The following is a 57,671-nucleotide window of genomic DNA, read 5'->3' as shown; positions in this document are numbered from 1 at the left end:
AGGCGCTGCACCTGTACATGTCGTCCTCCGGCAGGCGGCGCTCCGTCGAGGCCGACCTCGACGTGGTCGAGGACATGCTGCTCGGGCTGGCCCACGTGCACGCCAACCACGTCATCCACCGGGCGCTCAGCCCCGCCCGCGTCCTCGTCACCGAGGACGGCAGGGCCATGCTGACCGGGTTCGACTACGCCAAGCCCGGGCCGCGCCCGCACACGGTGGCCAACGAGCTGCCCAACGTGCTCGACACCCACTACGTCGCCCCCGAGTGCCAGGCCAGGCCGGAGCGGATGACCGCGGCCGCCGACGTGTACGCGGCCGGGGCGATCGCCTTCCAGCTACTGACCGGCGAGCTGCCCTCCCCCGGTGGCGACGGCGCGGGCGAGGCGCGGCCCGGCGTCCCGGCCGAGGTGATGGAGCTGCTGCGCCGGATGCGCGACCCCTCCCCCACCGGCAGGCCGACGGCCGCCGAGGCCCTGGAGGACCTGCGCAGGGCCCGCGAGGGGCTCCCCAGGGAGCGGGAGCCGATGCTGCTCGGCAGGCTGCGCAACCGCTTCCTGCGGGCCGCACGGCGCTAGTTCCTCCGTGACGTACGGCCCGGCGCCTCAGGAGTCGACGAAGTCGTCGGTGACCATCACGCGCAGGCCGTTGGGAACGGTCCTGATCGTGATGGGGGTCATCAGGCGGACCTCGCCGTCCACGTCGGCCGCCATCGGCGGGTCGGTCTCGAGATACATCTCCTGGCCGACGACGAAGGGTCCGCCCGCGAGACTGCGCCAGCGGCCGGTCGTCGCCCGCACCAGGGTCTCGACCAGCAGCCTCAGGCGTTTGCCCGAGCCGAGCTGGTAGGCCACGAGCCTGCCGTTGTCGATGCTGATGTCCCTGGCCACCTGCCAGCCGCCGTGGAAGCGGCCGTTGGCGATGTTGAGCTGGTGGGTGAGCAGCTCGTGGCGGCGGCCGTCGGCGGTGATGAAGGCGCGGAAGGGCCGGTGGCGGGGCAGGATCGTCAGCGCGGTCAGCGGGTAGGCGGCCCGCCCGAGCAGGCGCTTGAGCCAGGGCCGTACGGTGCCCGCCACCTCGACGGAGACGCCGAAGCTGGCCAGGTTGGCGAACTCCCTGTCGCCCGCGACGCCCAGGTCGATGTCGGCGACCTTGCCGGTGTGGAACACCCGGATCGCGCCCGGCAGATCGAGGGGGAGGCCGAGGCTGCGGGCGAAGTTGTTGGTCGTGCCGAGCGGCAGCACGCCGAGGGCCACGTCCCGGTGCGCGACGTGCTTGACGGCGGCGCTGAGCGTGCCGTCCCCGCCGCCGACGACGAGCAGGTCGGGCCGTTCGGCGAGGGCGGTGTCCAGGGTGGCGCGCAGGCGGCGGGGATCGACCACGGCGAAGGAGCGGATCGGCTCGAAGCCCTCGGCGCGCAGCGTGGCGACCACCCTGGGGTAGAGACGACGGCCGCGGCGCGAGTGGGTGTTGACCACCACGCAGATCCTGCGCCCGGTCCTGATGGCCTCGGTGTGCTCGGCCTTGCCTCGTAACTCTCCCACGCTGCCCCTTTTCCTGTAGGACTGCCTTCCCGTCAGATCGTAGGGCTCCGTGCTCGCGGAGCGTGTATGACGGACGCCCGGCCGGAGGATCCGGCCGGGCGTCGCGGGTCGTGCTTCACCGGTCGCCCCCGTCCAGGTCTGGCCTGGGCGGGGACGCGCGGGGTCACTTCTTGGGCGGGGTCACCTGGAGAAGGACGCCGAGGTTGCCGGGGAGCGGGGCGAGCAGCTTGAACTTCACGCCGAGCGCCTTGCCCTCGGCACCGGGGTTACCGGTGCCCAGGACGTTGCCGTTGCCCAGGTCGAGGCCGTACAGGTCGGTCGCCGGGGTGCCGTTGGAGTTGACCACCCGGGTGCTGTACTGCTGGTCGCCCTTGGAGGGGACGACCACCGAGGCGTCGAAGTCGCGGTAGTACAGGCTGCCGTCACGCACCTCGAAGCCGGGGTACCAGGTCTTGGCGTCGGTGAACTCCGAGACCGCGGGCAGCGCGCCGGTGTTGGTGCAGTACTCGCTGAAGGGCTCGTTCGGGCCCTCGATGCACTCCTTGAACGGGTAGGTCTTCTGGAAGGAGAAGGCCGCGTTCGAGGTCTGCACACGTCCCTGCATGTTCTTCAGGACCGTGGTGTCCTTGGTCGCGGCCACGCCGGTCCGCCGCAGCGGCTCGAAGTGGGAGTCGACCAGGAGCAGGCTGCCCTTGGAGCCGATGCTCGGCGACAGCTCCAGGTTGTTGGACAGGGAGTTGTTGGTGAAGGTCGAGTCGCGGTACCAGACGAGCAGACCGGGGGCGTTGTACTTGACCTTCTCCACCTTCCACGCGCCGTCACGCGAGTAGTCGGTGGTGTAGGTGTACTGCAGGCCCTTGTCGAAGCCGTCGAAGTTACGCCACTCGGCGAGGTAGAAGCGGGAGATCTCGCGGAAGCCGTCGTTGATGCCCCAGCCCTCACCGTGGGTGTTGGTGTAGGTGCCACCGCTGGGGGTCCAGCCCTGGTTGCCGCCCTCGACGTCGTCGCTCCACACGGTCTGGGTGCCGTTGGTCACCGAGAAGTCGTCGGCGTGCCAGCTACGCGGGGTGAAGGCGGCGTCGGTGTTGTAGACGAGCCTGAGCTTGACCGTCTTGCCGGCGTAGGGGGCCAGGTCGACGTAGTCGTGCCGCCAGCCGTCGGTGTTGCCGGTGAGGCCGTACTTCCTGTTGTTGAACTTGGACAGGTTCTTGTTCGGGTCCGGGTAGTCGTCACCGGTGGAGACCAGGGCGCCGCCCTCGGTGTAGACCTTCTGCGGGGCCCAGGTGGCGCCACCGTCCGTGGAGACCTCGATGAAGCCGAAGTCCCAGTCTTCCTCGATCTCGTAGTTGTTCCAGAGCCGGAACTTCACGTCGGTGCCGGCGGGAACCTGGACGTCGCGGGCGAGCTTGACGTCGGCCCACTCCTGGTCGAGGTTGGACCACCACATCTTGGTGCCGCTGTGCGGCTCGACCATCTTCAGCGGCGTGCTGGCCAGGTTCACCCGGACGCCGTCCTCGGTGAGCTTGGGCGTGCGCGAGGACTGGCCGACGGTCACGACGCGGCTGTGGTCACCGGGGTTGAAGACCTTGGGGTTGGCCCAGCCGAGGATCCACTTGTCCCACAGACCCATGTGGGTCGGCATCGACTGGAAGATCGGGCCGCTGTGGGAGCCGGCGGACATGAGGTCCCAGAAGTCGACGGCCGAGGAGGCGCTGCCGGTGGTGTCGTAGAGGTCGGGCAGACCGAGGTCGTGGCCGTACTCGTGGGCGAACACGCCGACGCCGGAGTCCTCGGGCTGAACGATGTAGTTGGAGATCTTCACGTTCTTGCCGGGGACCTTGTAGCCACCCGCGACGGCGCTGGAGTGCGCCCAGATCGCGTAGGTGCCCTCGGCGCCGCCGTCGGAGGACTTGTCCTTGCCCGCGTGGACGAGGACCAGGTGGTCCACCACGCCGTCGGGCTCGGCGAAGTTGCCGTCACCGTCGGAGTCGGCGACGTCCTCGACGTCGTAGTCGGCCCACGGGAAGTTCGGGTTGGCGGCGGCCAGGGCGTCGACCGCGTCGATGGCGAGCTGGCCGGGGCCGAGCGGGTTGCTCGGGTGGCCGCTCATGTCCTGCGCTTCCTTGCCGCAGGCGCGGGCGCCGTAGTAGGCCTCGGAGTGCGGGACCTTGATCCACGGGGTGGCCTGGCCGGTGACCGTGTAGGCGCCCTTGGACAGCTCCTCGTACATGTTCCGCATGGTGTAGCCGGCGATGTCGATGCCCTTGCGACCGTCCCTGGGGTCGGTCAGATCGGTACGGACCCGCTTGGTGATGCCGTCCTTGCTGTAAAGCATCTTGTTGAAGTGGTCCGGGCTGAAATCAGGCACCCAGAAACTGTTGTTGTCCTTGTGTGCCAAGGACGCGGGGTTCGGAATCTTGTTATGCAGCGGGCCGTTGAGCAGCGTGCCGGGCGGCTCGGTGACGCAGTTCGCCGGGTCGTCGTCGTTGACGTTCGGCGGGCGCTTGAAGCCGGAGAAGTCGTCGTTGGCCTTGTCGTTGAACTCCACCAGGACGGTGAGGAGCTTGGCCTGCTTGGCGACCTTGGCCTTCTTGAACAGGAGGTCGGCGGGGTTGAGACCGGTCCTGACCGCCTCCGCCTCGCGCGCGGCCAGAACGCGGGCCGCGGCGGGGTTACCCTCGGAATACTTGTGGGCGATCTTCCGTGCCGGGCTGATCCGGCGCTCCTTGGAGTTGGGAGCGGCCGGGTCCTGCACCGCGGGCTCGTCCCGGGGCGGAGCGTAGTTGATGTAGTAGTCGGCCGCGGTCGGCTGGTACCTCGCGACCGTGGTGTCCACCGTGGTGTCCGCCTGAGCCGACACTCCCCCTGCCGCCAGTCCCGCAGCGGCCAGGCCCACGACGGGCACTATCGCGAGCAGGCGCCTTCGAGCACCCCTGCCTTTGCTGGACAACGCTTACCCTCCCTGCCCGGGTTCGCCGGGCGCGAACGTCCCAGATGCGCCTTATGTACGCACCGAGCGGGACGTTAGACGAGAAGGTAAAGCAGGAGTAAAGCCGCTGAATGATGTTGTAAAACTGTAATGAATCACCACTTCACAGGAAATGGTGATGATTTCCAGAATTTTCCTGTTGACATCGCTTTCACAGCAGGTCAGCGCGGTGAAAGCCGGAAGCCCGCCACCGTGAGACCGCTCCCAGGGCCCGGGATCAGAGCTCCTCGCCGGGAGCCGTGGGATCGAGCTGGCGCGGCTGCTGCCCGGTCCTGGGGTACTTGAGGTCGAAGGCCGGGCGCTCGGACCTGATGCGCGGCAGCGAGGTGAAGTTGTGCCGCGGCGGCGGGCACGAGGTCGCCCATTCGAGCGAGTTGCCGAACCCCCAGGGGTCGTCCACGGTCACCTTCGGCCCGTGCTTGAAGGTCCACCAGACGTTGTAGAGGAACGGCAGCGTGGAGACGCCCAGGATGAGGGCGCCGACCGAGGAGACCACGTTCAGGAAGGTGAAGCCGTCGTCCGGGCTGTAGTCGGCGTAGCGGCGCGGGAAGCCCGCCGCCCCCAGCCAGTGCTGCACCAGGAACGTCGCGTGGAAGCCGATGAACAGCAGCCAGAAGTGGATCTTCCCCAGCGTGTCGTTGAGCATCCTGCCGGTCATCTTGGGCCACCAGAAGTAGAAGCCCGCGAACATCGCGAAGACCACGGTGCCGAAGACGACGTAGTGGAAGTGCGCCACCACGAAGTAGGAGTCGGTGACCTGGAAGTCCAGCGGCGGCGAGGCCAGGATGACGCCGGTCAGGCCGCCCAGGAGGAACGTCACCAGGAAGCCGATCGAGAACAGCATGGGCGACTCGAACGTCAGGTGCCCCCGCCACATCGTGCCCACCCAGTTGAAGAACTTCACCCCCGTCGGGACCGCGATGAGGAAGGTCATGAACGAGAAGAACGGCAGCAGCACCCGGCCCGTGGCGAACATGTGGTGCGCCCAGACCGTGACGGACAGCCCCGCGATGGCGATCGTCGCCCCGACCAGGCCGATGTAGCCGAACAGCGGCTTGCGGCTGAAGACCGGGATCACCTCGGTCACGATGCCGAAGAACGGCAGCGCGATGATGTAGACCTCGGGATGGCCGAAGAACCAGAACAGGTGCTGCCAGATCATCGGCCCGCCGGTCGCGGCGTCGTAGATGTGCGCGCCGAAGCTGCGGTCGGCCTCAAGGGCGAGCAGCGCGGCGGCCAGCACCGGGAATGCGATCAGCACCAGCAGACCGGTCAGCAGCACGTTCCAGGTGAACAGCGGCATGCGGAACATCGTCATGCCGGGCGCGCGCATGCAGATGATCGTGGTGATGAAGTTGACGGAGCCCAGGATCGTCCCGAGGCCCGACATCACCAGGCCGACGACCCACAGGTCACCGCCCACCCCCGCGGAGTAGGTCGCCACCGACAGCGGGGTGTAGCCCGTCCAGCCGAAGTCGGCGGCTCCCCCGTTGGTCGCGAACCCGCTGAGCGCGATGATGCCGCCGAACAGGAACAGCCAGTAGCTGACCATGTTGAGCCTGGGGAAGGCCACGTCCGGCGCGCCGATCTGCAACGGCATGATCACGTTGGCGAACCCGGCGAACAGCGGGGTGGCGAAGAACAGCAGCATCACCGTGCCGTGCATGGTGAACAGCTCGTTGTACTGGACGTTGTTGACGAGCTGGAGCCCCGGGTGCGCGAGTTCGGCCCGGATGACCAGGGCCATGACCCCGCCGATCAGGAAGAACACGAACGACGTGATGATGTAGAGGTCGCCGATGATCTTGTGGTCCGTGGACGTCAGCCACGAGACGATCACCTTTCCCCCGCGGACGGGCTCGGCCGCGGCCCGCTGCTGCACAGTCGTCACAGCGCGGCTCCCTTCGGTTGGGCGACAGCCGTACGAAACGAGACTTCTCCCCACCTGACCGTCGCGTCACCACATTTGGCAGAACCCTCACCGAGCCTCGCCCGCATCATCACGTGACGTCCGTGTGATCCCGCCCGCGAGCCGGGCCGTACAGTCCCCTTGTGAGCGTTATCTCCGAACTCGTCGCCGCCCTCTCGCCGGAGAGGGTGCTGACGGACCCCGACGTCACCGACTCCTACGCGCGGGACAGGACCTTCCTCGAACCGGGCAGGCCGCTGGCCGTCGTACTGGCCGAGGGCAGGGACGACGTGGTCGCCACGCTCAGGTGGGCCACGGAGCACCGGGTGCCCGTCGTGCCCAGGGGCGCGGGCAGCGGCCTGGCGGGCGGGGCGACGTCGGTCGAGGGGTGCGTCGTCCTGGCGCTGCACAGGATGACGGCGATCAGGGAGCTCTCACCCGCCGACGAGATCGCCGTGGTCGAGCCCGGCGTGATCACCGCCGACCTGGACAGGGCCGCCCGCGCGCACGGGCTGATGTACGCGCCGGACCCCTCCTCCTACGAGATCTCCACGATCGGCGGCAACCTGGCCACCAACGCGGGCGGGCTGCGGTGCGTGAAGTACGGCGTGACCCGCGACTCGGCGCTCGGCCTTGAGGTCGTGCTGGCCGACGGGCGCGTCCTGGAGACCGGCAGGCGCACGGTCAAGGGCGTGACGGGCTACGACCTGACCGGCCTGTTCGTCGGCTCTGAGGGCACGCTCGGGGTGATCACCTCCGCCACGGTACGGCTGCGCAGGGCCCCGGCCGTCTATCCGGCGACGATCGCGGCCGAATTCACCTCGCTCAGGGACGCCGCCGCGGCGGTCGCGGCGATCATCGCGGCCGGGTGCCAGCCCTCGCTGCTGGAGATGCTCGACCGCACGACGCTCAAGGCCATCGACGACTGGCGCAACATCGGTCTTGAGGCCACGACCCAGGCGATGCTGATCGCGCAGTCGGACGCCGCGGACGGCCCCTCGGTCGCCGAGCGGATGGCCCGGCTGTGCGCGGAGCACGGCTCGCCCTTCGTCGCGGTCTCCTCCTCCGAGCAGGAGGCCGAGGAACTGGTCGGGGTCAGGCGGCTCGCCTACCAGGCCAAGGAACGCCTTGGAAAGTGCCTGGTCGAGGACGTGTGCGTGCCCCGCTCCGCGCTGCCGTACATGATCGAGAAGGTCGAGGCCATCGCGGCCAGGCACGGGGTGCTGATCGCCACGGTCGCGCACGCGGGCGACGGCAACCTGCACCCGGTCTTCGTCTTCGACCACGGGCTGGCCGAACCGCCACCGGAGGTGTGGGCGGCTGCCGACGAGGTCTTCAGGGAGGCGCTCGGGATGGGCGGCACGCTGACCGGTGAGCACGGCGTCGGGCTGCTGAAACGGCGCTGGCTCGCCCTTGAGGCGGGACCCGTGACCGAGGAGGTCCACCACGGGATCAAGCGCGTCTTCGACCCGCTCGGCATCCTCAACCCCGGCAAGGCCATCTGAAGGGACCGTCCGGACCACAGCCCACACTGGTAGCGTTCTGCCCCACATAACCCAATTCGTAGGTTTTGTCGGGGGGTCATCGTGGTACAGCCGCTCACTTCGGGGGATCCCCCACGGCTCGGGCCGTTCGAGCTGACCGGCAGGCTCGGTGAGGGTGGCCAGGGCGTCGTCTATCTGGGCAGGGGGCCCTCGGGCGAGCAGGTGGCCGTCAAACTCCTCCACCACGGGCTCACCGCCGACCCCGAGGCCAGGGCCCGCTTCCTGCGGGAGGTCTCCGTCGCCCAGCGGGTCGCCAGGTTCTGCACAGCCCCGGTGCTCCACGCCGACCTCGCGGGCAGCCAGCCGTACATCGTGAGCGAGTACGTCCCCGGCCCCTCCCTGCGGCAGCTCGTGGACCGGGAGGGTCCCCGGCGCGGCGCGGCGCTCGAACGCCTGGCCGTCAGCACGGCCACCGCCCTTTCCGCCATCCACCGGGCGGGCATCCTGCACCGGGACTTCAAGCCCGCCAACGTGCTGATGGGCCCCGAGGGTCCCGTGGTTATCGACTTCGGCATCGCCAGGGCACTGGACTCGCCAGGGACCACCGCGACGGGCACGACGATGGGGACGCCCTCCTACCTCGCCCCCGAGCAGCTCGGCGGGGGTGAGGTGACGGCGGCGGCCGACGTGTTCGCCTGGGGCGTCACGATGGTCTTCGCCGCGACCGGGCGGCCCGCGTTCGGCGCCGACTCCATCGCCGTGGTGATGAACCGGATCCTGACCGTCGAACCCGAACTGGGCGGTCTTGAGGGGCATCTGCGCGAGCTGGTCGCCGCCTCCCTGTCGAAGGACGCGGCACTGCGGCCGACCGCCGAGGAGCTGGTCAGCCACCTGATGGGGGCTACGGTCCCCTCCCCCACCAAACACGGCGCCCCCGCGCCCGCCGCTCCCACCGCCGTCTCGGCCGCTCCCCCGGCTCCTCCCGTACGGCGGCGCCGCCCCTCGGGGATGCTGCTCGCGGGGGCCGCCGCGATCGTCGTCTTCGGCGCGACGGCGGGTGCCGTCGTGGTCCTGCAGGGCCAGCAGGAGGCGGCGAGCGCGCGGACCGCGACCTCCCCCGCCGCCACGGACCAGGCGCGGGTGCCGGATCCCGCGCCCAGCGATCCGCCCGTCACCCAGAGGTCCGCGACGCCCCGTCCCGGCCAGCGCAAGAGCACCGAGCCCGTCGGCCACCTCACCGCCAAGCCCAGCACGGGCAGGACCCAGCTACCCAGCCGGGCACCGGCGAGCCCGACCCCGAAGGCGACGCCCAAGCCCACGGCGAAGCCGACCCCGAAGCCGGAGCCGACCGAGAAGCCGAGCGTGGACCCCACGGACGCCCCGACGACCAAGCCCCCGGCCCCGCCGACCGTGAAACCGACGGCCAAGCCGACCGTGAAGCCCACCGTGAAGCCCACGGTCAAGCCCACGCCGAAGCCGACTCCCAAGCCGACCCCGAAACCCACGCCGAAACCGACCCCGAAGCCGAAGCCGAACATCTACACCGCGGCCGGGATCTGCGGCTCCGGCTACAAGGTGATCGAGTCCAGGGGCCTCGGCGCCGGGACCGTCTACCTGCTCTACAGCTCCGCGGCGGGCAAGAACTGCGTCGTCACCCTGTCGAAGTACATGGTGCCCGGGAAGATCAAGATGAACGCCATCCTCCAGGTGAAGGGGGGCGCCTCCGGCTCCAACCCGGGCAGCTTCACCGCCTACGCGGGCCCGGTACGGCTCGCCGCCGTCAAGAAGTGCGTCATCTGGGGCGGCACGTACGGCACGGCGACCTGGAAGAGCGGCTGGAGCCACTGCGGCTGACGGTCCCGCCCCTCTCGTCCCGGTCCGCGGCGAGTACCGTTACGGGGTGCCGAGGAGTGACCAAGGAGCGGGAATGAACACCGACGCGGGCTGGCCAGTGGAGCGCCTGGTGCACAAGGAGGTGTCCGGCGGGGTCGCCACGATCACGCTGGACTCCCCGCGCAACCGGAACGCGCTGTCCGTGCGGCTTCTCGGTGACCTGGAGGACCGGCTCAACCAGGCGCTCGCCGACGAGGAGGTGCGGGTCATCGTGCTCACCGGGACGGGCCCGGTCTTCTGCGCGGGCGCGGACCTGAAGGAGCAGCGGACCGAGCCGGGCAGGGCGCACGAGGCCCCGGTGACCGCCTCCTTCCCGGAGATCATGAGCCTCATCTGGGAGAGCCCCAAGCCTGTCGTGTGCCGGTTGAACGGCACCGCCCGCGCCGGGGGGCTCGGCCTGGTCGCGGCCTGCGACTTCGCCATCGCCCCCGACACGGCGTCGTTCGCGTTCACCGAGGTACGGCTCGGCGTGGTCCCGGCGATGATCTCGGTGACCGTGCTGCGCAGGCTCGACCCCAGGGCCGCTGCCGAGTACTTCCTGACGGGCGAGACCTTCGACGCGGCCAGGGCGCAGGAGATAGGCCTGCTGACCAGGGCGGTTCCCGAGGACAGGCTCGACGAGACGGTCGCCCACTACACCGGGATGCTGCTGCGCGGCGGTCCCGAGGCGCTCGCGATCACCAAGCAGCTGGTGCGCGGGGTGCCCGCGCTGTCCTTCGAGGAGGGGACGCGGCGGATGGCCGAGCTGTCGGCGCAGCGTTTCACCTCCGCCGAGGGGCAGGAGGGGATCGCGGCCTTCATGCAGAAGCGCGCGCCGTCCTGGGTGCCCGCCGAACAGGACTGAACCCCCCGCCGGAAAAATCCGATTAATCCCCATATAGCGCGAAATATGCGTATTTCGGGATTTGAAACCCTCATGCAACCTTCCGAAGTCTAGGATTGCGCGCAATTGTCCGAAGATGCTGGATTGGGGAAGGATTTAGGCATGCGTTCGCGCCTTCCGAACCCGTCCGGCCCGCCTCACGTCATGGGTCACAGGGCGGCCCCCCGCGTTCCCACACATATTGATCACGATTGGGGAGACGGCTATGGCACGATCCCCGCGCTCGGTCTACCCTCGTGCGAACCATGCGGGAGATTCCACGGGCGCGCGGAACGAGCGAGCCGACGGGCGCGCGGGCGCCGCACTCCCCGCGGTCCGCGGAGGAGATCGGGTGAGCGAGTTCCAGCAGGTCCGCACCGAGCTGGGCGCCCGGCTCAGACAGTTGCGCGAGACCGCGCAACTGTCCGGCAAGGAGCTGGCCGAGCGGCTGAGATGGCAGCCGTCCAAGGTCTCCCGCATCGAGAACGCGCGCCAGACGGCAACCGAGGACGACGTGACCCTCTGGGGCCAGGCCGTCGAGGCCACCCCCGAGGTGATCGAGGAACTGGTCGAGCAGGCCTGCGCCCTGATGGAGCGCCAGGACTCCTGGCGGCAACGCCACCGCAGCGGCCTGGCCGCACTCCAGGAGGACATCCGCGACCTGGAGTCACGGACCAGGACGTTCAGGGTCGTCGAGCCCGGCGTGATCATCGGCCTGCTGCAGACGACCGAGTACGCCCGCAGCGTCTTCACCAGGATCAAACGCCTCTACAACGCCCCCGACGAGGTGGACGCCGCCATCAGGGTGCGGATGCGGCGCCAGGAGATCCTCTACGACCCGAGCAGGAAGTTCCGGTTCATCATGTCCGAGGCCGCGCTGCGCTACCGGCTGGCGCCGCCGGAGGTGATGTGCGGCCAGCTCGACCGGCTGCTCGCGGTCACGGCGCTGCCGAACGTGGAGTTCGGCGTGCTGCCCTTCGAGGCCCCGCTGCCCGCGGCGCCGATCAACGGCTTCTGGATCTACGACAGGGGGCAGGTCGCGGTGCCGACCAGGACCCGTGACCTGATCCTGCGCGACCCCGAGGACATCGCGTTCTACGAGCGCAGCTTCGAGGAGTTCCACCAGGCCGCGTCCTTCAGGGAGGACGCCAGGGCGGTGATCGTCAGGGTTCTGGAGGATTTCACACAACAATCTATGGATTAGCATCGCAATTGCTTGATTAACCTCCCAAGATCGTGCAATTCTCTGTCGAGACGGAGGTGATGCACGATGCTGGACACGCTGTCTTGCCTTGAGAAGTTCGCCGCTGCCGCGCGGCAGCACGCCGATCTGGCCGTGCAACGGGTCTCGTTCGACGACCCCGCCTACGTCTCCGTGCGCAACCGCTTCAGCAGCACGCTGGCCGAGACCGTGACCTGCTCCCAGGACGGCGGGTTCATCACCTCGTGGGGCTACCGGCTCGGCAGCACCGACAACATCGAGGACGCCGCCGCCCGGCTCGCCTTCCTGCTCGCCGCGCTGCCCGCCTGACCGCTCCTTCGGCCCGGTCAGCAGGGCCGTGGCGTCCCGGCACCCCGGTCCCTGAGCCAGCGTTCGAGGTTGCCCTCCCTGCCACCGAGGAGCCCGGCGAGGTCCGTCCGCTCCTGAGGCCGCGCGTACAGGCACCATCTGCCGCCGGTGATGTCCCTGATCGTCCAGGGCCGGCCGGGAGCCTTGGAAGGTGTCCCGACGCACAGGGCCCACGGCTCACAGGCCCTCGCGTCGGCCCGGGTGTCAGCCGAGGTCGCGGTGGCGGTCACCCCCGCCGCCAGGATCACCAGCGCTGACAGCGTGCCCCTGATGCGCAGCCTCCGCAGGGCCTCCACTCCCGCCTCCCCTTCGAGATCGTCCTGAACGGCGGCACAAGCATCGCTTACTCCCCGTTCCTCCGGCGTCGTGCCACGGAACTGTCCGTAACCGGCCATCCCGACTTGGGGTCGGCCTCAAACCAACCCCAAGTCACCTCCAAATCGGTCACGCCATGGTGGGGGCATCGATCGAGAGGAAAGATCATGACAATCGGGAACGACCTGCGGCGCGTGGTCAGGGGACGGGTGCTCGCCTCCGGCGAGGAGGGCTTCGACCGGGCGAGGACGGCGTGGAACCTGACCGTGGACCAGCCCGTCCTGGCCGTGGTCGAGGCGCGGGACGCCGCCGACGTGGCCGCCCTGGCCCGGCACGCCCGCCAGGCCGGGCTGACAGTCTCCGCCCAGCCCAGCGGCCACGGCGCGACCGGCGACGTCGAGGGAGTGGTCCTGCTGCGCACCGGGGCGCTCGGCGGCGTCGAGATTCGGGCCCGGGAGCGGCTCGCCAGGGTCGGGGCGGGCGTGCGGTGGGGTGAGGTGCTGTCCGCGGTGAGTCCGTACGGCCTGACAGGTCTGGCGGGCAGCTCCCCCGCGCCCAGCGTGGTCGGCTACACCCTCGGTGGCGGGCTGAGCTGGTTCAGCCGCCTCCACGGGCACGCGGCCGACTCCGTCCGCGCCTTCGACGTCGTGGACGCCGAGGGGGAGGCGTTCAGGGTGGACGCGGGCTCCGACCCCGAGCTGTTCTGGGCGCTGCGCGGCGGTGGCGGCGACTTCGCGCTGGTGACGGCCGTCGAGTTCGACCTGCACCCGGCTCCCCACCTGTACGGCGGGCGGCTGATGTGGCCCGTCGAGCGGGCGGGTGAGGTGCTCGCCGCCTTCGGGGAGGTCACCGCCTCGGCCCCCGAGGAACTCTCCGTCTGGTTCACGCTGCTGAACTTCCCCCCGCTCGACTTCCTGCCCCCGCACCTGCGTGGCAGGTCCCTGGTGGCGATCGACGTCACCTTCCTCGGGCAGGCGGCCGAGGGCCGTGACCTGCTGCGCCGCTTCGAGGCGATCGGCGGGATCGTCTCCGACTCGCGGGGGATGCTGCCCGTCGCCGCGCTCGGGGACATCTGCGCGGAGCCGTCGGACCCGGGGCCCGTCGTCGGGCACGCGGAGCTGCTGACCGGTCTGGACGACGCGGTGGCGGAGACGCTGCTGTCGGAGCCCATCGCCCCGCTGCTCAGCCTGCAGATCCGGCACCTGGGCGGCGCGCTGGCCCGTCCCGTGCCGGACGGCGGGGCCTGCGGCCACCTGACGGAGCCCTACTCGCTCTACACGGTCGGCATCGCCCCCGGCCCCGAGGCCGTGGCCGCCCTGGGGACCAGGGTGAAGGAGATCGCGGGGGCGCTGGTGCCGTACACCAGCGGGCGCAAGCCGTACACCTTCCTGGGGGTCGGGGAGAGCGCGGCGGCGGCCTTCCCCGGGGACGTCCTGGCGCGGCTGCGTGAGGTCAAGCGGGCTCGTGACCCCCGGGGTGTCCTGCGCGCCAACTATCCGGTCCTCGGCTGAGCGCGGTGCGGGTCAGTCCTCGGGGGCGGGCGACTGGTCCTCGAAGACGGCCACGGCCAGGCCGACCTCGCGGGCGGCGGCGACCCTGGCGTGGTGCAGCAGCCTGCCACGGGACATGCCGCCCGCGTGCAGGGTGTAGCGGACCACCAGGCCGTCGAGCATCCCGTCGATCCGCTCGGCCGCCCCCTGGGGGTCGTCGCAGGTGAACTCGCCCGTCGCGGCGCCCTGTGAGATCACCTCGGCGAGGATCTCGATCCAGGCGCCCTCAAGCTCAAGCAGGATGGTCCTGACGTGCGCCTCGCGCACCCCGACGGCCCAGGCGTCGAGCCAGAGGATCCAGCTCTGGTCGGAGCGGGAGGCCGGGATGTAGAACCGCAGGACCCGGTCGAGCCGCTCGACGGCGCCGCCCGGCTCCGCCGCGATCTCCCTCAGCCGCTGGATCTCCGAGCCGCTGGTGCTGCGGAGCATCTCGGTGATGAGGTCGTCCTTGGTGGCGAAGTGATAGTGGATCAGCCCGCCGCTCACGTTGGTGGCCTTGGCGATGTCCGCGACGCGGGTGCTGGCCAGTCCACGCTCCAGCACCACTCGCCGGGCGGCCTCGAGAAGCTCGGCCCGGCGTTGGTCGGCCTGGTCCGCGCGGCTGCCGCGCGCCCCTCCTCCGCTCTGCACTGCGCAAGACTACAGCAGCGCGACACCGGGGCCCCTACTACTGACTAGCCGTTCAGTCAAGGGGCCCCGGAGGCTCAGTCCCCGCAGCGGTAGAGCGACTGGCCGCCCTCGGTGCTCCCGCCGTACTCGGTGGGGGCGACGGCCGCGCAGTTGGCGCTCACCCACGCGGTGACCTCGGAGCCGCCCCCGTCGGGGCCGCCTCTGCCGCCGCCGGGGATCACGTAGCGCAGCTCCCCGGAGGCGACCAGCGCCTGGAGCCGCTCGACCGTCATGGCCGGGTCGCTTCCGGTGAAGCCGCCCATGGCCATGACCGGCAGGCCGGTGGACAGGATGACCGAGGAGGCGCTCTGCGCGCTGCCCACCGCGGCGAGCCAGGTCGCGCCACCCATGTTCTTCCTCAGGTAGGCGACCATCTGCTCGCTCATCCCGCCTCCGGGCCCGCCGGGGAAACCACCCCGGCCACCGGAGAAGTCCTCGGGACGCTCCCCCGAGGGACGCTCCCCCGACGGGAAGCCACCGCGCATCCCGCCGAAGCCGCCCGTCTGGGGGCCCGCGGTGGGGTTGGTGCCGTTGACCGCGGAGCCGAGCGGGGTCAGCGCGTACGCCGTCGGCCCCGCCAGCCCGGCCAGCAGCGCCGCGACCACGGCGACCACCGCCAACCGCCTGGCGAGGAGCCCCGATACCAGCCCCGATACCAGCAGGGCCGTCACCGCGACCACGGTCACCCCGGCCACCGCCCAGGCCAGCCAGGGCACGAAGTCCGGCGTTCGGCGCAGCACCGTGAACGCCCACGCCCCGGTGACGGCCAGGGCCACCGGCAGCACCCAGGCCCAGCGCCGCCAGGTCCGGTGGGCGTACCACGTCAGCACCCCGCCCAGCCCGGTCAGCGCCGCGACCGCGGGAGCCATGGCGGTCGAGTAGTAGGGGTGGAAGGTGCCGCTGGAGAAGCTGAACACCAGGTAGTGGACCGCGAGCCAGCCGCCCCACAGCAGCAGCGCCACCCGGGTCTGGCGCAGGGAGGGCCGGGTGGTGAGCGCGAGCCCGGCGACCAGGGCGACGGCGGCGAAGGGCAGCAGCCAGGAGATCTGCCCGGCCATGACGTCGTTGAACAGGCGTCCCGCCCCGGACTCGCCGCCGAAGCCCGCTCCCCCACCGAAGCCGCCGCCGCTGCCGCCGCCCCCGGCGTAGTTCTGCCCGAGGACGCGGCCGAGGCCGTTGTAGCCGACGACCAGGTCCCAGACGGAGTTGTCCGTGCTGCCGCCGATGTAGGGACGGTCGGCGGCGGGCCACAGGTCCACGACCACCATCCACCAGGCGCTGGAGACCACCAGGGCGGCCCCCGCCGCGAGCAGACGACCGAGGCGGCGCGCCACCGTGCCCGGGGCCATGGCCAGGTAGACCAGGGCGAAGGCGGGCAGCACCAGGTAGGCCTGGAGCATCTTGGTGTTGAAGGCCAGGCCGACGAACACGGCCGACAGGACGAGGGTGCGTGTGCGGCCCGTGCGGATGGCCTCCTGGCAGCACCAGGCCGCGAGCACGAGCAGCAGCACCAGGACGGTGTCGGGGTTGTTGTCCCGGTTGATAGCCACGGTGATCGGGGTCAGCGTCAGCACCAGCGCCGCGAGCAGCGCGGCGGCGTGGCCCGGCGTGCCGGGCAGGGCGCGCCGTACGGCCGAGTGCGTCACGCCGACGGCGGCGACGCCCGCGACGGCCTGGGGCAGCAGCACGCTCCAGGTCCCGAACCCGAAGATCCGCGCGGAGATCCCCATCACCCACAGCGCGAGGGGCGGCTTGTCGACGGTGATGTACGACCCGGCGTCCAGGGCGCCGAAGAAGAACGCCTTCCAGCTCTGGGTGCCGGACAGCACGGCCGCCGAGTAGTAGGAATTGGCGTAGCCGTTGCGGCCGAGCGCCCACCCGTGCAGCACGGCGGCCAGCGCCAGGACCGCCCACAGGGCGGGACGCGCCCACCGGGGGTCGCCGGGGGCACCCAGCAGCGTCCGGCGCGCTCTCCCGATCCGGGCGGCGGGTGCCTGCGCGGGGGCCTCGTTCTCCGTGACGGTCATCGGCCCGCCCCCTTCGTGCGGCGCGGGCCGAAGACCCAGGTGCGCAGCAGCAGGAAGCGGACGAGGGTGGCCAGGGCGTTGGCCACGACGACCGCGGTGACCTCCGCCACGGCCGGGGCGCCGGGCGCGAGCCGGTGCAGCAGGGCCAGCCCTCCGGTGCTCAGCAGCAGGCCGATCAGGAAGGCGACGCCGCCCTGGACCTGGTGGCGCAGGGCGCCGGTGCGGCCGGTGACGCCGAAGGTGAAGCGGCGGTTGGCCGCGGTGTTGGCCACGGCGGTGACGAACAGGGCGACGGCGTTGGCGGCCACCGCGGGCATCACCAGCCGCAGCAGGACGAACAGCCCGAGGTGGGCCAGGGTGCTGACCGCGCCGATCACCGCGAAGCTGGGCAGCTGCCTGGCCATGCCGGTGGGGAGCTGGGCCCGCTGGACCCTCGGCGGCACCGGGATCCTCGCGGCGCCGGACAGGGTCTTGCGGGTGACCCTGGCCATCCCCCTGAGGTCGTCCAGGACGGTCCTGAGGATGTCCACCCGGCTGTCGGGGTCGTCAACCCAGTCCACGGGCACCTCGTGGATGCGCAGGCCGTGCCGTTCGGCCAGCAGGAGCAGTTCGGTGTCGAAGAACCACTCCTCGTCCTCGACGGCGGGCAGCAGCGCCTGGACGATCTCGGTGCGGGCCGCCTTGAACCCGCACTGGGCGTCGGAGAAGCGGGCGCCCATGGCCGAGCGCAGCAGCAGGTTGTAGGTCCGCGAGATGATCTCCCGCTTGGGGCCCCTGACGACGTTCGCGCCCCGGGACAGGCGGCTGCCGATCGCCAGGTCGCTGTGGCCGGACAGCAGCGGGGCGACCAGCGGCAGGAAGGCGTCCAGGTCGGTCGAGAGATCGACGTCCATGTAGGCGACCACGTCGGCGTCGCTGGCCGACCACACCCTGCGCAGCGCCCGCCCGCGCCCCTTGGCGTCCAGGTGTACGGCGTGCACGTGGGACAGCTCGCGGCTCAGGTCCGTGGCGATCCGCCAGGTGTCGTCGGTGCTGGCGTTGTCGGCGACCGTGATGCGGAAGCCGTAGGGGAAGGTCCCCGACAGGTAGGCGTGCAGGCGGCGCACGCTCTCGGCGAGCACCCGCTGCTCGTTGTACACGGGGACGACGATCTCGACCAGCCGGGTGCGCACGGACGCGGTCATCTGCTTCACGCTGCCTCCCACGGGCGACGACTCGGATCTCTCATGCCTCAAGGCTCATCGGGTGACCTTGGGTGATCCTGAGCCGTTCGTTAACGACCGGTGAGAAAACCGGCGCCCCGAGTCAACGGGCAGGCGGTCCCTTCAGACCAGGCCCTTTTCCTAGGACATTTCGGGAAATTTCAGGACAGATTGGAGCCGGGGAGCCGTACCCGCGCCAGGACGCCCCCGCCCTCGGCGTTCTCCAGCGCGACCTCTCCCCCCGCGTCCCGTACGGCCTGCGCCACGATGGCAAGTCCCAGCCCGGAGCCCGGCATGCTCCTGGCCGACGAGGAGCGCCAGAACCGGTCGAAGACGTAGGGCAGCTCCTCCCCCGCGATGCCGGGGCCGTGGTCCCTGACGGTCAGCTCCCCCGCCGCGAGCCGTACCAGAACGGGGCCCTCGGAGAACTTCACCGCGTTGTCGAGCAGGTTGACCACGGCGCGCTCAAGGGCGGCCTGGTCCCCCCGGACGTACCACGGCTCCAGCTCGACCCGGATCGGGCTCTCCTGGGCCCGCAGCCTGGCCCTGCGCACGGCGGTCTCGACCACCTCGTGGAAGGCGACCTCGACGTGCGGCTCGTGCTCGCTCTCCGAACGCGACAGTTGCAGCAGGTCCCCCACCAGCGTGGACATCTCCTCGAACTGCGCCTTGAGGCTGGCCAGCAGCCTGCGCTTGGGGGCGGCGCCGAGCGGGCGACCGGTGTTCTCGCTGCGCAGCAGCAGGTCGATGTTGGTGCGCAGGCTGGTCAGCGGGGTGCGCAGTTCGTGCCCGGCGTCGGCGACGAGCCTGCGCTGCCGCTCGCGGGAGGCGGCCAGGGCCGTGGTCATCGCGTTGAAGGAGGCGCCGAGGCTGGCGATCTCGTCGGTCCCCTCGACCGGGATGCGGGTCCCCAGGTCCTCCGTCCTGGCGACGTGCTCGACGGCCTCGGCGAGACGGCCGACCGGGCGCAGCGCCGTACGGGAGATGAGCAAACCCGCGGAGGCCGCGCCGACCACGCCGAGCGCGGCGACCCCGGCCAGGATCCAGGCGAGCGTGGTGAGGGTGGACTGGAACTCGGCGAGCGGCCGTGACTCCATCACCGCCAGCCCCGAGCCGACGCTCCTGACGAGCACCAGGACCGGGGCGCCGTCGTCCGTCACGCCGTCGCGGAAGCGCTGCACGCCCTCGGGGGCGCTCGCCACGGCGCGGTCGTCGGGCACCAGCCGTACCCCGGTGTAGCCCATGACGCACCGGGTGCCACCGGTGTCGATCGCCTGCAGGAGCTGGAAGCGGGGGAAGGGCGGCTGGTGCTCGGACGGGGCTCGCGGGCAGTTGCGCGCGATCCACTCGTTGCCCAGGGGGCCCTTGGGGCCGCCCAGGGAGCGTTCCATCTGGTCGAGCAGCTCGGACCTGACGATGAACCAGCACACGGCCGCGCACACCGCGATCGCCACCGCGACCGCCGTCGCCACCAGCAGGGTGAGCCGGGAGCGCAGGGAACGGCGTTTCCTCGTCACGGCTCAGGAGGCCCGCAGCACGTAGCCGACGCCACGCACGGTGTGGATCACGCGCGGCAGCCCGGCGCTCTCGGTCTTGCGGCGCAGGTACATGACGTAGACGTCGAGGGAGTTGGAGGTCGGCTCGAAGTCGAAGCCCCAGACCTGGCTGAGGATCTGCTCGCGGGTGAGCACCTGGCGGGGGTGGAGCATGAACAGTTCGAGCAGGAGGTACTCGGTCCTGGTCAGTTCGAGCGGCTCCCCGGCCCTGGTCACCTCCCGGCTCGCGGTATCCATCCGCAGGTCGCCGTAGACGAGCACGGCCTCGTCGCTCGTGGCGGAGGCGGCCAGGGCCCCGCGCCGCAGCAGCGCCCTGACCCTGGCCAGCAGCTCGTCCAGCTCGAACGGCTTGACCAGGTAGTCGTCGGCCCCGGCGTCCAGCCCGGAGACCCGGTCGCCCACGGCGTCGCGGGCGGTGAGCATGAGCACCGGCACGTGGTTGCCCGCCGCCCTGAGCCTGCGGCAGGCGGTCAGCCCGTCGAGCCTGGGCATCATCACGTCGAGCAGCACCAGCTCGTACTGCTCCCGCCGCAGGACGTCGAGCGCGGTCTGCCCGTCCTGGGCCAGGCCGACCCGGTAGCCCTCGAACTCCAGGCTGCTCTGCAGCGCCTCCCGCAGCGCGGGCTCGTCGTCAACGACCAGCACCCGCGCCGCCTCACCGTCACCCATGCCCACAACGGTAGACGGCTCTCATGAGAGCCTCATGAACGCGCTCACCACGTCACGGGGAGCGCGGCCAGCCCGTAGATCACCCCGTCGTACCGGAACGGCAGCTCGTCGTCCTCGCCCACGACCCGCAGGTTCGGCAGGCGCTCGAAGAGCGTGCGGTAGGCGATCTCCAGCTCGGCGCGGGCGAGGTTCTGCCCGAGGCACTGGTGGACGCCGTACCCGAAGGCCAGGTGGTTGCGGGCACCCCGGCCCACGTCGAGGGTGTCGGGGTCGTCGAAGACCCGGGGGTCGCGGTTGGCCGACGCCCCCAGGACGAACATGCCCTCCCCGGCCCGTACGGCCTGGCCGCCGATCTCCATGTCCTGGGTCGCGACCCGGTCGAAGGCGATCCAGTCCACGATCGAGTGGTACCTGAGCAGTTCCTCGACCGCCAGCGGCCAGCCTTCGGGGTCGGCGCGCAGGGCGTCGAGCTGGTCGGGGTGGCGCAGCAGGGCGTGCACGCCCAGCGGGATCATGTTCGCGGTCGTCTCGTGCCCGGCGACGAGCAGCAGGAAGACCATGCCGACCAGTGCGTCGTGGGTCAGCTCCCCGGTCTCCCTGCGGGCGAGGACCAGCCGCCCGATGAGGTCGTCACGGGGCTCGCGCTCCGCCTCGGTGACCAGCCCGTCGAGGTAGTTCCTGATCTCCGTCGCCGCGGTCACCGCGCTCTCTCCGCCCGCCCCCGCGTCGATCATCATGCGGGTCCTGGACTGGAAGAAGTCGTGGTCGGCGTAGGGGACGCCGAGAAGCTCGCAGATCACCAGCGAGGGCAGCGCCAGCCCGAACGCCTCGACGAGGTCGGCGGACGGCCCCGCCTCGACCATGTCGTCGATGAGCCGGTCGGTCGCCTCCTGGATGGCCGGGCGCATCTCCCTGATCCGCCGCACGGTGAACTCGGGGATGAGCATCCGCCGGTAGACGCCGTGCTCCGGCGGGTCCATGTCGATGAACTGGCCGACCTGGAACCTCCTGCGGACCTCCTGCTCCTCCGGGGTGGGCGGCCTTTCGGTGAAGGCGGCCATGGGGTGGCCCGGGGTCGCCGGATCGGTGCTGATCCCGGGGTCGGTGAGCACCCGCTGGGCCTCGGCGTGCCGGGTCACCAGCCAGACCTCGCCTCTGGGCAACTGCGCCCTGACCAGCGGCGCCTCCTCCCGCAGCCGCCCGTACTCCTCGGGGGGCGCGTACGGGCAGCCACGGGGAAGGGGAAAGCTCTGAGCCATAGGGTTGCTCCTCACAGGCCGGACATTTCCACTTACTTACATGAAAGTAAGTTAACGGGATCGGCCCGTCAAGCGCGGACAGGAACGGCGGAGGCGATGGGTGCTCGGCGTGGCGATACGAGGCAGCGGATCCAGCAGGTGGCGCTGGAGTTGTTCGCCGAGCGGGGCTACGAGAAGACCTCGCTGCGGGAGGTCGCCGAGCGGCTGGAGATCACCAGGCCCGCGCTCTACTACCACTTCAAGGCCAAGGAGGACATCCTCAACGGCATCGTCGGCGACCTGAACAGCTCGATCGACGAGCTCGCCGAGTGGGCGGACGCCCAGCCGCCGACGGACGAGGCCCGCAGGGCGATCCTGGACAGGATCGCCTCACTTCTCGACGACCAGTGGCGCCCCCTCATCAGGTTCGCCCAGGTCAACCAGGCCGTCATGTCCGAGTTCCCGGCCGGGGAGGAGATGCGGCACCGCATGATGCGGATCGTCTCGGTGCTGGCGCGCCCCGGGGACCCACCGGTCAGGCAGTTCGAGGCCAGGCTCGCGGTGATCGCGCTCATCCTCGGCAACGCCCCGGCCCTGCTGGGCCTCGACCTGTCCGACGAGGAGCGGGCCCAGGCGGCGATGACGGTCGCGGTACGGCTCGCCCTCGGCGGCTAAGTCTTTAAGTCAGCAGCGCCATCGCGGCGTTGTGGCCGGGGATGCCGCTGACCCCGCCGCCGCGCGTGGCCCCGGCGCCGCACAGCAGGATTCGTTCGTGCCCGGTCTCGACGCCCCAGCGGCCCGCCTCGCCGTACGGCCAGGACAGGTCGCGGTGGAAGATGTGCCCGCCGGGCAGCCCCGCCTCGGTCTCCAGGTCCACCGGCGTCCTCACCTCAAGGCACGGGGCGCCGTCCCGGTCGCGCAGCAGGCAGTCCTCGACCGGCTCGGCCAGCACGGTGTTCATCGAGGCGAGGGTGGCCCGCAGCGCGGCCTCGCGGGCACCGTCCGGGTCGGCGCGGAACAGCCTGGCGGGCATGTGCAGCCCGAACAGGGTCATCGTGTGCGCTCCCCGCGCCCGCAGGTCGGCGCCGAGGATGGACGGGTCGGTCAGCGAGTGGCAGTAGACCTCGGCCGGGGGCAGCGTGGGGACGCGTCCCGCGGCGGCCTCGGCGTGGGCGAGGGCGAGTTGGTCGCGGCCCTCGTTGATGTGGAAGGTGCCCGCGAACGCCTCGGCCGGTTCGACCAGCGGGTCCCTGAGCCGGGGCAGCCGCGCCAGCACCATGTTGACCTTGAGCTGGGCGCCCTCCGGCGTGGGCGCCTCCCGCCCGAGCAGCCGTTCCAGTACGGCGGGCGGCACGTTGGCCAGCACCCGCTCCCCGGTGACCGTGTGCTCCCCCGCCGCGTCGCGGAAGACGACCTCCCCCGAGGGATCGACGGCCACGGCCTCGGCGCCGGTCAGGATCTCGGCCCCGGCCGCGCGGGCGGCGTCCGCCAGGGCCCCGGTCACCGCGCCCATGCCGCCGACCGGGACGTTCCACGCGCCGGTGCCGTCGCCGATCACGTGGTAGAGCAGGCAGCGGTTGGCCAGCAGATCAGGGTCGTAAGGGTCGGCGAAGGTGCCGATCAGGGCGTCGGTGAGCACGGTGCCGCGGACGGCGTCGTGGGCGAACCGCTCGCCGACGACCTCGCCGACGGGCCGTTCGAACAGGTCGCGCCAGGCCTCGGCGCCCACCAGGTCCCGCATCGCGGCGCGGTCCACGAGGGGCCGCAGCAGGGTCGGGGCGACCCGTCCGGCCACGTGGGCGGTCATGGCGTAGAAGCGCCGCCAGGCCTCGAAGTCGGCGGGGCCGCCGGTGACCCTGGCGAAGGAGTCGGCGGTGCGGCCCTCGTCGTCGTTGTCGACCAGCAGGCCGCTCTCCCCGACCGGGGTGTAGGAGGCGTGCCTGCGCCCGCGCAGCTCGATCCCCAACCCGAGGTCGGCGACGATCTTCCCCGGCAGCAGGCTGACGAGATAGGAGTAGCGCGAGAGCCGGGCGTCCACGCCGGGGAAGACCCGGGCGGAGACCGCCAGGCCGCCCACGTGGTCCAGGCGTTCGAGCACCAGGACGCGGCGTCCGGCACGGGCGAGGTAGGCGGCGGCGACCAGGCCGTTGTGGCCGCCTCCCACGATCACGACGTCATGACGGGAACGGAGCATGGGGCATCCCGGGGTGTCGGCGGGCCGGTTGGCGGAGGCGACCCCGTCCCGGAGACCGGGTCCGCCCGTGCGGCTCAGGACAGAGGACGTCTGATCCCTGTTCCGCACCATATAGCGAAAAAGACGGTTTCCTCCAGGAGCTCACTCCCGTGCCGTGGCCAGGCTGATCCGCAGCAGCGTCGCCGCGGGCCCCGTCGGCGTACGGCCCCGCCGCCAGATCGCCCGCAACCGGCGTTCGAGGTCGATGCCCTTCGTCGCGACCTCGATCAGCCGCCCGGTGGCCAGCTCCCCCTCCACGGCGTAGCCGCTGAGCACCGCGGGAGCCGCCCCCTCCCCGGCCGCTCCCTTGACGGCGGCGTTCGAGCCGAGTTCGAGCCGGGGCGCGGCCACCTCGTGCCCGGCCAGCGCGCGGTCCAGGGTCTCCCTGGTCCCCGACCCCCGCTCCCTGACGACCAGCGCCGTCGCCGCCAGCTCAGCCGCCAGCAACGCCGTACGGCGCCGCGCCCACGGGTGGCCGGGGGCGACCACGACGACGAGCCTGTCGGTCGCCACCACCCGGGAGGCCAGCCCCTGCGGCACCGAGGGTCCTTCGACGAAGCCGAGCTCGATGCCCGCGCCGACGAGCCTGGCCACCTCCGCCGAGTTCTGCACATCCAGGCCGACCTGCACCTGGGGCTCGCGGCTCTGCAGCTCCCCGAGCCAGCGCGGCAGGAGGTACTCGGCCACGGTCATGCTCGCCGCGATGCGCAGATGCGCCTCCCTGCCGTGCCGTACGGCCCGCGCGCCCCGCATGAGCTCCTCGGCGGCGGCCAGCACCTGCGACGCCCAGGCCGCGATCATCACGCCCTGCGGGGTGAGCGTGGAGCCGCGCGGGGTGCGTTCGAGTAGGGGCAGCCCGAGACGGCGCTCCAGCAGCATGATCCGCTTGCTGGCCGACGGCTGGGCGATGCCCGCCGCCCTGGCCGCCTGGCCGAGACTGCCCAGGCGCTCGACGTCGACGAGCAGCCGGAGGGACTCCAGGTCGGGCAGATCACTCATAGCCCTAGGCTATGACCTTCCAGGAAGACCATGACTACCGGCCACCCCTGTCCGCTTCGAGACTCGGAACATGACGCTCTTCCCGCTCCGGACCGTCTCCCTCCCCACCGGGGTTCCGGCCCTGGGGCTCCTGCCGGGGCTTGCCCTGACGGCGCTCGCGGTGGCCGTCTCCCAGTGGGTGGGCCGCGCGCTGCCCGGGGTGAGCGCGGCCGTGGTCGCGGTCGTGCTCGGGGTCGCGCTGGGCAGCCTCACCAGGCTGCCCGCCGTACTCGGCGCCGGTCTGCGTTTCGCCTCCCGCAGGCTGCTCCGCCTGGCGATCGTGGTGCTCGGGCTGCAGGTCGCGCTGCCCGAGGTGCTGGCGCTCGGCTGGCGGCCCCTGGCCCTGATCGCCGTCTCGACCGGCTGCGCGTTCGTCCTCACCCGCTGGATCGGCCCGCGGATCGGGGTGAGCCCGCGCAGGTCACTGCTGATCGCCACCGGCGTCTCGGTCTGCGGGGCCGCGGCGATCGCCGCCATGCACGAGGTCGCCGACAGCGACGACGACGATGTGGCGGGCGCCGTCGGCGTCGTCGTCCTGTACGGCAGCGCGGCCCTCGTCGTGCTTCCCGTGCTCGCGCGCCTCGCCGGGCTCTCGCCGTACCAGCTGGGGCTGTGGGCGGGCGCGTCGGTGCACGAGGTCGCGCAGGTCGCGGCCGTCGGCGCGGCGGCCGGGGCGGGTGTGCTGGCGTGTGCGGTCGTGGTCAAGCTGGCCAGGGTCGCGCTGCTGGCCCCGATGGTCGCGTTCACCTCCCTCACCCTGCGCCGGAGCGGGGGCAGGCGCCCGCCGCTGGTGCCGCTGTTCGTGCTGGGCTTCCTGGCGGCGGTCGCGGTCAGGAGCCTGGGGGTCGTGCCCGACACGGTCGTCGAGATCGTCCCCCAGGTGACGTCTCTCTCGCTGGCGGCGGCGCTCTTCGCGCTGGGGACGGGGGTGGACCTCAGGGCGCTGGCGCGCGGCGGCCGTTCCCTGGCCCTCGGCGGGCTGGCGACCGCTGTCATCGGCGCTATCTCACTGATCGGGGTCCTCGCCATCGGCTGATCTCCCGGTAGACGTCATCCGGTATCCCCCGTAACGTGCTCTTTCTGGAACAAGCAGCTTCTTTACCCGGTTCCGCCGAGCAGCCATCCGGGCAGGACGAGGAGACAGAACCCGCTCATGCGTACCACCGAGCAGCCCATCGACAGCGTGCTCCGCCCGTCCGACGAGGTGGCCGAGGCACTGGCGCAGGGCGCCCCGGTCGTGGCGCTGGAGTCCACGATCATCTCGCACGGCCTGCCCCAGCCCCGCAACCTGGAGGTCGCGCGGGAGCTTGAGGGACTCGTCCGGGAGGCCGGGGCCGTGCCCGCGACGATCGCGGTGCTCGACGGCGTGGCGCGGATCGGCCTGGACGAGGACGACCTCAAGCGGATCGCCACCGAGTCCGGCCTGCGCAAGCTCGGCTTCCGCGACCTGGCGGCCGCCGCGGCGCTCGGCGCGAGCGGCGCGACGACGGTCTCGGCGACCTCCTTCCTGGCCGCGCGGGCGGGCATCCGCGTCTTCGCGACCGGCGGGCTCGGCGGGGTGCACCGGGAGTGGACCGAGACCCAGGACGAGTCGGCCGACCTCGACACGCTGAGCCGTACCCGCGTCACCGTCGTCTGCGCGGGCGTGAAGTCGATCCTGGACGTGCCCGCCACCCTGCAGCGCCTGGAGACCAAGGGCGTCACCGTCGCGGGCTTCCGCACCGACGAGTTCCCCGGCTTCTACCTGCACACCTCGGGACAGCCCGTGGACTGGCGTGTCGAGACGGCCGAGCAGGTGGCGCACATCATGCGGAACCAGGACGCGTTCGGCGGGCCCGAGTCCGCGCTGATCGTGGCCAACCCGGTCCCGCTCGACGAGCAGCTCGACCCCGCCCTGCACGACCGGGTCCTGGCCGAGGCCCTGGCCGCGGCGCGGCAGCGGGGGGTGAGCGGGCAGGCCATCACCCCGTTCCTGCTGGACTACCTGGTCAGGGGGACGGGCGGCGCCTCGCTTGAGGCGAACCTGGCCGCGGTGCGCGGCAACGTCCGCCTCGCGGGCCGGATCGCGGCGGCCTGGAGCCGGGGAAACTGAGGCGGTCGTGTCCGGATCGGGTCTGCTCGTCATCGGTGACGTCGTCACCGACGTCGTCGCGCTGCACGAGGGCCCGGCGCTGGCCGGACTGGCCGTCGGCACGGACACCGCGGCCGACATCGTGCTGCGCCCCGGCGGCTCGGGGGCCAACACCGCCACCTGGGCGGCCCATCTGGGCGCGGACGCGCGGATCCTGACCAGGGTCGGCTTCGACACCGGGGAGTGGCACGCCGCCGAGCTGCGCCGCGGCGGGGTCAGGGCGCACCTGCGCGTCGATCCCGAGCGCCCCACCGCCGTGGTCATCGCCATGGTCGATCCGACGGGCGAGCGGTCCATGCTCACCAACCGGGGCGCGGGCGGGCACATCTGCGCCGACGACTGGGAGGAGGACCTGCTCGACGGGGTCGGCCACCTGCACCTGTCCGGCTACACCCTGTTCGCCGAACCCGGTCTGCAACTGTCCCGCCTCGCCCTGGCCCGTGCCGTACGGCGTGGCGTCTCGATCAGCGTCGATCCGGCCTCGACCGGGTTCCTGCGCGCCTTCGGCCCCGAGCGGTTCGTCAGGGAGACCTCCGCCGCCCAGCTTGTCATCCCGAACCTGGACGAGGCCCTGCTGCTGACCGGCGTGGGCGACCCGGAGAGTGCCGCCAGACGGTTGAGCCTGAGCTACGGCGCCGCGGCCGTGAAGCTCGGTTCCCGGGGCGCGCTGCTGGCGCGGGAAGGAAAGTTGACCGCACGGCTTCCCGGACTCACCACGGAAGTGGTTGACTCGACGGGAGCGGGTGACGCGTTCGCCGCCGGTCTGCTGACCGCCCTCCTGAGGGGGGAGGACGACGAGGCGGCGTTGGACGCGGGACGCCGTGCCGGAGCCGAGGCCGTGACAGCGGTCGGCGGCCGGCCGCGCATTCTCACGTCGGGTTTAGCTCCAACCAGCTTTACCCACTCTCATGCTAATTGATAGCTTGCGGCGTAGGCTGCACCATTAGCCACATGTGTCACTTTGGGGAGGTTGCGGTCCGCCGATGGATGCCGAGTCATCGATCTGCCTGAGCGATCTGGTCCCGGCCCTGCGCTGGAGCAGAGCACAGCAGGTCGCCGAAGCCCTGGCCGATCCCCGCCTGCCCGCGGGATGGTGGTCCTCGGTCACCCTGCCCAAGGCCCTCAACTCGGCCGGGCTCGACTGGGTCTGCGACCGGCTGGCCCGCCTCTCCATGTCCCGGTGGGACCACCTCCCGCTGAGCGACGTCCTACCGGCCCTGCACGTGCACACGGTCGATCCGACCCTGCCCGGCTGGTCCGAACCCGCCCGCGCGGCGATCACCGGTATCGGCGGCTGGTCCAGGCTGCGCCGCCTGACCGCCGGGGACCTGGGCGGCTCCTCCCTGCCCACCACCCCCGAGATCGTGATGACCGCGGTCTTCCGCGAGGTGCTCAGCCAGATCCCCGGGATCGACATCCCCGAGGTCGCCGAGCAGACCCCGCAGGCCGAACGGCCCGCCGCCGAGGCGCAGTCCCCGGCCGAGCAGGAGCAGAAGGCCCCCGCCCTGCCCCAGCGGACGCCCATCCCGGCGCCCGTCCCCGAGCCGCAGGTCAGGCTCAGCGACTACCCGCTGGTCGGCCTGGTGGACAACATGTTCCGCGACTGGGGACCGCTTGAGCGCGCGGTCGCCGTGGACCGGCTGTTCGCCGTCGATCCGATCAGCCTGCGCGCCCTGGCCCACAAGCTCAACGCCGACCTCGGCGCGCTCTCGGCCGCCCAGCGCGCCGCGGAGGAACGCATCCTGCTGTGGCTGCGCTCCTCGGAGTCGGCCCCGCTCACCGGCCACATGTTCGGGCTCACCGAGTGGCTCGGCGCCGCCGCGACGCAGGAGCAGCTCATCGGCGCCGACCCCGCCCACCCCGTCGAGGTGCCGACGCTGCGCACCCCGCTGTGGCGGGTGCTGGTCACCCTCATGCCCGACCGTCGGCTCCAGGACGGCTGGCTCGTCGTCGGCGACCTGGGCGGCCTGCGGGAGCGCACCCGGCAGCTCCTCGGCGGCAAACCGGCCGACTCCGAGACGGTCTCGCTGATGGAGCAGCGGCTCGGCATCCGCACCCACTCCGCCCAGGCCTGGCTCGACGCCCTGGCCGCCAGCGAGGAGAAGGGCTCGGCCGCCCCCGAGGCCGCCGCAGAACCCGGCAACAGGCAGCTGCCCCGCCGTACGCCAGGGGCCAACGGGCACCACCACCGGGGCGGCCACCCGATCCCGCAGGTGAACGCCAACTCCATCGACCCCCGTGCGGCCCTGGCCACGCTGTCGGCCCTGTCCGGCAACACCAGGCCCCACCTCATCACCAGCCAGCGCGCCCCGCTGCACCCGCCGACCAGCCCGGCCACCGACCCGAGCCGCTGGCAGCGGATAGAGGTGACCAGCGAGCACCTGCGCGGCGCCCCGGTCGCGGTGCCGGAGGGGTACGCCACCCAGCTCGGCATGCGCCCCGGCACCCTGCTGTCGGTCACCGGCCCCGGCGACAACGCGGTGGTGCTGGTCTGGCGGGACCACCCGGTCTTCGACTCCCTGCAACCGGTCCTGATGCGCCTGAACGCCCGCCCGGGCGACCAGGTGTACGTAACGGTGGACGGCTACCGCCTGGACGCCCAGCTACCGTCCTGACGTGGGGCGCGGGGCGGAATTGTCGATCTTGTGCGCGGCGGCCGCCCCCCGGCACTATGCTGCTGAACCGCGCGGCACGACAGTCCGGCGTTCAACCATGCCGGGCCGCCGTAATCGGCTGCGCAAAAACCCCGCCATTGTTTCTCCGAAAAGGAACGTCAGTGTGGCTTCCTCCCCCTCCGCGCCCGTGGACTGTGTCCCAACGGCGCAGACGGGAGCGAAGGACGAACACACCGTGGGGGCGGATCCCTGCAGCAGTCCCGCGGCGGCCGACGAGCCGCCCGGCGCCCCCACGCCCGTAGCCGGCCTGTGGACCGCGGCCTTCGCCCGCGTCTGGGCGGGGTCGGCCCTCTCCTCGGTGAGTTCGAGGACCCTGAGCGTCGCCTATCCTCTGCTGGCCCTGGCGGTCGGCGGCTCGCCGGTCGGGGCGGGCTGGGTGAGTTTCGCCCTGACCCTTCCCGTCCTGCTCTTCTACATCCCCGCGGGCGTCCTGGCCGACCGGGTCGATCCGCGTTCCCTGATGCTGTTCGCCGAGATCGCCCGTGGCCTCTCGGTCGTCAGCGTCCTGCTCGCGCTCGCGCTCGGAAAGCTCTCTCTGCCGCACATGCTGGCCGCGGCCTTCCTTGAGGGGACCCTGTGGGTCCTGTACACCCTGGCCGAGACGGCGCTGCTGCCCTCCCTGGTGCCCGAGGGGCGGATCGGCGCCGCCATGGCGCGCAGTGAGACGAGCTCCCACGCCGCGGTGCTGGCGGGCAGGCCGCTGGGAGGGCTGCTGTTCGGGCTGGCCCCCGCGGTGCCGTTCGCGATGAACGCCGTGCTCTTCCTCGGCTCGACGCTGTGCCTGCTCGGCCGGACCGGGAAGGCCAGGCCGTACGGCGGGCGGCGGGTCCTTCGGGAGTTCTCCGGCCGCTCGCTGGTCTCCGAGACGTTCGACGGCGTCAGGGAGCTGTCCAGACACGGCTTCCTGAGCAGGGCCACGATCATGACCACCGTCACCAACCTGATGGTCAACGCCCTCATCATGATCTTCCTCACGAGCTCGGCGAGCCTGTCCCCCCTTGAGGTGGGGCTGGTCCTCGCGGCCGGGGGCGTGGGCGGGGTGCTCGGCTCGACGCTCCTCTCCAGCGCGGAACCGGGGAACGCCATACTGTTCACCCAGATGTGGATCTGGGTGCTCGCCCTGTCCCTGCCCGCCATGAACGCCCACCCCGTCCTCTTCGGCCTGGCCACGCTGATCACCGGCTACACCGGGGCGCGCAACAACGTCGCCGTGCGGACCTACGAGATCCGTGAGGTGGACCGGAGCAAGCTCGGCAGGGTGGCGAGCGTCCAGCGGCTCGCGGTCTACGGGGCGGTGTGCCTGGCCGCCCCCCTCGGAGGGTTCCTCGTCGCGGCCTTCGGCGTGCACGACGCGGCGGTGAGCCTGTTCGGCGTGATGTTCACCGTCGCCGTCGCCGTGACACTCGCCCGTTTCCTGGGCTGGGTCCCCAGGTTCGGAGACGGTGATCAGGCTCCCCCGGCCAGCCGACCGGCCTCCTGACGCATGTGCGCGGGCAGCGCCGGCGCCACGGCGTGCCCGGCCAGCCGTGCCAGGCCCGCGGCGGAGGCCCGGTCGCCCGTCAGTGCCCTGACCCGCGCGGCGTACAGCAGGGCGGGCCCGTGGTCCCCCGCCTCGGCCAGCACCGCGGTGATCTCCCGTTCCGCCTCGGCCAGACGCCCGACCGAGGCGAGCGCGAGCGCGTGGGCGGCCCTGGTCGAGGGCCACTGCAGCGGTCTCACCCCGCCGAGGTCGCGCAACGCCTCCTCCGCCCGGCCGAGGTCGGCGAGGATCTCACCCCGCGCCCGCAACGCCTCGGTGAGGTTCCCCTCCCGGCTGAGCACCTCGTCGAGGACGTCCCGCGCGGCGTCCGGATGCCCGTCGTACCACAGCGCCCAGGCGAGCTCGGTCTGCACGCCCATGTCGCCGGGGACCCGGCTGACCGCCGAGTACAGCTCCCGCACGGCGTCCCCGGGGCGCCCCTGCAGCAGCCTCAGCCGCCCGATGCCCGCCAACAGCCTGCCGACGGCCGCGCTCGCCCCCAGCGTCTCGAACAGGACGGCGGCCGTACGGTAGTGCGCGACGGCCCGGTCGACGTCGTCGCGTTCATGGGCGACGTTGCCGAGGAAGGACTCGATCTCCGCGCGGAGCCTGGTGTCGTCCCCGCACCGCAGCAGCGCCTCCTCCGCCTGCCGCGCCGCGGCCCCGAACTCCCCGTCCCGCAGGGAGATCTCGGCCGCGCGCAGGTAGTCCTGCGGGGCGGCGGGCACGGCGTCCCCCTCCGCGCCTCCACCGGGGTCTCCGCCGCGCAGGATGGGCTGGATGAGCCGCTCGTGGGACAGCTCGCACCACCGCGTCCCCGCCCTGACGTCCTCGCGCAGGATGTGGCGCTCGACCAGCGCCCTGACCACGGCGTTGGGCATTCCCGCGGTGAGCGTCTCCCCCTGGTAGACGACCTCCCGCGTGCCCAGTTCGGTGACGAACGTACGGCGCAGCCAGCTCCTGAGCCCGGCGGTGTCGCCGCCCAGGTGGTCCCTGGCCACCTCGGCGATCATCCGCTCGGAGAAGCCGCCGAGAGAGCGGTCGGCGTCGGCGAAGCGGCGGACGTGGTCGAGGGAGATGACGCGCACGTCGTCGGGCAGGGAGTGCCACAGCGCGGAGCAGACCACCTGGAGCTGGACCGGCTCGACCTTCTTGGCGTCGGCGACGATCTCCTCGCCGAGGACCCTGCCGACCCTGATCACCCGCAGGTCGTCCACCAGGAACCGGGCGGCGCCGGGGGCGAAGGAGCGTCCCGTGCCCTCAAGCGGTCCCTCCGTGGCCCGTACCGCCGCGGCCGTGTCGAGCGCGCCCAGCGGGAACCTGCCCCTGCCCAGGCCCGCCAGCTCCGGCTCGTGGGGAAGGATCGCCGCCAGGTAGTCCTCCCTGATCGAGATGAGCAGGCGCAGGTTCGGATCGTCGTCCAGCGCCTGGGCGAGCTGGCCGATGAACCACTCCCGGTACGGCCCGCGGTGCGGAAACCCCCCGAACAGTTCCTCGGCCTGGTCGATGGCGGCCAGCGTGAGCACCGGGTCGCCGTAGGGGTCCTGGCGTGCCGGGCGCCGCCGCAGGAACTCGTGGAGGGTGAGTCCGGCCAGCCTGGTCGGGGTCTCCTCGGGGGACCACGAGGACAGCAGGGCGAAGACGTGGGGGTTGTGCCGGGACAGCGCGGCCGAGGGGAAGGCCGAGCCGTGCGACACCCGGCCGATCGGCAGGATGTCGGTCTTGTTCGGGTCGAGCAGCGGCAGGACCCCGGCCTGGATCAGCGAGGTCTTGCCCACCCCGGACGGGCCGTACAGGATGGTCAGCCGGTTGGCCTGCCACAGGTCGGAGACCTCGTGCGATTCCCTGGCCCTGCCGAAGAACTTGGCCCCCTCCTCCCTGCGGAACGCGCGCAGGCCGACGTAGGGCAGGTCGGTTCCCTCCCCCGGGCGGCCGGGGCGCAGGGCGCCGGGGTTCACGGGACCGGTCCCATCCGCCGTCGCAGCTCCCGGCAGAACTCCTCGGCCGTTCCCCAGAAGATGGAGATCCGCCAGTCCTCGTAGTATCTGGCCAGCTGGCGCTGGACCTGCAGGACGTCCGTCTTCGTGCGCACGAGGGAGGGCGCGAGCTGGACGCTCACGTGTCTCCTGCGGTTGATGCCGGGGACGGCCTTCAGCAGGCCGTGGAACAGGACGCGGAACGTCCAGTCCTGGAGGCTGTAGCCGATGAACAGCAGCGGCCTTCTCGTCAGCGCCGCGAGAATGGAGGCGGGAAGCATTCTCTGGCTTCCCCCCGCGCCGTCCACGGCGAGATTGGTGAGAAATTCGAGATAGTCGTCCTCGGCCAGGACTATCGACGCCGGGTCGTTCAGGTTCCCGTGCAGGTGGTAGATGAGCGGCGCGTCCGGCTGCGGATTCCATCCGGCCTCCCCGCTGAAAAGGTCCTCGGCGTAGGCGACCCCTCTGTTCCACGGGCAGACGGCGACGTTCGGGTTTTTCCCCGCGGCCCTCAGCGACTGGAGGATGAAATCGTCGTAGTTCGTCGTGAGATACACGGGCAACGGGAAACCGGCGAGCAGGGCGTGTGGTTCGTGGGGGTCCTTGAAATCCGGGGGACCGCCCGCGCCGAGCGTCTCGCATATCCGCCGTTTGACGTACACGGAGTCGCCGTAACGCATCACCGCGAACTGCGTCACCCGGGGAAGGTCGTGGTCGTCGTCGAACGGGTAGTCCCACCGGCGGGCCATGTCCCTGCTCAGCGCCGCACCCGTCGGCAGGGTGCCCGCGCACGCCCCCGACCCCAGGAACGGCGTGCAGTCACCGCTCCTCAACTGGTCGATCAGGCGTTCCCACTCCGCCTCCCCCATGTCATGCACGCGGGACACCACCTCACGCAGCGTGGGTCCCGCGGCAGCGCGGGCCCGAGGCCGTACGACGTCATCGGCGCGCGCCTCGGCGCGGTCACCTCCCCGCGGACGGCGGCCCACCCCCGAGGGCCACGACGGGGGGAAACCTGGCGGACATCTCATGAGCATCTTTCCGCCGCGACTTTCCGACGATTGGAGACGATCGGTCAGATCCAGCTCTGGAATCCGGACGATGGGTCGTGCGTGTTCTCAAGAAGGGGTTCGATAATGCGGCGGAGCCGCTCCTCCCCGATCTTCCCGAGCTCGTCGAGGGAAAGATCGTGAACATCGACGAGCGCGACGCGCCCTGTCTCTTCCTCACGCATGAATGCTCCTCGGAGATTGCGTGACACCGGCGCCCGAATTTCGGCCGAACCGAAAATCGGAGGCCGGAGAACCAGGTTCTTGATTTCTCATTCTATGTGATTCTGTGATACTCGCCCGCGCGAATCAACCTTTAGGATGACCGTGCACACCTTGATGGGGAAGGGTGAGGAAGAGGTGGCGGATCTTTCACACGCGGCGAACGCGCTCCCCGACCGGCAGCCCGAGGTATGGGAGAAGGTTCCGCCGAGGAACCGGAACTTCACGGGTCGCGAGGACCTCCTTCTCAAGCTCCGTCAGGGCATCAGCACCGTCACCGCGGTCGTGCCCCAGCCGCAGGCGCTCCAGGGGTGGGGCGGTGTCGGCAAGACCCACCTGGCCATCGAGTACGCCTGGCGCTACCGCTCGCACTACGACCTCGTCTGGTGGATTCCCGCGGACCAGCGGGTCCTGGTGCCGTCCGCGCTCGCGGCGATGGCGCCCTTCCTCGGGCTTCCCCCGGCCTCCGTCACGGGCGTCGAGGAGGCGGCGGAGGCGGTGCGAAGGACCCTGCACAGCGGCGAGCCGTACCGGCGGTGGCTGCTCATCTTCGACAACGCCGAGGAGCCGGGGCACGTCGAGGAGTTCATCCCGCGTGGGCCGGGCCACGTGCTGATCACCTCCCGCAACCCCAAGTGGGAGGACCACTTCGAGACCCTCCAGGTCGACGTCTTCGCCCGCTCGGAGAGCGTGGCGTTCCTGAGCAAGCGCCTGCGCGGGGAGGTCGTGCCCGGGGACGCCTCGCGGCTCGCCGAGCAGCTCGGGGACCTGCCGCTGGCGCTGGAGCAGGCGGGCGCCCTGCAGTACGAGACCGGGATGTCGGTCGACGAGTACCTCGAACAGCTCGACGCGCAGGCCAGCAGGCTGCTGGGGGTGAACAGGGCGCCGGGATACCCGCTGTCGATGACGGCCGCCTGGCGGGTCTCTGTCTCCCTCCTTGAGGACCGCCTCCCCGAGGCGATCAAGGTCCTGCAGTGCTGCGCCTTCTTCGGCCCCGAGCCCATCCCGCGTGACATCTTCCGCCGGGGCAACAAGGCCCTCGTCCCCCGGCTGAGCCCGATCCTGTCCGACCCGATCCTGCTGGCCAAGGCGCTCAGCGAGCTCAGGCGCTTCGCGCTGGCCAGGATCGAACCGACCGCCCGCACGATCCAGGTGCACCGACTCGTCCAGGCGCTGCTCCGTGACGACCTGCCGGAGGAGGACCAGCGGGAGATCCGGCACGAGGTCCACGTGCTGCTGGCCAGCGGCGCCCCGGCCGATCCCGACTCGACGGACAAGTGGCGCGACTTCGAGGAGCTGGTGGCCCACATCACCCCCTCGAACCTGAGCGACTGCCCGGACGAGCGGGTGCGCCGGTTCGCGCTCACCATCGCCCGCTACCTCTACATGGCGGGCAACTACCAGTCGGCCCGCGCCTTCCTGAACGACTTCATCGAGCAGTGGAGCAGGATCAGCGGCCCACGTCACCCGGACGTGCTGATCGCCTCCAAGCACCTCGGCAACGTCCTGCGTGCCCTCGGCCAGTACGGCCAGGCGTACGAGATCGACCACAGGACCCTCGACGACATGCGCGAGGTCCTGGGCCCCGACCACACGGAGACGCTGCTGACGACCAACGGCTACGGCGCCGCCCTGCGCGCCAGGGGCGACTTCCTCGTGGCCAGGGACCTGGACCTGGAGTCGAAGCAGGCCCACGAGCGGGTCTTCGGCCCCGCCGACCCGACGACGCTGCGCGTGATGAACAACCTCGCCCTCGACTACGCCCTCACCAGCGACTACATGGCCGCGCGCAGGCTGCACCAGGAGACCTACCTGGCGCAGAGCGACGCCACCGGGATCGGCAAGCCGACGCTGCTGCTGTCGTGGAACGGCCTGGCCAGGAGCGTACGGCTGTGCGGCGACTACAGCGAGGCGTGCGACCTCGGCGAGGAGGCCTACGCCTACGGCCTGCAGGGGCTGACGCTCGACCACCACGTCACCCTGCTGACGGCCAAGGACCTGTCCATCGCCCGGCGCAGGGCGGGCGAGACGGCCGAGGCGGTCGAGCTGGCGCGGGACACGCACTCCCGGCTCCAGCGGCTCTTCGGTGACGAGCACCCGGACGCGATGGCCGCCGCGATGAACCTGTCCAACGCGCTGCGGACGGTCGGCGAGCTGGACGAGGCGTTCGCCATCGCGCAGCGGACCGTCCCCCGCTATCCCAAGGTCTTCGGCTCCGAGCACCCCTACAGCCACGCCTGCGCGGGAAACCTCGCCATCCTGCACCGGCTGCTCGACGCCCCCGCCACCGCCAGGGCGCTGAACGAGGGCGCCGTGCGCGGCCTGACCGCCCGGGTCAGCCGCAACCACCACTACACCCTGACCTGCGCCATCAACCTGGAGACCGACCTGGCGGCCCTCGGGGAGACCGACCGGGCATGTGACCTGGGCGAGGAGACGCTCGGCAGGCTGCGCGCCCTCTTCGGGGAGAACCACTTCCTGACGCTCGCCTGCGCGGCCAACCTCTCCCTTGACCTGCGGGCGGCGGGCAGGCGGGAGGAGGCGGCGCTGCTGCGCGCGGACACGATGCGCCGCTACGAGCGGCCGCTGGAGTCGGGCCACGCCGACGCCCTGCTCGCCGAGGCCCACGAGCGCATCAACTGCGACTTCGACCCGCCGCCGATCTGATCTGACCTCGCTACCCGGTCTCCGCGCCCGGGTTGCGCTCCTTCCAGGCCCGCAGGTGCCGTTCGGCCTCCAGGTGGGCCTGGGCCGCCGCCGCGGCGCCGACCGGCTCGGACAGCCGTTCCCCAAGCACGTCCCGCATCCGTCCGACGAACCTCCTGCCCTGTTCCGTCAGGCCCCCGCAGCCCAGAAGCAGGTCGCTGACCCGGTGGGCGCCCCGCCGCCAGCGCGCGAACTCCACCTCGGCGCGGAAGGCCGTCTCCCCACGCTCGAACGGGCGCTGCCGCCGCCAGAACTCCGTCACCCCCAGGTAGGCGTAGGCCCCCTGCAACAGTCCGTAGACGGGCCTGGGGTCGTCCCGCCAGGGGGCGTAGAAGCGCCGGTCGTAGCCGGGCACGGTCAGCTCGACGGCCTCGGTCAGCGCCGTGAGCTTGGCGTGCTGTATCTCGTGGGCCAGCGTGACCGCCAGGCCGAGACCGTCCTTCGGCTCGGAGAGGGCGACCGTCCCGAAGGTGTCCCGCGCCGAGGAGCTGTCCTGGCCCCGGGGCGGCGTCCTGAGCGGGGTGAGCACCCGCACGCCGTGCTCGACCTCCTCGGCGACCGTCCGGTGACCGGTGGCCAGCAGGCGCCAGGCCTCCCCGGCGCACGCCTGCCACCTGCGGCGCTGCTCGGGGGTCAGCCTCGGGGCGGGTCCCCGGTGGACGGAGTCGCGGTGCGCGGGCCAGCGGTACGGGTCGAGGTCGTCGATGACGATCCCCTCCCCCGGGGGCGGGGGCAGGCGGTGCAGGACCTGCCAGCCCTCCCCGTCGCGACGGGGATCGACGCGGACCGACGCGCCCGCTGCACTGAGCAGGGCGCCGTCACGGTCGGGCCGTACGGCGACGGCGACGATCTCGTCCGGTTCCCCCGCGCCGTCCGGCAGGGTGACCCGGCCCAGGGACGGCAGCGTGAACACACCGTCCGCGCGGGGCAGCCCGACCTCGCAGGGCAGGCCCGCCCTGACCGCCGCCGCCAGGGCCAGCGTCCCCAGCGCGGCGGGGTCGTCCCCTCCGGGCTCCGGGCTCCGCCGCAGCGACCTGCAGGTGCGCCGCGCCCACGCGCCGACCGCCGGGTAGGTCAGCACCCACTCGACCTCGGGGGCCGCGTGGCGCTCCAGCTCGGCGAGGGCCTCGTAGGACCGTTCGGTCAGGTCCGCGTGGACGTGCCCGGCCGCCCTTGCCTCGGTGACGACGCCGCGCACCAGCAGCCTGCTGCCGAGGGACTGCGCGGCGCGCAGCTCGCCGACCGCCCCGGCCCCTCCCCCACCGGCCGCCAGCGCCTCGAAGGTCCCGCCGGTGACCGGGGGGAGGACGGGCATCAGCGCCTTCCCTTCAGGCGGGCGACGTCCCGCGCCAGCCTCGTGCGGATGTGCGTGATGAGCCGGTAGAGGTCGGGGCAGTAGACCGAGGGGCCGAGGAAGCCGCCGACCGTGCTGTACCGGTGCGCGTACAGGCCGCCGCCGCACACCGAGCGCAGGTCGCAGGACTGGCAGACGGGGGCCAGGGCGCGCTCGCCGATCTGCCGCGCGGCCATGGCGGGGTGCAGCAGCGCCGCGTCGAACGGGTCGCGCAGCACGTGCAGCGGGGTCGCCGCGGCGCCGTGGTAGCTGGACTTCAGGATGTCCGACTGCTCGATGCCGCCGTTGGTCTCGACGACGACCATCCTGGCGGGTGAGAGCCCGACCGCCTCGGTGCGCGAGACGCCCCCGGTCAACAGCCGCATGATTTCACGAAAAATCCGGATTTCCGTCTGCGCCGCGGCCGAGCCGTACCACCTGTCGAAGATGGGGATCAGCCAGTCCGCGTACGGCGTGGCCGAGGAGGCCGGGTCCCGGAAGGGCGGGGGTGTCGCCCAGTTGCCGTGCGGCAGCAGGAAGTCGACGGAGGGCGGGTCGAACTCCAGGAGCGCCTCGTAGGTCGTCAGCGGGTCGTTCCTGATGTCGATCGTGCACAGCAGGCCGCCGAACAGGTGGTGGAAGGGGCCGAAGGCCAGCCTGCGCAGCGAGGCCGCCACGGCCGCGTGGCTTCCCCGTCCGTCGGCGCGGCGGCGGTGACGGTCCTGGGCCTGGGCGTCGCCGTCCAGGCTCACCCCGACCCGGATCTCCAGGCCGTCGAACAGGCGCAGGTAGTCGTCGTCAAGGCGCAGCCCGTTGGTCTGCACCCCGGCGCGCACCCTGGTCCCCACGTCGGCCGCGGCCCCCCTGACCGTGCGGACGAGGTGGGAGATGAACTCGGGCCCGGCCAGCAGCGGTTCCCCTCCGTGCAGGATGATCTCGACCTCGCCCAGCTCGTGCGTGAGGGCGTGCTCGGCTATCCGCCCCGCCGTACGGTCGGCGACCGCTCGTGACATCCGGCGCGGCTGCGCCCGCCAGGACTGGTCCGCCATCTCGTAGACGTAACAGTGGCGGCAGGCGAGGTCGCACCTGCTGTGGATCTTCAGGATGAACTGCCGGAAGGCCAGCGGCCGCCATCCCGATGCCAGCAGGGCGGCCACGTCGAGCGTCGCCGGAAACGTGTTCCCGGCGGGCGGTGTTTCCAGTGCGGGATTCTCTGACAAATGTGGCACACCTCTCTTGCGCCATTCCCTGTGTCGCACGACTTCGCCCCGGCAGTCAAGTTTCCGGGGCGTGGAAAAATACCCCGCGCACCCCTGCCGATGCCGTACGCCACGCTGAACTGGGGTTATGACCGGAGAATCGGCACGGCCGATGAATGTCGCCGGATATGAAAAGGCCGATTCAACCCGGCGCGCCCGCCCGAAACAAAAGGTCTCCGGGGAATTCCCTCGCGTTCACTCCCTCGGGTCCTTCGTCTCCCCGGAGGCGAGGGGAAGGACCGGGGTGACGTCGCCCCTCGCCGACCGCCAGATGTGGTCGAACTGCTCGACCCAGTATCTGTACCAGCGCTCGTCGCGGCCGCGGGTCAGTTCCAGGTGCATGCGGGAGGAGGTCGAGGGGTTGTGGAAGCCGTGGATCTCCACGATCACCCGGCCGGCCGGGGTGTCCGGGTCGATGAGCACGAGGCTGAAGCCGGGGCTGTAGGACAGCAGGCGGTAGTCGAAGGCGCCCGGGGTCTTCCAGCGGCTCATCAGCCGCAGCCGTTCCGTCGTGGTCTCCAGCGCGGCGGGCAGACGCTGGACGGGGAACTCGACCGACTCGTCGAGCTGTCGCGACGCCTGCCGCACCGCCGTCTTCTCGCGGGGGTCGAGGACGACGATCCTGACGCTGCCGTTCTCGCGCGCCAGCACGCCGTTGCGCAGGATCTCGCAGGTCTGCGCCGACAGCAGGTTGACCGCCGAGGGGGCGAAGACCCGCACGTCGCGCACCCCGGCGAACAGCGACGACATCGGGACCGTGTCGTAGACCGACCGGTCGTGCAGGATGCCCGCCGCGGGCTCGGGGTTCTCGTCGGGGAGCGTCCGGTAGATCAGCAGGCCGATCCCCGAAAGCAGCACCGCCCACCGGAAGCCGTCGTCCATGGTGTCGCTGAAGATCGACGCCAGGGCGTACAGCACGGCGACGACGGTCAGGGCGTGGGCGTCGATGTTCCTCCGTCTTCTGAGGTCACCGGCGATCCGCCGTAACCACCCCACATCGACCCCCCGGCTCCTCGCTCGTCCCGGTCGTGGTGCCGATTGTCGCCCGCACCGCGTCCGCGATCCATGGAGCCGGAGGTGACATCCAGGTTCGCCGGGCGATCAGGAGGCACTGACCGTACGGCGCCGCTGCCAGAGGTCGTCGAGGGCGAGCGCGCCGCCACCGCTGAAGGCGATGGCCAGCAGGGCCGCGATCAGGGCCAGGACGAACTCGTAGCCGCCGCTGGCCACGTCGAAGCCCTTGCCGGCGTGGACGAAGACGATCGCCCCGAGCATGTCCAGGATGAGCAGGATCGCGGCGATCGGCAGGGCCGCGCCCAGGATGAGCGCGATGCCGCCGACCAGCTCGACCACGGCGACCACCGGCGCCGCCAGGCCCGGCAGCGGGACGTCGACCTGCTCGAAGAAGGCCGTCGTGCCGCTCAGGCCCATGGTGGCGAACTTCTGCCAGCCGTGGACGACGAAGATCACGCCGACGCCGATCCGGGCGAGCAGCAGGGCGATCGGCCTCGCGCGCTCCAACCAAAGCATGAGGACTCCTCATGGTTGTTCGAATTTGAACCACCACCCTAACGCCCTGGTTCAAATTCGAACAACCCATACACTGGAAAAGTGGCGGACACGAGATGGTTGAACGAGGGTGAACTGGGTGCCTGGATGGCCTACCTCAAGGCGACCCACCTGCTGGAGCGGCGCATCGAGGAGCAACTGAAGACCGACTCGGGGCTCACCCACCCCCACTACGAGATCCTCGCCAAACTCTCGATCGCGCCGGAGCGGCGGCTGCGCATGAGCGACCTCGCCCGCGAACTTGTCGTCTCCAAGAGCGGGCTGACCTACCAGATAGGCCAGTTGGAGAAGCGGGGGCTGGTCGAGCGGATGGACTGCCCCTCCGACGAGCGGGGCGTGCTCGCGGTGCTCACCGACGAGGGGATGCGCTGCCTGGAGAAGACCGCCCCCGGTCACGTGGCCGTCGTCCGCGCCTTCCTGATCGACCAGCTGACCCCCGAGGAGCTGCAGACCATGACCCGCGTCATGTCGAAGGCCGCCACCGCGATGTCCCAGAACGGCAGCGGCCCGGCCCCCACCTGAGGGGCCGTCACCCCGCGTCGCGTGCCGTACGGCGAGCGCGACCAAGGGAGAGGTGCGGATCCCGTGCGGAGAACGTGAAGATCACGCACGGGATCCGAAAGGTCAGAGGCTGGACAGGCCGAGTTCGCGGGCGATGAGCATGCGCTGGACCTCGCTGGTGCCCTCGCCGATCTCCAGGATCTTGGCGTCGCGGTAGAAACGGCCGACGGGGTACTCGTTCATGAAGCCGTAGCCGCCGAAGATCTGGGTGGCGTCGCGGGCGTTGTCCATGGCGGCGTTGCTGGAGACGAGCTTGGCGATGGCCGCCTCCTTCTTGAACGGCTCGCCAGCGAGCATCAGCTCCGCCGCGTGGTGGTAGGCCAGGCGGGCGGTGTGGGTACGGACCTCCATGTCCGCGATCTTGAACTGGATGGCCTGGTAGTGGCCGATCGGGTGGCCGAAGGCCCGGCGCTCGTGGACGTAGCGCAGGCTCTCGTCCACGCAGCCCTGCGCGAGGCCCACGGACAGGGCGGCGATCGCGATGCGGCCCTCGTCGAGGGTCTGCAGGAACTGCGCGTAGCCCCGGCCGCGCTCGCCGAGGAGGTTGGCGGCGGGGACCCGGCAGTCGGTGAAGGACAGCTCACGGGTGTCGGAGCAGTTCCAGCCGACCTTGGAGTACTTCTTCGAGACCGTGAACCCGGGCGTTCCCGAAGGCACCAGGATCGTGGAGATCTCCTTCTTGCCGTTCTCCCGCTCCCCGGTGATGGCCGCGACGCCGACGACGCCGGTGATGTCGGTGCCGGAGTTGGTGATGAACGCCTTGGAGCCGTTGATCACCCACTCGTCCCCGTCGAGCACCGCCGTGGTCCGCATGCCCCCGGGCACGTCCGAGCCGCCACCCGGCTCGGTCAGGCCGAAGGCGCCGAGCGCCTCGCCGGAGGCCAGGCGGGGAAGCCACTCGGCGCGCTGCTCGGCCGTACCGAAACGGTAGATCGGCATGGCGCCGAGCGAGACGGCGGCCTCAAGGGTGATGGAGACGCTGGAGTCGACCCTGGCCAGTTCCTCAAGGGCCAGGCAGAGCGCGAAGTAGTCGCCGCCCATGCCGCCGTGCTCCTCCGGGATCGGCAGGCCGAACAGGCCCATCGCGCCCATCTGCCGGACGATGTCGTAGGGGAACTCCTCGCGTTCGTACAGGTCCCCGATCACCGGGGCGACCACGTCGCGGGCGAACGCCTCGACGGTCTTGCGCAGGTCCTCGTATTCCTCAGCGAGCTTGGGCATCGTCACTCCTTGACGTCCGGGGCCGTTCCCAGGGCCTGCACGACCCGGGAGGGGCTGGGGCGGCCGAGCCGCTCCGCCAGCCAGGTGCTGGTCTCCACCAGCGAGGGAAGGTCGAGCCCGGTCTCCACGCCGAGACCGTGCAGCATCCACACCAGGTCCTCGGTGGCGAGGTTGCCGGTGGCGCTCTCGGCGTACGGGCAGCCCCCGATGCCGCCCGTCGAGGCGTCCACCACGGTCACCCCCTCGCGCAGGGCGGTCAGGGTGTTGGACAGGGCCTGGCCGTAGGTGTCGTGGAAGTGCACGGCGAGCCGTTCCGGTCCGCCGAAGGCGCCGATGAGGGCGGCCACGTGCCCGGGGGTGCCGACGCCGATGGTGTCGCCGAGCGAGAGTTCGTAGCAGCCGAGGTCCAGGAGCCCGCGCCCTACGGAGACCACCTGGGCGAGAGGGGTCGGCCCCTCCCAGGGGTCGCCGAAGCACATCGAGACGTACGCCCTGACGCGCAGGCCGTTGCCGAGCGCCCGCGCGACCACCGGCTCGAACATCGCGAACTGCGACTCCAGCGTCCGGTTCAGGTTCCTGTTGGCGAACGTCTCCGTGGCGCTGGCGAAGATCGCGATCTCCTCGACCCCGTGTTCGAGCGCCCGGTCGAGTCCCCGTTCGTTGGGCACGAGCACCGGGTAGCGCACGCCGGGCACCCGTTCCACCCGGTCCAGCAGTTCGGAGGCGTCGGCGAGCTGGGGCACCCACCTGGGGTGCACGAAGCTGGTGGTCTCGATCACCCGGTGGCCCGCGGCGGCGAGCCTGGCGACGAACTCCGCCTTGACCTCGACCGGGACGACGGCCGCCTCGTTCTGCAGCCCGTCGCGCGGCCCGACCTCGTAGACGGTGACCCGCTCGGGCAGCCCCCGCCCCTCGATCCTGTACGGCTCACACATCATGCCCCGTCCTCCCCGCCCTCAGCCGTGACTTCGACGACAGCGAGCACGGCGTCCATGTCCACCGCCTGTCCGGCCCTGACCCGCAGCTCGGTGACGGTTCCCTCGGCCGGGGCGGTCACGGTGTGCTCCATCTTCATGGCCTCGACGACCAGCAGCGGCTGGTCCCGGGTGACCCGCTCGCCGACCGCGGCCTTGACCAGCAGGACGGTTCCCGGCATCGGGCTGCGGACGACGCCGTCGCCTCCCCCGCCCGCTCCGGCCCGGTCGCCGGGGTCGCCCAGGTGGTGGCGGGTGAGCGCCCACGCCTCCCCGTCGCGCCCCAGCCAGACCGTGTCCTGACCGTCTTTGGCCCAGGCGTAGCGCCTGCCGACCCCGTCCAGCGTGACCAGCAGGTCGTCCCCGGCCAGGGTCAGGTTCGCCCGCGCGGTCCTGCCGTCGGGCAGCCGGACCTCGGCGCCGCGACCGAGCAGCCCGCGCACGCCGACCTCGACGACCCCGCCCCGGCTCTCAAGCCGCCAGACGGTCCACGCGGCCCCGCCCAGGCGCCAGCCGTCCGGCACCTCCCAGGGATCCGCCGTCGCGGGTACGGCGGGCACCCGCCCGTGGTGCAGCAGCAGAGCCGCCGCGACCGGTACGTCCTCGGGCACCTCCCCCGAGGGCAGCAGGTCGTCCAGGGCGCGTTCGACCAGGCCGGTGTCGAGGTCTCCGGCGACCACCTCGGGGTGGGTGGTCAGCGCCCGCAGGAAGGCGATGTTGGTCGGCACGCCGAGCACCACGGTCGCGGCGAGCGCCCCGTCGAGGCGCCGCAGCGCGCTCGCCCTGTCTAGCCCCCAGGCGATGATCTTCGACAGCATCGGGTCGTAGCCGCTGCCGACGACGCCGCCCTCGGCCAGGCCGGAGTCGACCCTGACCCCCTCGACGATCCCCTCGGGCTCGCGCAGCGCCAGCACCCTGCCGCCGGTCGGCAGGAAGCCCCGCGAGGGGTCCTCGGCGTAGACGCGGGCCTCGACGGCGTGGCCGCGCAGCCGTACCTCGTCCTGGGTGAGGGGCAGGGGCTCCCCGGCGGCCACCCTGAGCTGCAGTTCGACCAGGTCAAGGCCGGTGACCAGTTCGGTGACGGGGTGCTCGACCTGGAGCCTGGTGTTCATCTCCATGAAGTAGTAGTCGCCGGTCGTGCCCTGCACGATGAACTCGACGGTCCCGGCGCCGGTGTAGCCGACGGACCTGGCCGCCTCGACGGCCGCGGCGCCCATCCGCGCCCTGGCCTCCTCGTCGAGCAGCGGGGAGGGCGCCTCCTCGACGATCTTCTGGTGGCGGCGCTGGAGGCTGCACTCGCGTTCGCCCAGGTGGATGACGTTGCCGTGGGTGTCGGCCATCACCTGGATCTCGATGTGTCTGGGCCCCTCGACGAACCGCTCGATCAGCAGGGTCGCGTCCCCGAACGCCGCGGCGGCCGTACGGCGGGCGGACTCCAGCGCCTCGGGCAGCTCGGCGGCCGAGCGCACCAGCACCATGCCCTTGCCGCCGCCGCCCGCCGAGGGCTTGATCAGCGCGGGGAAGCCGACGCGGACCGCGGCCTCGGCGAGGTCGTCGTCGGGCTCCGCCCCGCCGGGCACGACGGGCACGCCCGCGGCGGAGACGGTCGCCTTGGCGCGGATCTTGTCGCCCATGGCCTCGATGGCCTCCGGTGGCGGCCCGACGAACACCAGGCCCGCCCGCACGCACCGGCGGGCGAAGACGGGGTTCTCGGCCAGGAAGCCGTATCCGGGGTGCACGGCCTGGGCGCCGGTCGCCGCGGCGGCGGCCAGGATGCCGTCGATGTCGAGGTAGCCGCCGCCGAGCCGTACCGCGACGTCGGCCTCCCTGACGTGGCGCGCTTCGGCGTCGGCGTCGCTGAAGACCGCGACGGAGCGGACGCCGAGCCTGGCGAGGGTGCGGATGACGCGCAGGGCGATCTCGCCGCGGTTGGCGACCAGGACGGTGCCGAACATGCCGCGCGGGGCGGGTGCCTGGGTCACAGGTGTCATGAGGTGATCACATCCGGAAGACGCCGTAGCCGACGGGGTCGAGGGGGGCGTTGGCCGCGGCCGACAGGGCCAGGCCGAGGACCGTTCTGGTGTCGAGGGGGTCGATGACGCCGTCGTCCCACAGGCGTGCCGTCGAGTAGTAGGGGTTGCCCTGCTCCTCGTACTGCCCGCGGATGGCCTCGGGGTCGGCGCCGCCGACCGTGGACAGCACGTTGGCGGCCTGCTCGCCGCCCATGACCGAGATGCGGGCGTTGGGCCACATCCACAGGAACCTGGGCGAGTAGGCGCGGCCCGCCATGGCGTAGTTGCCCGCGCCGAAGGAGCCGCCGACGACCACGGTGAACTTCGGCACCCTGGCGCAGGCGACGGCGGTGACCATCTTGGCGCCGTGCTTGGCGATGCCACCCGCCTCGTAGGCCCTGCCGACCATGAAGCCGCTGATGTTCTGCAGGAAGACCAGGGGGACGCCCCTGCGGTCGCACAGCTCGATGAAGTGGGCGCCCTTGAGCGCGGACTCGGCGAACAGGATGCCGTTGTTGGCGACGATCCCGACGGGGTGGCCGTGGATGTGGGCGAAGCCGGTGACGAGCGTGGTGCCGTACTCGGCCTTGAACTCCAGGAACCGGCTGCCGTCCACGACGCGGGCGATGATCTCGCGCACGTCGTACGGCGTGCGGGTGTCGGCAGGGACGATGCCGTACAGGTCGCGGGGGTCGTGGGCGGGTTCCTCGGCGGGGACGCGCTCCCAGGGGGCGGGGGGCCGTGGCCCGAAGCTGGCCACGATGTCGCGGACGATCCGCAGGGCGTGCGCGTCGTCCTCGGCGAGGTGGTCGGTGACGCCGCTGATCCTGGAGTGCAGGTCGCCGCCGCCGAGCTCCTCTGCGGTGACCTCCTCCCCCGTGGCGGCCTTGACCAGCGGTGGGCCGCCCAGGAAGATCGTGCCCTGGTTTCGGACGATCACCGCCTCGTCGCTCATCGCGGGGACGTAGGCGCCGCCCGCCGTACAGGAGCCGAGGACCGCGGCGATCTGCGGGATGCCGCGCGCCGACATGGTCGCCTGGTTGTAGAAGATGCGGCCGAAGTGCTCGCGGTCGGGGAAGACCTCATCCTGTTTGGGGAGGAACGCCCCGCCCGAGTCGACGAGGTACAGGCACGGCAGGTTGTTGTGGAGGGCGACCTCCTGGGCCCGCAGGTGCTTCTTGACCGTGAGGGGGTAGTAGGTGCCGCCCTTGACGGTCGCGTCGTTGGCGACGACCACGCACTCGCGCCCGGAGACCCGGCCGACGCCGGTGATGATCCCGGCCGCGGGGGCCGCGTCGCCGTACATGCCGGTCGCGGCGAGCTGGGACAGTTCGAGGAAGCGCGAGCCCGGGTCGAGCAGGGTGTCGACGCGGTCGCGGGGCAGCAGTTTGCCCCGGGCGACGTGCCTGGCGCGTGAGCGCTCCGGGCCGCCCTGCCCGGCGGCGGCGACCCGCTCCGCCAGGTCGGCGACGAGCCGCTCGTTGGTCTCGGCGTTGCCCTTGAACCCCTCACCGCCAGGATCGCAGGCGCTTCGCAGCACCGGCCAGCCACTCATCCGAGCTCCCTTGCCCTGGGCTCCCCCGACGCCGTCGTCGTGGGTTAACGGTCGCTAACGTCACCGCCGATGTTAGTCACCATTAACGTCAGCGTCTACCATGCGAGATGTGACGACCGCTCGTACCCCTACCCGTAACCGTGGGACGCGGCGCGTGGAGATCCTGGACGCCGCGGCCAGGCTGTTCGCCGCGCGAGGGTTCCACGGCGTCTCCATCGAGGACATCGGCGGCGCGGTCGGCGTCTCAGGCCCGGCCCTCTACCGGCACTTCAGCGGCAAGGAGGCACTGCTCGCCGAGATGCTGCTCGACGTCAGCGAGCGCCTGCACGCCTCGGCCGCGAGCCGGGTGACGACCGCCCCGAGTCCGGAGGCCGCGCTGGACGCCCTGCTCAGCGGCCAGATCGAGTTCGCCCTCAGCCATCCTTCACTGATCACCGTGCACGACCGCGAGCTGGGCAACGTGCCCGAACCCGCCCGGCGCCAGATCCGCAGGCTCCAGCGTCTCTACGTCGAGGAGTGGGTCACGGTGCTGAGCGAGCTGCACCCCGCGTGCCCGCCCGCCAGGCTGCGCGCCGCGACGCACGCCGTCTTCGGCCTGCTCAACTCGACCCCGCACAGCGCGGGCGAGCTGCCCGAGGAGGCCATGGCGCGCCTGCTGCTCGGCATGGCCCGTACGGCTCTCGCCACGCTGAACGACGACGGAAGTTAGCGTTCGTTAACGACGGGATGAACGAGACCGGCCCTCGGGGGAATGTCCCCTCCCATTGGCGTACCCGACCGAAACCCCCGCATCATTACGTCAAATAGACACACAAGTCGGGCTATTAGTTGATAAATCCGGCAGACGGTGTGAGTTTTCACCGAAGGCACCGCTCACCAGGCATGATGTCCAGAAACGGGCGGGGTGTGACGCCAAAGACGTCAAGGTGCCGGTGCGACACTCTCCGATGGGGACATAATCGGGCTGTGGCGCGCGACGCAGTTGAGACCCATTTCGCCGAGGCGGTGGCCGCCCTGACTCCGGGGGCCCCGCGTGATCCCGCTCTTCCCGTACGTGAGGGCACAAGCCTGACCGGGGACCTCTGCCGGGAGCTGTTCGAGTACCAACTCGGCAGCAGGCTCCTGGACGTGGCCGCCCGCTGGCTGCGCACGCAGGGCGAGGGCTTCTACACCATCGGCTCCGCGGGGCACGAGGGCAACGCCGCGGTCGCCGCCGCGCTGCGTGTCACCGACCCCGCCCTCCTGCACTACCGCTCCGGGGCCTTCTACCTGGCCAGGTCGGCGATGGCGGGACGACTGCCCGAGCAGGGGCTGCGTGACGTGCTGCTCGGCCTGACCGCCTCCTCCGAGGAGCCGATCGCGGGCGGCCGCCACAAGGTCTTCGGCCATCCGGACCTGGCGGTGATCCCGCAGACCTCCACGGTCGCCAGTCACATGCCGCGCGCGGTCGGCGTCGCCTTCGCCGTCGAGCGCGCCAGGGCGCTCGGCCTGCCCTCGGCCTGGCCGCAGGACGCGATCACCGTGTGCAGCTTCGGCGACGCCTCGGTCAACCACGCCAGCGCGCTGTCGGCGCTCAACACCGCGGGCTACATCGCCTACCAGGGGGTGGCGCTGCCGCTGCTGCTCGTCTGCGAGGACAACGGCCTGGGCATCAGCGTGCGGACACCGCAGGGCTGGATCGAGGCGTCGCGCCACCCGCGGCTGACCTACTTCGCGGCCGACGGCTGCGACCTGGCCGACGTCCACGACGTGGCCGCCGCCGCCGCCGAGCACGTCCGCCTGCGCCGCTCCCCGGCCCTGCTGCACCTCAGGACGGTCCGGCTGATGGGGCACGCGGGCTCGGACGTCGAGCTGTCCTACCGGACGAAGCGGGAGATCGACGCCGACCTCGTCCGCGACCCCCTCGTCGCCACCGCCAGGCTGCTCGTCGAGGCGGGCCTGGCCACGCCGGAGGGGCTGCTGGCCCGCTACGAGACGACGCGCGAGCACCTGCTCAAGATGGCCCTGGAGAGTTCACGCCGTCCGCGCCTGACCTCGGCCGCCGACGTCGTGGAGCCGCTGGCGCCCCGGACCCCGCGCGCCGTCGCCACGGCCAGCGCGGTCCCCTCGGACGCCAGGGAGAAGGCCTTCGCCGGCAGGCTGCCCGAGCACGAGGGCCCGCTGACCCTCTCCCAGGCGATCAACCGGACCCTGGCCGACCAGCTCGCCGCCCACCCCGACGTGCTGGTCTTCGGCGAGGACGTGGCCCGCAAGGGCGGCGTCTACGGGGTCACCCGGGGGCTGCAGAAGCGCTTCGGCCCCGGGCGGGTCTTCGACACCCTCCTCGACGAGCAGGCCGTGCTCGGTCTCGCGCTCGGCTCCGGCGTCTCCGGCCTGGTGCCGGTGCCCGAGATCCAGTACCTCGCCTACCTGCACAACGCGCTCGACCAGATCAGGGGCGAGGCGGCGACGCTGTCGTTCTTCTCCCGGGGCGCCTTCCGCAACCCGATGGTCGTGCGGGTGGCCTCCTACGCCTACCAGAAGGGCTTCGGCGGCCACTTCCACAACGACAACTCCGTGGCCGCGCTCCGCGACATCCCCGGTCTCGTGGTGGCCTCCCCCGCCCGGCCCGACGACGCCGCCTCCATGCTGCGCACCTGCCTGGCCGCGGCCAGGACCGACGGCAGCGTGTGCGTCTTCCTCGAACCGATCGCCCTGTACAACACCCGCGACCTGTTCGAGGAGGGCGACAACGGCTGGCTGGCGCCGTACGTGCCGCCCGCGCGCTGGACCGAGACGCACGTCCCGATCGGCAGGGCCCGCAGCTACGGCGACGGGCACGACCTGACCATCGTGACCTTCGGCAACGGCCTGCGGATGAGCCTGCGCGCCGCGGTCAGGCTCACCGCGGAGGGGTACGGCTGCCGCGTCCTGGACCTGCGCTGGCTGTCCCCGCTGCCGGTCGAGGACGTGCTGCGCGCGGCGGAGCTGACCGGCAAGGTGCTGATCGCCGACGAGACCCGCCGCTCGGGCGGCGTCTCGGAGAGCATCGTGGCCGGGCTGGTCGACGCCGGGTTCACCGGCAGGATCGCCCGGGTGACCTCCTCCGACAGCTTCGTCCCCCTCGGGGACGCCGCCAGGCACGTGCTGCTGTCCGAGGCCGAGATCGAGGACGCCGCCCGCAAGCTGCTGGCCTGACCTCGTGAAAGCGCCCCCGCCATACCGTTTGTCGTGTTCAATTGGCGACGCAACGTGACGGCTCCGTGGCGCGACCCGCCGTCCGACGGAGTTCCCCTCGACCAGGAGATCGCATGACCGACGTGACGACGACGAGCACCTGCCGGCGAGTGGCGGCGCTCGAATCCTGGGCCTTCAGGGCGGACGCGGACCTCGCCGACCTCAGGGAGGCGCTGGGCGAGCCACACCTGGTCGTCCAGGAGGAGATCGTGACGTGCACCTCCCTGACGCTTGAGGAGATCGTGGACGGGATGAGCGCGCTCACCGCCGAGGTGCGAAGCCTGGGCAGCCGGATGGACGCCGTGGAGAAGCGGGTGGGCTCGATGGACGACAAGCTCGACCTGATCCTGGCGAAGCTCGGCTGACCGCCTGGAAAGCGCGCTTCACGGAAAGCTCGACAAATTCGTTTACAGAATCCGGGGAAGTGGGCGCCGGGCCGTACGGGAAATGTCCTTCGGTAAGGGTGGGAAACGCGGGTGGTTTGTGTGGTCACAGCCAGTCACGGCGTTTGAACACGACATAGAGGGTGAGGCAGACGGCCGCCATCAGGAGAACCGCGAAGGGATAGCCGAACCACCAGTGGATCTCCGGCATGACCTCGAAGTTCATGCCGTAGATGGTGCCGACGAGGGTCGGGGCGAAGAGGATCGCGGCCCAGGCGGAGATCTTCTTGACCTCCTCGTTCTGGGCGTTGCTGACCTCGGTGAGGTTCGTCATGTGCTCGTTCTGGGCCTGGGCGACCATGGTCGAGTTGACCACGAGGATGTCGTGGAGCATCTGCCGGAAGCCGCTGACCCGTTCGGCCACGGTGATCGCGTGGTCGGCGACGTCGCGCAGGTGCCGCTGCACCTCCTGGTCCATGCCGTACTTCGGCGCCCCGGCGATGAGGCCCTCGATCATCACGAGCAGCGGCTGGGTGGCGCGCTGGAACTCGATCACCTCGCGGGACAGCTCGTAGATGCGGCGGGAGACGCCGGGCTTGTTGTCGAAGACCTCGACCTCGATCTCGTCGATGTCGTTCTGCAGTCCCGCGACGACCGGGGCGTAGCCGTCCACGACCGCGTCCAGGATGGCGTAGAACACCGCTTGCGGCCCCTTGGCGAGCAGTTCGGGGTCGCCCTCCATCCGCCTGCGGACCTGGGACAGGTCGGGGGTCTCGCTGTGCCGTACGGTGATCACGAAGTTCTGGCCGACGAAGACGTGCAGTTCGCCGAAGTCGACCTCCTCGGCCTCGTCGAGATATCTGGCGGGGCGGAGCACCACGAACAGCGTGTCGCCGTAGCGGTCGGCCTTGGGCCGCTGGTGGGCGACGATGGCGTCCTCGACGGCCAGTTCGTGCAGGTCGAACTCCTCGGCCACGTTGACGATGACCGCGTCCTCGGGGCGGTAGAAGCCGATCCAGGCCATGCTGCCCGGTGTCTTCTTCAGGAACTCGAAGGCCTCGGGCAGCTCGGGGGTCACGTCCCTGCGCCCGTCCACGTAGATCGCGCTGTCGATGACGTGCGAGCGGGGCGAGGGCGGCTGGTCGTCCGCCCTGGGGTCCATCGAGCGCTCGGGAGAGTCACGCTCTCCCCCGGAACGCCCGCGTACCAGGCTCAGTATGCTGCGCATCTGCCGATCGGCCACGCCTGTTCTCCTCATCCGGCCCTCATGAAGTCCTCAAGCGACTGCATCGCTCTACCCCGGATCGTGTCCCGGAACATCGGCGTCCAGCCGAACGGCAGTCCCGTCGGTCTGCCGAGGGCCATCCTGGCCCAGCGCCTGAAGTCGAACTCGTCGTGGTGCCGGACGATCAGACCGTCCTCGAACCTGAACAGGGCGTCGATCTCGTTGACCACCTGCCTGCCGGTCGTGCCGAAGACGTAGCTGGCGGTCCAGTGGGCCGCGCCGTCGTAGCGCCTGGCGGTGACGTCCCTGACGGCCACGGCGACGCCGCCCGCGCCGCTCAGCAGCATCCGCCACATGCCCATGACCCTGCCCCTGCCTTCGAGCTCCAGGAAGACGGGATCTCCGAAGGAGACCTCGGGGTGGTAGCACCGTTCCATGGCGTCGCAGTCGGCATGGGCCAGCGCGGCATAGAAATTCCTGATAAGCCCGGCATTTTGATCGTTCACGTGATTTCCCCCGATCAAGGGTGTTCCGATGACCGAGTGTAATCGGCGGCCGGGCTGATCAGCAGCCCTCTGGCCGAGGGTGGGAGCCCCAGGTTCGGGGGTGAAGGTGACCTGCGTGGGACAGCGGGGAGTACGGCGGGCGAACCAGCCGGGACCGTCCTGTCACGGCTTTATCGCCAGCAGACCGGATGTCGTGGGACGCTTTGCTCCGGCGCCGTGGAAGGCCCGCGGGGTGCGAGGGGTGAGGTGGTCGTTGTCCGAGGTCTGGCGGGCCCTGACCGGGGTCCAGACGGAGCCGCCCGGGTGGGCCGTGCTGCTGGTCGCACTGGTGGCCCTGGCCGTGGTGGTCTGGTCCACCTCGTGGCAGCTTTCCCGGGGCCTGGTCACGATCGCGCACGAGGGCGGGCACGCGCTGATGGCGCTGCTCACCCGGCGCAAGCTCCAGGGCATCCGGCTGCACTCCGACACCTCGGGCGTCACCCTGACCCGGGGCAGGCCGACGGGGCCGGGGATGATCCTGACCGCCGCCTCGGGATACGTCGCGCCGTCCCTGCTGGGGCTCGGCGGGGCGTGGCTGGTCTCGTCGGGTCACGTGACGGCGCTGATCACGGTCGTGCTCGGCCTGCTGCTGTGCATGCTGCTGCTGATCCGCAACCTCTTCGGCGTGGTGAGCCTGCTGGCGACGGGTGGGGCGATCTTCGCCCTCACGTGGTACTCCCCGCCGGACGTGGACGCCGTCCTGGCCCAGCTCGCGGTGTGGTTCCTGCTGTTCGGCGGGGTCAGGCCGATCCTGGAGCTGCGCCGTAAACGCCGCTACGGCCGCACGCCCGACTCCGACGCCGACCAGCTCGCCCGGCTGACCGGTCTGCCCGCCGGGTTCTGGATCTTCCTTTTCCTGCTGGTCGCGCTCGCCTGCCTGGCCGTCGGCGCCTGGCTGCTGAGCCCGCTCCAGCTCTCGTCGTTGTCGTCCCTGCTGCGCTGATTCTCACGCCGCCGATGCGCGGCGGGGAAAAGGCCCGCGGATAGAGATCCATAACGCGCCGCACGCCCGGTGTCGGCATTTCCTGCCGTCCGGTGCCGGGTGGCGTTGTTATTCGTTGACAGTTAAATGGTTTTTTGACTTTATTTCCATGTATGCACCTGCCTCATAAGGGTTGTTGATGCCGCACCAGCTGTACGCCGTCACGGCGGTCGCGGCGGGAATCCTGCTTGTCTCCCTGGGGGTCACGCTCGTCCTGGCGTGCAGGATCAGGCGGCTGCGCGCCGAGCGCGACAGGGCCGTACGGCTGGCCAGGGAGGAGCTCGCGCGCGACGTCCACGACCTGGCCGGACACTGGCTCTGGCTGGCGTCGATCAAGAGCGAGCTGGCCTACCGGCACGCCGCGGGTGACGAGCGGCTGCGCGACGAGCTGGCCGAGGCCCTCGACGCGGTACGGCACGCCGCGCACGCCGTACGACACGTCTCCAGGGGGACCAGGGGCGAGCGGCGGCTCTCGCTGCAGGGGGAGAGCACGCGGGCGCAGAGCCTCCTGGCGGGCTTCGGGATCGACTGCTCGGTCAGCGTCGCGCGCCCCGGGCTGCCCGCGGACGTCAGCGCGGTGCTGGGGACCGTGGTCCGCGAGGGGGTCACGAACATGCTCAGGCACAGCGAGCCCGGCAGGTGCGTGATCGAGCTGACCGGCAGGGACGGGCGGCTGCGGCTGAGCGTCGCCAACGACGGCGCGCCCCACGGGCCGCACGGGGAACGGCCCGGCGGCGGGGACGGCCTGGGAAACCTGCGGCACCGCGTCACCGGGCTGGGCGGCACGCTGCGGACCACGGCGGACGGGGACGGGTGGTTCCGGCTCGTCGCCGAGGTGCCGGAAAAGTTTTCTGAATAACTTTCACTTATATCGCAAATGCCCAGGTAGCGCCTGATCTCACGATTAAACCTGTGAGTTTCGCACATGCGACTCATGGAGTTTGTAACTAGTCATTTCTCTGGTTATCCGGAATTCTTCGGTATGGAAGACAGCAGGGAGAATGCCGTGAATGCCCAGTATGAGGTTTACTGTCTCGCTGACCGGATCTTTTACGACACCCTTGACGGTTCCCGGGGAGAGCTCACCGACTTCCCCCAGGCGAAGCGGGAGGTGCCGCCGGGATGGAGGCACCAGGCCGGTGACACCTGGATGCACTACGCGCCCGCCGACGGCAGGACGCCCGCCCAGGGGTGGAAGATCCACGTCTCGGCGTGCGTCGAGGACGCCGAGCGCGCCCTCGACGCCGTGTGGGACTACTGCGTGCCCCGGGGCGTGGCGTTCAAGTTCCTGCGCGGTCTGCCGATCATGGCCATGCTGAACTCCAAGGCCGCCGCCCGGGGGTCGAGCGGCAAGCTCGTGACGATCTACCCCGTCGACGAGGCCCAGCTCGAACTGATCCTCAAGGAGCTCGACGAGCTGCTGCGCGGCGTCAGGGGTCCCTACGTGCTCAGCGACCTGCGCTACGGCGAGGGCCCGCTGTTCGTGCGCTACGGGGGCTTCGTGCCCAGGCACTGCGTGGGTGAGAACGGCGAGCTGGTGCTGGCCGTCGAGAACGACGAGGGGCGTCTCGTCCCCGACGTCCGCGGCGCCGCCTTCAGTCTTCCTCCCTGGGTACGGCTGCCCGCCTTCCTCGAACCCCATCTCGCGGCCCGTAACGCGGTCACCACCGGCGGCCTGCCGTACGACATCGAGAGTGTGCTGCAGTTCTCCAACGGCGGGGGCGTCTATCTGGGGCGTGACCGGAGCACCGGGCGGCGGGTGGTGCTGAAGGAGGCGCGGCCGCACGCCGGGCTCGACGCGGCGGGGCGGGACGCGGTGGCGCGGCTGGCGCATGAGCGCGACATGCTGCGCAGGCTGGCCGGTCTCGACGCGGTGCCCGCGCTGGTGGACTACTTCACGCTGGGCGAGCACCACTTCCTGGTGCAGGAGTTCGTCGACGGCAACCCCCTGCAGCGGCTCCTGGTCAAGCGCTACCCCCTGACCAGGGCGACCTGCGACGAGGAGGACCTCGCCGAGTACACCGCCTGGGCGCTGGAGACTCTCCCCAAGGTCAGGCAGGCCGTCACGACGCTGCACGAGCGCGGCGTGGTCTTCGGTGACCTGCACCCCAACAACATCCTCGTCACCGGTGAGGGGCGCCTCGTCCTCATCGACTACGAGGTCGCGACGCTGGCCGAGGACCGGGCTCGCGCCACCCTGGGCCACCCGGCCTTCGGGGCGCCGCGCGACCGGACCGGCGTCGAGATCGACGAATACGCCCTGGCCTGCCTGTGCCTCGGACTGTTCGCGCCGCAGTTGACCATCATGCTGCCGCTCGACCGGGCCAAGGTCCTGCACCTGGGCGAACTCGTCACCCGGACCTTCCCCGTGCCGCCCGAGATGGTTCAGGAGGCGGTCACGACCATCCTCGGGACGACGGAGGCGACCCCCGCTCGGATCCCCCGGCCGGAAAGCGACGGCTGGCCGGAGGTCAGGGAGTCGATGGCCAGGGCGATCCTGGCCAGCGCGACCCCCGAGCGGCGGGACCGTCTCTTCCCCGGCGACATCGCCCAGTTCCGTACCGGCGGCGGTCTCGGCATCGCCCACGGCGCCGCGGGCGTGCTGTACGCCCTGGAGCGGGCGGGCTGCGGCCGCTTCCCCGAGCACGAGGAGTGGCTGCGGCGCGGGGCCCTCGACCCCTCCCCCGGCACCGGGCTCGGCTTCTACGACGGCCTGCACGGGGTGGCGTACGTGCTCGACCTGCTCGGGCACCGTCAGGACGCGCTGGACATCGTCGAGAAGTGCATGCGGGAGAAGTGGGAGGCCCTGGATCTCGGCCTGTTCGGCGGCCTGTCCGGCATCGGCCTCAACCTCTTCCACCTGGGCGCGGCGACCGGCGAGACGGGCCTGACCGACCTGGCCCACCGGATCGCCCGCCTCTGCGCGGAGCGGCTCGGCGGCCCCGAGGACGTGCCGGAGACCAGCGGCGGGAGCAACCCCCGGGCGGGCCTGATGTACGGATCGAGCGGCCCGGCCCTGCTCCTCACCCACGCCTACGAACACGGCGGCGACCCCTCGATGCTCGACGCCGCCGCCGTGGCGCTCCGCCAGGACCTGCGGCGGTGCACCGAGAGCGAGGACGGCTCGCTCCAGGTCACCCAGGGCTGGCGCATCCTGCCCTACCTCGACGAGGGGTCCGTCGGCATCGCCCTGGCCCTGGCCCGCTATCTGGCCAACCGCGACGACGCGGAGTTCGGGACCGCGCTCGAAGGCTGCGAACGTGTCACCGGGGGCGGCTTCTACGTCCAGCCCGGCCTGTTCACCGGCCGGAGCGGCATGATCGCGGCCCTGGGCGCGCGGCGGGCCCGGCGGAAGGACCCCGCAACCGATGATCTTGTGACCGCGCAGCTCGGCGGGCTCGGCTGGCACGCCCTGCCCTACGAGGGTGGCCTGGCCTTCCCCGGCGACCAACTGATGCGGCTTTCCATGGACTTCGCGACCGGCACGGCCGGAGTCCTCTTCGCGATGAGCACCGTGCTCGGCGACGAGCCGGTGTTCCTCCCCTTTACCGGGCCGCCCGGCGGCACAGGCTCCCTGACCAAGGCAACGCCTGTGTGAACCGCCGAGCGACCTTACTCCCGCGAACCTCGAAGATCGAAGGAGGTGTAGAGCAATGGTACTTCTCGACCTGCAGAGCCTGGAAGCCCCCGGTGGCGGCCACGGCGGCGGTGGGGGCGGCAGCACGCTGACCGTCCTGGGCTGCGAGTCCCACACCCCGAGCAACCTCAGCCTGGTTCTCTGCCACTGATCCCCCCAACCTTCCGGCTCACCAG

At 71.3% G+C, this 57,671-nt stretch carries 47 protein-coding genes (1 of these 47 running past the window's edge); 22 read left to right on the top strand and 25 right to left on the bottom strand.

Annotated features, from left to right (window positions below; translation table 11 throughout):
- Positions 1-575: the final stretch of a methylation-associated defense system protein kinase MAD6 gene (mads6, locus tag FHS44_RS18640; RefSeq protein ID WP_184716270.1), read on the top strand. Its footprint begins 841 nt before the window's first position; 575 of the gene's 1,416 nt are visible here — the last part of the coding sequence; its start codon lies beyond the left edge, outside the window; the stop codon is at positions 573-575.
- 27 nt (positions 576-602) lie between these two features.
- On the opposite strand, the gene FHS44_RS18635 is transcribed toward mads6, so the two are convergent.
- The 3 genes from FHS44_RS18635 to ctaD all read right to left on the bottom strand — a co-directional run bounded on the left by FHS44_RS18635 (position 603) and on the right by ctaD (position 6,421).
- Positions 603-1,541 (bottom strand): diacylglycerol/lipid kinase family protein, encoded by a 939-nt coding sequence (locus FHS44_RS18635; protein WP_184716268.1) that lies wholly within the window; start codon positions 1,539-1,541, stop codon positions 603-605.
- 163 nt (positions 1,542-1,704) lie between these two features.
- Positions 1,705-4,437 (bottom strand): immune inhibitor A domain-containing protein, encoded by a 2,733-nt coding sequence (locus FHS44_RS18630; RefSeq protein WP_312863714.1) that lies wholly within the window; start codon positions 4,435-4,437, stop codon positions 1,705-1,707.
- Between the two features lie 310 nt (positions 4,438-4,747).
- Positions 4,748-6,421, bottom strand: coding sequence for an aa3-type cytochrome oxidase subunit I (gene ctaD, locus FHS44_RS18625; protein WP_184716264.1), 1,674 nt, complete (start codon positions 6,419-6,421; stop codon positions 4,748-4,750).
- A gap of 161 nt (positions 6,422-6,582) precedes the next feature.
- Here ctaD and FHS44_RS18620 point away from each other — a divergent pair, with 161 nt between their 5' ends.
- The 5 genes from FHS44_RS18620 to FHS44_RS18600 all read left to right on the top strand — a co-directional run bounded on the left by FHS44_RS18620 (position 6,583) and on the right by FHS44_RS18600 (position 12,209).
- On the top strand, positions 6,583-7,944 hold the full coding sequence (locus FHS44_RS18620; RefSeq protein WP_184716262.1) for an FAD-binding oxidoreductase: 1,362 nt from the start codon (positions 6,583-6,585) through the stop codon (positions 7,942-7,944).
- 81 nt (positions 7,945-8,025) lie between these two features.
- A complete protein-coding gene (locus tag FHS44_RS18615) occupies positions 8,026-9,777 on the top strand; it encodes a serine/threonine protein kinase (protein ID WP_312863713.1) in 1,752 nt (583 codons plus the stop codon).
- Positions 9,778-9,850: 73 nt separating this feature from the next.
- On the top strand, positions 9,851-10,660 hold the full coding sequence (locus tag FHS44_RS18610) for an enoyl-CoA hydratase family protein (RefSeq protein ID WP_184716261.1): 810 nt from the start codon (positions 9,851-9,853) through the stop codon (positions 10,658-10,660).
- Between the two features lie 370 nt (positions 10,661-11,030).
- Positions 11,031-11,882 (top strand): helix-turn-helix domain-containing protein, encoded by an 852-nt coding sequence (locus FHS44_RS18605; protein ID WP_184716259.1) that lies wholly within the window; start codon positions 11,031-11,033, stop codon positions 11,880-11,882.
- A gap of 66 nt (positions 11,883-11,948) precedes the next feature.
- Positions 11,949-12,209 (top strand): hypothetical protein, encoded by a 261-nt coding sequence (locus tag FHS44_RS18600; protein WP_184716257.1) that lies wholly within the window; start codon positions 11,949-11,951, stop codon positions 12,207-12,209.
- 17 nt (positions 12,210-12,226) lie between these two features.
- Here FHS44_RS18600 and FHS44_RS18595 read toward each other — a convergent pair whose 3' ends face one another.
- Complete coding sequence (locus FHS44_RS18595) at positions 12,227-12,544, bottom strand: hypothetical protein (RefSeq protein WP_184716255.1); 318 nt, start codon at positions 12,542-12,544, stop codon at positions 12,227-12,229.
- Positions 12,545-12,730: 186 nt separating this feature from the next.
- Between FHS44_RS18595 and FHS44_RS18590 the strand changes: the two genes are divergently transcribed.
- Positions 12,731-14,074: an FAD-binding oxidoreductase gene (locus FHS44_RS18590; RefSeq protein ID WP_184716253.1), complete on the top strand. Its 1,344-nt coding sequence runs from the start codon at positions 12,731-12,733 to the stop codon at positions 14,072-14,074.
- A gap of 12 nt (positions 14,075-14,086) precedes the next feature.
- Here the strand turns inward: FHS44_RS18590 and FHS44_RS18585 are convergent, their stop codons facing one another.
- From FHS44_RS18585 to FHS44_RS18560, 6 genes are all read right to left on the bottom strand, one after another.
- Positions 14,087-14,743, bottom strand: a complete 657-nt coding sequence (locus FHS44_RS18585; protein WP_184716251.1) for a TetR/AcrR family transcriptional regulator — start codon at positions 14,741-14,743, stop codon at positions 14,087-14,089.
- A 74-nt stretch (positions 14,744-14,817) separates the two neighbouring features.
- Complete coding sequence (locus FHS44_RS18580; RefSeq protein WP_184716249.1) at positions 14,818-16,809, bottom strand: mannosyltransferase YkcB-related protein; 1,992 nt, start codon at positions 16,807-16,809, stop codon at positions 14,818-14,820.
- Positions 16,806-17,993 carry a bifunctional glycosyltransferase family 2/GtrA family protein gene (locus FHS44_RS18575; RefSeq protein WP_184716247.1) on the bottom strand — a complete coding sequence of 396 codons (1,188 nt, stop codon included), beginning with the start codon at positions 17,991-17,993 and terminating at the stop codon, positions 16,806-16,808. Before FHS44_RS18575 ends, FHS44_RS18580 begins: the two co-directional genes overlap by 4 nt.
- A 179-nt stretch (positions 17,994-18,172) precedes the next feature.
- Positions 18,173-19,528, bottom strand: coding sequence for a sensor histidine kinase (locus FHS44_RS18570; RefSeq protein WP_184716246.1), 1,356 nt, complete (start codon positions 19,526-19,528; stop codon positions 18,173-18,175).
- A gap of 3 nt (positions 19,529-19,531) precedes the next feature.
- Entirely contained in the window at positions 19,532-20,236 is a 705-nt protein-coding gene (locus FHS44_RS18565) for a response regulator transcription factor (RefSeq protein WP_184716244.1), read from the bottom strand.
- A gap of 44 nt (positions 20,237-20,280) precedes the next feature.
- Complete coding sequence (locus FHS44_RS18560) at positions 20,281-21,495, bottom strand: cytochrome P450 (RefSeq protein WP_184716241.1); 1,215 nt, start codon at positions 21,493-21,495, stop codon at positions 20,281-20,283.
- 96 nt (positions 21,496-21,591) lie between these two features.
- Here FHS44_RS18560 and FHS44_RS18555 point away from each other — a divergent pair, with 96 nt between their 5' ends.
- A complete protein-coding gene (locus FHS44_RS18555) occupies positions 21,592-22,149 on the top strand; it encodes a TetR/AcrR family transcriptional regulator (RefSeq protein WP_184716239.1) in 558 nt (185 codons plus the stop codon).
- Positions 22,150-22,153: 4 nt separating this feature from the next.
- Here FHS44_RS18555 and FHS44_RS18550 read toward each other — a convergent pair whose 3' ends face one another.
- Together FHS44_RS18550 and FHS44_RS18545 are read right to left on the bottom strand one after the other, a co-directional pair.
- Entirely contained in the window at positions 22,154-23,668 is a 1,515-nt protein-coding gene (locus FHS44_RS18550; RefSeq protein ID WP_184716237.1) for a phytoene desaturase family protein, read from the bottom strand.
- Positions 23,669-23,809: 141 nt separating this feature from the next.
- Entirely contained in the window at positions 23,810-24,706 is an 897-nt protein-coding gene (locus tag FHS44_RS18545) for a LysR family transcriptional regulator (protein ID WP_184716235.1), read from the bottom strand.
- A 70-nt stretch (positions 24,707-24,776) separates the two neighbouring features.
- On the opposite strand from FHS44_RS18545, the gene FHS44_RS18540 reads away from it, so the two are divergent.
- From FHS44_RS18540 to FHS44_RS18520, 5 genes are all read left to right on the top strand, one after another.
- Complete coding sequence (locus FHS44_RS18540; RefSeq protein ID WP_221460941.1) at positions 24,777-25,781, top strand: YeiH family protein; 1,005 nt, start codon at positions 24,777-24,779, stop codon at positions 25,779-25,781.
- Positions 25,782-25,898: 117 nt separating this feature from the next.
- Complete coding sequence (locus FHS44_RS18535) at positions 25,899-26,837, top strand: pseudouridine-5'-phosphate glycosidase (RefSeq protein WP_184716233.1); 939 nt, start codon at positions 25,899-25,901, stop codon at positions 26,835-26,837.
- 7 nt (positions 26,838-26,844) lie between these two features.
- On the top strand, positions 26,845-27,795 hold the full coding sequence (locus FHS44_RS18530) for a carbohydrate kinase family protein (protein WP_184716231.1): 951 nt from the start codon (positions 26,845-26,847) through the stop codon (positions 27,793-27,795).
- Between the two features lie 64 nt (positions 27,796-27,859).
- Entirely contained in the window at positions 27,860-29,491 is a 1,632-nt protein-coding gene (locus tag FHS44_RS18525; RefSeq protein WP_184716229.1) for a hypothetical protein, read from the top strand.
- A 235-nt stretch (positions 29,492-29,726) separates the two neighbouring features.
- Positions 29,727-31,031 carry an MFS transporter gene (locus FHS44_RS18520; protein WP_184716227.1) on the top strand — a complete coding sequence of 435 codons (1,305 nt, stop codon included), beginning with the start codon at positions 29,727-29,729 and terminating at the stop codon, positions 31,029-31,031.
- Here the strand turns inward: FHS44_RS18520 and FHS44_RS18515 are convergent.
- From FHS44_RS18515 to FHS44_RS18505, 3 genes are all read right to left on the bottom strand, one after another.
- Positions 30,998-33,028 (bottom strand): tetratricopeptide repeat protein, encoded by a 2,031-nt coding sequence (locus FHS44_RS18515; protein WP_184716225.1) that lies wholly within the window; start codon positions 33,026-33,028, stop codon positions 30,998-31,000. The genes FHS44_RS18520 and FHS44_RS18515 overlap by 34 nt on opposite strands.
- On the bottom strand, positions 33,025-33,915 hold the full coding sequence (locus FHS44_RS18510; protein ID WP_246435699.1) for an SIR2 family NAD-dependent protein deacylase: 891 nt from the start codon (positions 33,913-33,915) through the stop codon (positions 33,025-33,027). Before FHS44_RS18510 ends, FHS44_RS18515 begins: the two co-directional genes overlap by 4 nt.
- Before the next feature lie 206 nt (positions 33,916-34,121).
- Positions 34,122-34,280 carry a hypothetical protein gene (locus FHS44_RS18505; protein ID WP_184716221.1) on the bottom strand — a complete coding sequence of 53 codons (159 nt, stop codon included), beginning with the start codon at positions 34,278-34,280 and terminating at the stop codon, positions 34,122-34,124.
- 175 nt (positions 34,281-34,455) lie between these two features.
- Here FHS44_RS18505 and fxsT point away from each other — a divergent pair, with 175 nt between their 5' ends.
- Positions 34,456-36,984, top strand: coding sequence for an FxSxx-COOH system tetratricopeptide repeat protein (gene fxsT / locus FHS44_RS18500; protein WP_312863712.1), 2,529 nt, complete (start codon positions 34,456-34,458; stop codon positions 36,982-36,984).
- A gap of 10 nt (positions 36,985-36,994) precedes the next feature.
- On the opposite strand, the gene FHS44_RS18495 is transcribed toward fxsT, so the two are convergent.
- The 4 genes from FHS44_RS18495 to FHS44_RS18480 form a co-directional block, all read right to left on the bottom strand.
- Positions 36,995-38,338, bottom strand: coding sequence for an HEXXH motif domain-containing protein (locus tag FHS44_RS18495; protein ID WP_184716219.1), 1,344 nt, complete (start codon positions 38,336-38,338; stop codon positions 36,995-36,997).
- The gene (locus tag FHS44_RS18490; protein WP_246435614.1) at positions 38,338-39,576 is read right to left on the bottom strand and encodes an FxsB family cyclophane-forming radical SAM/SPASM peptide maturase; all 1,239 of its coding nucleotides are present in this window, start codon (positions 39,574-39,576) and stop codon (positions 38,338-38,340) included. The genes FHS44_RS18495 and FHS44_RS18490 overlap by 1 nt, the downstream gene beginning before the upstream one ends.
- Before the next feature lie 234 nt (positions 39,577-39,810).
- Positions 39,811-40,611, bottom strand: a complete 801-nt coding sequence (locus tag FHS44_RS18485; protein ID WP_184716217.1) for a hypothetical protein — start codon at positions 40,609-40,611, stop codon at positions 39,811-39,813.
- Positions 40,612-40,716: 105 nt separating this feature from the next.
- On the bottom strand, positions 40,717-41,145 hold the full coding sequence (locus FHS44_RS18480; RefSeq protein WP_184716215.1) for a DoxX family protein: 429 nt from the start codon (positions 41,143-41,145) through the stop codon (positions 40,717-40,719).
- 81 nt (positions 41,146-41,226) lie between these two features.
- Here FHS44_RS18480 and FHS44_RS18475 point away from each other — a divergent pair, with 81 nt between their 5' ends.
- Positions 41,227-41,706 carry a MarR family winged helix-turn-helix transcriptional regulator gene (locus FHS44_RS18475; protein WP_184716213.1) on the top strand — a complete coding sequence of 160 codons (480 nt, stop codon included), beginning with the start codon at positions 41,227-41,229 and terminating at the stop codon, positions 41,704-41,706.
- A 102-nt stretch (positions 41,707-41,808) separates the two neighbouring features.
- On the opposite strand, the gene FHS44_RS18470 is transcribed toward FHS44_RS18475, so the two are convergent.
- The 4 genes from FHS44_RS18470 to FHS44_RS18455 are packed head-to-tail and all read right to left on the bottom strand — an operon-like array spanning position 41,809 to position 47,507.
- Positions 41,809-42,966: an acyl-CoA dehydrogenase family protein gene (locus tag FHS44_RS18470; protein ID WP_221460940.1), complete on the bottom strand. Its 1,158-nt coding sequence runs from the start codon at positions 42,964-42,966 to the stop codon at positions 41,809-41,811.
- 2 nt (positions 42,967-42,968) lie between these two features.
- Positions 42,969-43,904 (bottom strand): hydroxymethylglutaryl-CoA lyase, encoded by a 936-nt coding sequence (locus FHS44_RS18465; protein WP_184716209.1) that lies wholly within the window; start codon positions 43,902-43,904, stop codon positions 42,969-42,971.
- Complete coding sequence (locus FHS44_RS18460) at positions 43,901-45,931, bottom strand: acetyl/propionyl/methylcrotonyl-CoA carboxylase subunit alpha (protein ID WP_281401491.1); 2,031 nt, start codon at positions 45,929-45,931, stop codon at positions 43,901-43,903. The genes FHS44_RS18465 and FHS44_RS18460 overlap by 4 nt, the downstream gene beginning before the upstream one ends.
- A 7-nt stretch (positions 45,932-45,938) precedes the next feature.
- Entirely contained in the window at positions 45,939-47,507 is a 1,569-nt protein-coding gene (locus FHS44_RS18455; RefSeq protein WP_184716207.1) for a carboxyl transferase domain-containing protein, read from the bottom strand.
- A 100-nt stretch (positions 47,508-47,607) separates the two neighbouring features.
- Here FHS44_RS18455 and FHS44_RS18450 point away from each other — a divergent pair, with 100 nt between their 5' ends.
- The 3 genes from FHS44_RS18450 (at position 47,608) to FHS44_RS18440 (ending at position 51,088) form a co-directional block, all read left to right on the top strand.
- Positions 47,608-48,216 carry an SACE_7040 family transcriptional regulator gene (locus tag FHS44_RS18450; RefSeq protein ID WP_184716204.1) on the top strand — a complete coding sequence of 203 codons (609 nt, stop codon included), beginning with the start codon at positions 47,608-47,610 and terminating at the stop codon, positions 48,214-48,216.
- Between the two features lie 257 nt (positions 48,217-48,473).
- Complete coding sequence (locus tag FHS44_RS18445) at positions 48,474-50,684, top strand: thiamine pyrophosphate-dependent enzyme (RefSeq protein WP_184716202.1); 2,211 nt, start codon at positions 48,474-48,476, stop codon at positions 50,682-50,684.
- A 113-nt stretch (positions 50,685-50,797) separates the two neighbouring features.
- Positions 50,798-51,088, top strand: a complete 291-nt coding sequence (locus tag FHS44_RS18440; RefSeq protein WP_184716200.1) for a hypothetical protein — start codon at positions 50,798-50,800, stop codon at positions 51,086-51,088.
- Positions 51,089-51,212: 124 nt separating this feature from the next.
- Here FHS44_RS18440 and FHS44_RS18435 read toward each other — a convergent pair whose 3' ends face one another.
- Positions 51,213-52,334, bottom strand: coding sequence for a magnesium and cobalt transport protein CorA (locus FHS44_RS18435; RefSeq protein ID WP_184716653.1), 1,122 nt, complete (start codon positions 52,332-52,334; stop codon positions 51,213-51,215).
- A 26-nt stretch (positions 52,335-52,360) separates the two neighbouring features.
- A complete protein-coding gene (locus tag FHS44_RS18430; RefSeq protein WP_312863710.1) occupies positions 52,361-52,837 on the bottom strand; it encodes a nuclear transport factor 2 family protein in 477 nt (158 codons plus the stop codon).
- A 241-nt stretch (positions 52,838-53,078) separates the two neighbouring features.
- On the opposite strand from FHS44_RS18430, the gene FHS44_RS18425 reads away from it, so the two are divergent.
- The 4 genes from FHS44_RS18425 to FHS44_RS18410 all read left to right on the top strand — a co-directional run bounded on the left by FHS44_RS18425 (position 53,079) and on the right by FHS44_RS18410 (position 57,646).
- Positions 53,079-53,819 (top strand): M50 family metallopeptidase, encoded by a 741-nt coding sequence (locus FHS44_RS18425; RefSeq protein WP_376771603.1) that lies wholly within the window; start codon positions 53,079-53,081, stop codon positions 53,817-53,819.
- A gap of 178 nt (positions 53,820-53,997) precedes the next feature.
- Positions 53,998-54,717 carry a sensor histidine kinase gene (locus FHS44_RS18420; protein ID WP_184716194.1) on the top strand — a complete coding sequence of 240 codons (720 nt, stop codon included), beginning with the start codon at positions 53,998-54,000 and terminating at the stop codon, positions 54,715-54,717.
- Positions 54,718-54,864: 147 nt separating this feature from the next.
- A complete protein-coding gene (gene lanKC, locus FHS44_RS18415) occupies positions 54,865-57,456 on the top strand; it encodes a class III lanthionine synthetase LanKC (RefSeq protein WP_312863709.1) in 2,592 nt (863 codons plus the stop codon).
- Positions 57,457-57,511: 55 nt separating this feature from the next.
- Positions 57,512-57,646: a SapB/AmfS family lanthipeptide gene (locus tag FHS44_RS18410; RefSeq protein ID WP_184716190.1), complete on the top strand. Its 135-nt coding sequence runs from the start codon at positions 57,512-57,514 to the stop codon at positions 57,644-57,646.
- Positions 57,647-57,671 lie beyond the last annotated feature (25 nt).

This window comes from Streptosporangium saharense (assembly GCF_014203715.1).
Classification (GTDB): domain Bacteria; phylum Actinomycetota; class Actinomycetes; order Streptosporangiales; family Streptosporangiaceae; genus Streptosporangium; species Streptosporangium saharense.
Note: the sequence above shows the minus strand (reverse complement) of the source record. Positions and strands in the feature narration are given on the sequence as shown.

What these genes read in the sequence shown, in the direction of transcription:
- FHS44_RS18550 (WP_184716237.1), bottom strand. Translation starts at nt 23,668, where the DNA reads ATGCTCCGTTCCCGTCATGACGTCGTGATCGTGGGAGGCGGCCACAAC.
- FHS44_RS18460 (WP_281401491.1), bottom strand. Translation starts at nt 45,931, where the DNA reads ATGACACCTGTGACCCAGGCACCCGCCCCGCGCGGCATGTTCGGCACC.
- FHS44_RS18470 (WP_221460940.1), bottom strand. Translation starts at nt 42,966, where the DNA reads ATGCCCAAGCTCGCTGAGGAATACGAGGACCTGCGCAAGACCGTCGAG.
- FHS44_RS18540 (WP_221460941.1), top strand. Translation starts at nt 24,777, where the DNA reads ATGACGCTCTTCCCGCTCCGGACCGTCTCCCTCCCCACCGGGGTTCCG.
- FHS44_RS18600 (WP_184716257.1), top strand. Translation starts at nt 11,949, where the DNA reads ATGCTGGACACGCTGTCTTGCCTTGAGAAGTTCGCCGCTGCCGCGCGG.
- FHS44_RS18505 (WP_184716221.1), bottom strand. Translation starts at nt 34,280, where the DNA reads ATGCGTGAGGAAGAGACAGGGCGCGTCGCGCTCGTCGATGTTCACGAT.
- FHS44_RS18480 (WP_184716215.1), bottom strand. Translation starts at nt 41,145, where the DNA reads ATGCTTTGGTTGGAGCGCGCGAGGCCGATCGCCCTGCTGCTCGCCCGG.
- FHS44_RS18410 (WP_184716190.1), top strand. Translation starts at nt 57,512, where the DNA reads ATGGTACTTCTCGACCTGCAGAGCCTGGAAGCCCCCGGTGGCGGCCAC.
- FHS44_RS18495 (WP_184716219.1), bottom strand. Translation starts at nt 38,338, where the DNA reads ATGCCCGTCCTCCCCCCGGTCACCGGCGGGACCTTCGAGGCGCTGGCG.
- FHS44_RS18590 (WP_184716253.1), top strand. Translation starts at nt 12,731, where the DNA reads ATGACAATCGGGAACGACCTGCGGCGCGTGGTCAGGGGACGGGTGCTC.
- FHS44_RS18510 (WP_246435699.1), bottom strand. Translation starts at nt 33,915, where the DNA reads ATGGGGGAGGCGGAGTGGGAACGCCTGATCGACCAGTTGAGGAGCGGT.
- FHS44_RS18525 (WP_184716229.1), top strand. Translation starts at nt 27,860, where the DNA reads ATGGATGCCGAGTCATCGATCTGCCTGAGCGATCTGGTCCCGGCCCTG.
- FHS44_RS18555 (WP_184716239.1), top strand. Translation starts at nt 21,592, where the DNA reads ATGGGTGCTCGGCGTGGCGATACGAGGCAGCGGATCCAGCAGGTGGCG.
- FHS44_RS18610 (WP_184716261.1), top strand. Translation starts at nt 9,851, where the DNA reads ATGAACACCGACGCGGGCTGGCCAGTGGAGCGCCTGGTGCACAAGGAG.
- FHS44_RS18440 (WP_184716200.1), top strand. Translation starts at nt 50,798, where the DNA reads ATGACCGACGTGACGACGACGAGCACCTGCCGGCGAGTGGCGGCGCTC.
- FHS44_RS18580 (WP_184716249.1), bottom strand. Translation starts at nt 16,809, where the DNA reads ATGACCGTCACGGAGAACGAGGCCCCCGCGCAGGCACCCGCCGCCCGG.
- FHS44_RS18435 (WP_184716653.1), bottom strand. Translation starts at nt 52,334, where the DNA reads ATGCGCAGCATACTGAGCCTGGTACGCGGGCGTTCCGGGGGAGAGCGT.
- FHS44_RS18455 (WP_184716207.1), bottom strand. Translation starts at nt 47,507, where the DNA reads ATGAGTGGCTGGCCGGTGCTGCGAAGCGCCTGCGATCCTGGCGGTGAG.
- FHS44_RS18420 (WP_184716194.1), top strand. Translation starts at nt 53,998, where the DNA reads ATGCCGCACCAGCTGTACGCCGTCACGGCGGTCGCGGCGGGAATCCTG.
- FHS44_RS18565 (WP_184716244.1), bottom strand. Translation starts at nt 20,236, where the DNA reads ATGGGTGACGGTGAGGCGGCGCGGGTGCTGGTCGTTGACGACGAGCCC.
- FHS44_RS18575 (WP_184716247.1), bottom strand. Translation starts at nt 17,993, where the DNA reads ATGACCGCGTCCGTGCGCACCCGGCTGGTCGAGATCGTCGTCCCCGTG.
- FHS44_RS18560 (WP_184716241.1), bottom strand. Translation starts at nt 21,495, where the DNA reads ATGGCTCAGAGCTTTCCCCTTCCCCGTGGCTGCCCGTACGCGCCCCCC.
- FHS44_RS18465 (WP_184716209.1), bottom strand. Translation starts at nt 43,904, where the DNA reads ATGATGTGTGAGCCGTACAGGATCGAGGGGCGGGGGCTGCCCGAGCGG.
- FHS44_RS18535 (WP_184716233.1), top strand. Translation starts at nt 25,899, where the DNA reads ATGCGTACCACCGAGCAGCCCATCGACAGCGTGCTCCGCCCGTCCGAC.
- FHS44_RS18545 (WP_184716235.1), bottom strand. Translation starts at nt 24,706, where the DNA reads ATGAGTGATCTGCCCGACCTGGAGTCCCTCCGGCTGCTCGTCGACGTC.
- FHS44_RS18450 (WP_184716204.1), top strand. Translation starts at nt 47,608, where the DNA reads ATGCGAGATGTGACGACCGCTCGTACCCCTACCCGTAACCGTGGGACG.